General features: G+C 63.5%; 41 protein-coding genes and 2 tRNA genes. 32 read left to right on the top strand and 11 right to left on the bottom strand.

The window, feature by feature from the left end; genetic code table 11:
* Positions 1 to 153: 153 nt before the first annotated feature.
* From FCU66_RS20985 to FCU66_RS20995, 3 genes are read left to right on the top strand one after another with little or no spacing between them, the layout of a single operon-like run.
* Complete coding sequence (locus FCU66_RS20985) at positions 154 to 573, top strand: HIT domain-containing protein (RefSeq protein WP_013527933.1); 420 nt, start codon at positions 154 to 156, stop codon at positions 571 to 573.
* Between the two features lie 41 nt (positions 574 to 614).
* Positions 615 to 1,556, top strand: coding sequence for an NAD(+) diphosphatase (nudC, locus tag FCU66_RS20990; protein WP_136619861.1), 942 nt, complete (start codon positions 615 to 617; stop codon positions 1,554 to 1,556).
* 37 nt (positions 1,557 to 1,593) lie between these two features.
* A complete protein-coding gene (locus tag FCU66_RS20995) occupies positions 1,594 to 1,899 on the top strand; it encodes a Dabb family protein (protein WP_136619862.1) in 306 nt (101 codons plus the stop codon).
* Here the strand turns inward: FCU66_RS20995 and FCU66_RS21000 are convergent.
* Together FCU66_RS21000 and FCU66_RS21005 are read right to left on the bottom strand one after the other, a co-directional pair.
* The gene (locus FCU66_RS21000; protein ID WP_136619863.1) at positions 1,896 to 2,759 is read right to left on the bottom strand and encodes a prephenate dehydratase; all 864 of its coding nucleotides are present in this window, start codon (positions 2,757 to 2,759) and stop codon (positions 1,896 to 1,898) included. The two genes, FCU66_RS20995 and FCU66_RS21000, sit on opposite strands and share 4 nt — an antisense overlap.
* A 44-nt stretch (positions 2,760 to 2,803) precedes the next feature.
* Positions 2,804 to 3,532: a 3-deoxy-manno-octulosonate cytidylyltransferase gene (locus FCU66_RS21005; RefSeq protein ID WP_136619864.1), complete on the bottom strand. Its 729-nt coding sequence runs from the start codon at positions 3,530 to 3,532 to the stop codon at positions 2,804 to 2,806.
* A 194-nt stretch (positions 3,533 to 3,726) separates the two neighbouring features.
* Here FCU66_RS21005 and FCU66_RS21010 point away from each other — a divergent pair, with 194 nt between their 5' ends.
* From FCU66_RS21010 to FCU66_RS21040, 7 genes are all read left to right on the top strand, one after another.
* On the top strand, positions 3,727 to 4,401 hold the full coding sequence (locus tag FCU66_RS21010; RefSeq protein ID WP_136619865.1) for a c-type cytochrome: 675 nt from the start codon (positions 3,727 to 3,729) through the stop codon (positions 4,399 to 4,401).
* A gap of 155 nt (positions 4,402 to 4,556) precedes the next feature.
* Positions 4,557 to 6,437: an extracellular solute-binding protein gene (locus tag FCU66_RS21015; protein ID WP_136619866.1), complete on the top strand. Its 1,881-nt coding sequence runs from the start codon at positions 4,557 to 4,559 to the stop codon at positions 6,435 to 6,437.
* Positions 6,437 to 8,305 carry an extracellular solute-binding protein gene (locus FCU66_RS21020; RefSeq protein WP_136619867.1) on the top strand — a complete coding sequence of 623 codons (1,869 nt, stop codon included), beginning with the start codon at positions 6,437 to 6,439 and terminating at the stop codon, positions 8,303 to 8,305. Before FCU66_RS21015 ends, FCU66_RS21020 begins: the two co-directional genes overlap by 1 nt.
* Before the next feature lie 30 nt (positions 8,306 to 8,335).
* Positions 8,336 to 9,433, top strand: coding sequence for a microcin C ABC transporter permease YejB (locus FCU66_RS21025; protein WP_109666276.1), 1,098 nt, complete (start codon positions 8,336 to 8,338; stop codon positions 9,431 to 9,433).
* Complete coding sequence (locus tag FCU66_RS21030; protein WP_136619868.1) at positions 9,433 to 10,578, top strand: ABC transporter permease; 1,146 nt, start codon at positions 9,433 to 9,435, stop codon at positions 10,576 to 10,578. The genes FCU66_RS21025 and FCU66_RS21030 overlap by 1 nt, the downstream gene beginning before the upstream one ends.
* Positions 10,575 to 12,206 (top strand): ABC transporter ATP-binding protein, encoded by a 1,632-nt coding sequence (locus FCU66_RS21035; RefSeq protein WP_136619869.1) that lies wholly within the window; start codon positions 10,575 to 10,577, stop codon positions 12,204 to 12,206. Before FCU66_RS21030 ends, FCU66_RS21035 begins: the two co-directional genes overlap by 4 nt.
* Positions 12,207 to 12,235: 29 nt before the next feature.
* Positions 12,236 to 13,177 (top strand): 2-hydroxyacid dehydrogenase, encoded by a 942-nt coding sequence (locus FCU66_RS21040; RefSeq protein ID WP_136619870.1) that lies wholly within the window; start codon positions 12,236 to 12,238, stop codon positions 13,175 to 13,177.
* Here FCU66_RS21040 and FCU66_RS21045 read toward each other — a convergent pair.
* Together FCU66_RS21045 and FCU66_RS21050 are read right to left on the bottom strand one after the other, a co-directional pair.
* The gene (locus tag FCU66_RS21045; RefSeq protein ID WP_136619871.1) at positions 13,174 to 13,536 is read right to left on the bottom strand and encodes a hypothetical protein; all 363 of its coding nucleotides are present in this window, start codon (positions 13,534 to 13,536) and stop codon (positions 13,174 to 13,176) included. The two genes, FCU66_RS21040 and FCU66_RS21045, sit on opposite strands and share 4 nt — an antisense overlap.
* Positions 13,537 to 13,640: 104 nt before the next feature.
* Positions 13,641 to 14,558, bottom strand: a complete 918-nt coding sequence (locus FCU66_RS21050; RefSeq protein ID WP_136619872.1) for a class I SAM-dependent DNA methyltransferase — start codon at positions 14,556 to 14,558, stop codon at positions 13,641 to 13,643.
* Positions 14,559 to 14,663: 105 nt separating this feature from the next.
* Here FCU66_RS21050 and FCU66_RS21055 point away from each other — a divergent pair, with 105 nt between their 5' ends.
* Positions 14,664 to 15,671 carry a ligase-associated DNA damage response exonuclease gene (locus tag FCU66_RS21055; RefSeq protein ID WP_136619873.1) on the top strand — a complete coding sequence of 336 codons (1,008 nt, stop codon included), beginning with the start codon at positions 14,664 to 14,666 and terminating at the stop codon, positions 15,669 to 15,671.
* A 4-nt stretch (positions 15,672 to 15,675) separates the two neighbouring features.
* A complete protein-coding gene (locus FCU66_RS21060; protein ID WP_136619874.1) occupies positions 15,676 to 17,277 on the top strand; it encodes a cisplatin damage response ATP-dependent DNA ligase in 1,602 nt (533 codons plus the stop codon).
* A 12-nt stretch (positions 17,278 to 17,289) separates the two neighbouring features.
* Here FCU66_RS21060 and FCU66_RS21065 read toward each other — a convergent pair whose 3' ends face one another.
* Positions 17,290 to 18,426, bottom strand: a complete 1,137-nt coding sequence (locus tag FCU66_RS21065; protein ID WP_136619875.1) for a hypothetical protein — start codon at positions 18,424 to 18,426, stop codon at positions 17,290 to 17,292.
* Between the two features lie 331 nt (positions 18,427 to 18,757).
* Between FCU66_RS21065 and FCU66_RS21070 the strand changes: the two genes are divergently transcribed.
* Positions 18,758 to 18,833 (top strand) — tRNA-Thr (locus FCU66_RS21070).
* A 146-nt stretch (positions 18,834 to 18,979) separates the two neighbouring features.
* On the opposite strand, the gene FCU66_RS21075 is transcribed toward FCU66_RS21070, so the two are convergent.
* Positions 18,980 to 19,055: transfer RNA gene (locus tag FCU66_RS21075), tRNA-Cys, on the bottom strand.
* A gap of 198 nt (positions 19,056 to 19,253) precedes the next feature.
* Here FCU66_RS21075 and FCU66_RS21080 point away from each other — a divergent pair.
* The 8 genes from FCU66_RS21080 (at position 19,254) to FCU66_RS21115 (ending at position 24,405) form a co-directional block, all read left to right on the top strand.
* A complete protein-coding gene (locus tag FCU66_RS21080; RefSeq protein WP_056584748.1) occupies positions 19,254 to 19,442 on the top strand; it encodes a YodC family protein in 189 nt (62 codons plus the stop codon).
* 164 nt (positions 19,443 to 19,606) lie between these two features.
* On the top strand, positions 19,607 to 20,041 hold the full coding sequence (locus FCU66_RS21085; RefSeq protein WP_136619876.1) for an EF-hand domain-containing protein: 435 nt from the start codon (positions 19,607 to 19,609) through the stop codon (positions 20,039 to 20,041).
* A 45-nt stretch (positions 20,042 to 20,086) separates the two neighbouring features.
* Positions 20,087 to 20,626 carry an RNA polymerase sigma factor gene (locus FCU66_RS21090; protein WP_136619877.1) on the top strand — a complete coding sequence of 180 codons (540 nt, stop codon included), beginning with the start codon at positions 20,087 to 20,089 and terminating at the stop codon, positions 20,624 to 20,626.
* Positions 20,627 to 20,749: 123 nt separating this feature from the next.
* Positions 20,750 to 21,202 carry a hypothetical protein gene (locus FCU66_RS21095; RefSeq protein WP_136619878.1) on the top strand — a complete coding sequence of 151 codons (453 nt, stop codon included), beginning with the start codon at positions 20,750 to 20,752 and terminating at the stop codon, positions 21,200 to 21,202.
* The gene (locus FCU66_RS21100; protein WP_136619879.1) at positions 21,199 to 21,660 is read left to right on the top strand and encodes a periplasmic heavy metal sensor; all 462 of its coding nucleotides are present in this window, start codon (positions 21,199 to 21,201) and stop codon (positions 21,658 to 21,660) included. Before FCU66_RS21095 ends, FCU66_RS21100 begins: the two co-directional genes overlap by 4 nt.
* A gap of 112 nt (positions 21,661 to 21,772) precedes the next feature.
* Positions 21,773 to 22,060 carry a GCG_CRPN prefix-to-repeats domain-containing protein gene (locus FCU66_RS21105; RefSeq protein ID WP_136619880.1) on the top strand — a complete coding sequence of 96 codons (288 nt, stop codon included), beginning with the start codon at positions 21,773 to 21,775 and terminating at the stop codon, positions 22,058 to 22,060.
* A gap of 177 nt (positions 22,061 to 22,237) precedes the next feature.
* Positions 22,238 to 23,980: a sulfatase-like hydrolase/transferase gene (locus FCU66_RS21110; RefSeq protein ID WP_246093980.1), complete on the top strand. Its 1,743-nt coding sequence runs from the start codon at positions 22,238 to 22,240 to the stop codon at positions 23,978 to 23,980.
* 131 nt (positions 23,981 to 24,111) lie between these two features.
* Positions 24,112 to 24,405: a hypothetical protein gene (locus FCU66_RS21115; RefSeq protein ID WP_136619882.1), complete on the top strand. Its 294-nt coding sequence runs from the start codon at positions 24,112 to 24,114 to the stop codon at positions 24,403 to 24,405.
* Between the two features lie 30 nt (positions 24,406 to 24,435).
* On the opposite strand, the gene FCU66_RS21120 is transcribed toward FCU66_RS21115, so the two are convergent.
* The 5 genes from FCU66_RS21120 to FCU66_RS21140 form a co-directional block, all read right to left on the bottom strand.
* Positions 24,436 to 26,013 carry an indolepyruvate oxidoreductase subunit beta family protein gene (locus FCU66_RS21120; protein WP_136619883.1) on the bottom strand — a complete coding sequence of 526 codons (1,578 nt, stop codon included), beginning with the start codon at positions 26,011 to 26,013 and terminating at the stop codon, positions 24,436 to 24,438.
* Positions 26,006 to 28,159 (bottom strand): thiamine pyrophosphate-dependent enzyme, encoded by a 2,154-nt coding sequence (locus FCU66_RS21125; protein ID WP_136619884.1) that lies wholly within the window; start codon positions 28,157 to 28,159, stop codon positions 26,006 to 26,008. Before FCU66_RS21125 ends, FCU66_RS21120 begins: the two co-directional genes overlap by 8 nt.
* Before the next feature lie 46 nt (positions 28,160 to 28,205).
* Positions 28,206 to 28,688 carry a MarR family winged helix-turn-helix transcriptional regulator gene (locus FCU66_RS21130; RefSeq protein ID WP_136619885.1) on the bottom strand — a complete coding sequence of 161 codons (483 nt, stop codon included), beginning with the start codon at positions 28,686 to 28,688 and terminating at the stop codon, positions 28,206 to 28,208.
* The gene (locus FCU66_RS21135; protein ID WP_136619886.1) at positions 28,688 to 30,259 is read right to left on the bottom strand and encodes a phytoene desaturase family protein; all 1,572 of its coding nucleotides are present in this window, start codon (positions 30,257 to 30,259) and stop codon (positions 28,688 to 28,690) included. Before FCU66_RS21135 ends, FCU66_RS21130 begins: the two co-directional genes overlap by 1 nt.
* Before the next feature lie 63 nt (positions 30,260 to 30,322).
* The gene (locus FCU66_RS21140; RefSeq protein ID WP_136619887.1) at positions 30,323 to 31,114 is read right to left on the bottom strand and encodes a cyclase family protein; all 792 of its coding nucleotides are present in this window, start codon (positions 31,112 to 31,114) and stop codon (positions 30,323 to 30,325) included.
* 119 nt (positions 31,115 to 31,233) lie between these two features.
* Here FCU66_RS21140 and FCU66_RS21145 point away from each other — a divergent pair, with 119 nt between their 5' ends.
* The 11 genes from FCU66_RS21145 to FCU66_RS21195 all read left to right on the top strand — a co-directional run bounded on the left by FCU66_RS21145 (position 31,234) and on the right by FCU66_RS21195 (position 43,382).
* Positions 31,234 to 32,808 carry a phytoene desaturase family protein gene (locus tag FCU66_RS21145; protein WP_136619888.1) on the top strand — a complete coding sequence of 525 codons (1,575 nt, stop codon included), beginning with the start codon at positions 31,234 to 31,236 and terminating at the stop codon, positions 32,806 to 32,808.
* 112 nt (positions 32,809 to 32,920) lie between these two features.
* Positions 32,921 to 34,450, top strand: a complete 1,530-nt coding sequence (locus tag FCU66_RS21150; RefSeq protein ID WP_057143185.1) for an ABC transporter substrate-binding protein — start codon at positions 32,921 to 32,923, stop codon at positions 34,448 to 34,450.
* 220 nt (positions 34,451 to 34,670) lie between these two features.
* Positions 34,671 to 35,678, top strand: coding sequence for an ABC transporter permease (locus FCU66_RS21155; protein ID WP_136619889.1), 1,008 nt, complete (start codon positions 34,671 to 34,673; stop codon positions 35,676 to 35,678).
* Positions 35,671 to 36,519, top strand: coding sequence for an ABC transporter permease (locus FCU66_RS21160; protein ID WP_136619890.1), 849 nt, complete (start codon positions 35,671 to 35,673; stop codon positions 36,517 to 36,519). Before FCU66_RS21155 ends, FCU66_RS21160 begins: the two co-directional genes overlap by 8 nt.
* Positions 36,516 to 37,394, top strand: coding sequence for an ABC transporter ATP-binding protein (locus tag FCU66_RS21165; protein ID WP_136619891.1), 879 nt, complete (start codon positions 36,516 to 36,518; stop codon positions 37,392 to 37,394). The genes FCU66_RS21160 and FCU66_RS21165 overlap by 4 nt, the downstream gene beginning before the upstream one ends.
* Positions 37,387 to 38,223 carry an ATP-binding cassette domain-containing protein gene (locus FCU66_RS21170; protein ID WP_136619892.1) on the top strand — a complete coding sequence of 279 codons (837 nt, stop codon included), beginning with the start codon at positions 37,387 to 37,389 and terminating at the stop codon, positions 38,221 to 38,223. Before FCU66_RS21165 ends, FCU66_RS21170 begins: the two co-directional genes overlap by 8 nt.
* Before the next feature lie 80 nt (positions 38,224 to 38,303).
* A complete protein-coding gene (locus tag FCU66_RS21175; RefSeq protein WP_136619893.1) occupies positions 38,304 to 38,903 on the top strand; it encodes a VOC family protein in 600 nt (199 codons plus the stop codon).
* 141 nt (positions 38,904 to 39,044) lie between these two features.
* Entirely contained in the window at positions 39,045 to 41,339 is a 2,295-nt protein-coding gene (locus tag FCU66_RS21180) for a bifunctional salicylyl-CoA 5-hydroxylase/oxidoreductase (protein ID WP_136619894.1), read from the top strand.
* Entirely contained in the window at positions 41,336 to 42,109 is a 774-nt protein-coding gene (locus FCU66_RS21185; RefSeq protein ID WP_136619895.1) for an SDR family NAD(P)-dependent oxidoreductase, read from the top strand. Before FCU66_RS21180 ends, FCU66_RS21185 begins: the two co-directional genes overlap by 4 nt.
* Positions 42,103 to 42,573 carry a MarR family winged helix-turn-helix transcriptional regulator gene (locus tag FCU66_RS21190; protein WP_023811475.1) on the top strand — a complete coding sequence of 157 codons (471 nt, stop codon included), beginning with the start codon at positions 42,103 to 42,105 and terminating at the stop codon, positions 42,571 to 42,573. Before FCU66_RS21185 ends, FCU66_RS21190 begins: the two co-directional genes overlap by 7 nt.
* On the top strand, positions 42,570 to 43,382 hold the full coding sequence (locus tag FCU66_RS21195; RefSeq protein WP_136619896.1) for an enoyl-CoA hydratase family protein: 813 nt from the start codon (positions 42,570 to 42,572) through the stop codon (positions 43,380 to 43,382). The genes FCU66_RS21190 and FCU66_RS21195 overlap by 4 nt, the downstream gene beginning before the upstream one ends.
* Positions 43,383 to 43,421 lie beyond the last annotated feature (39 nt).

Consider the following 43,421-nt stretch of genomic DNA (forward strand, 5'->3'; position numbering starts at 1 on the left):
TTGATTAGCTACCGACAGTGCGCCGGAGAAATCGTAAAAATATGGAATTGGCGCACCAAACCGTGAGCGGCGCAATGATTCGCTTGCAGCCCCCTTGCCGCCGCTCTAGCGTTCCTGCGTTTGAGCAAACCAAGAAAAGCAAGGGAAACGCCGATGTTGCCGGGCCTGAAGGCCGGATTCACGCTGGACGCCCGGCTGGAGGCGGACAGCGAGCAGTTGATGTGGCTTGGGCTGTGCGAACTGCGCGTGATGAACGACCGCCGCTGGCCATGGCTGCTCCTGGTGCCGCAGCGGCCGGGCGCGGAGGAAATCCACGACATGACGCCGCTCGACCAGGCGATGCTGACCTTCGAGACCAATATGGTGGCACAGGCGCTGAAGAAGGCGACCGGCTGTACCAAGATCAACACCGGCGCGCTCGGCAACATCGTGCGCCAGCTGCACATCCATGTCATCGCGCGTTCGGAAGGCGATCCCGGCTGGCCAGGCCCGGTGTGGGGGCACGGCCTGCGTGAACCCTATCAACGTTCCGACCTGCGGCGGTTTGCCGAAACGATCAAGGCGGCGCTATAAGCGTTCCCCGTGTCCATCCCGCAACGTACGCCAGAGTCTCCATGAGCTTCCGCCTGTTTGACGCGCCTTTGCGCGAGCCGAGCCAGTTCGTCGGCTTTGCCGGCAACACCATCGACCGGCAATCCGAGAACCGCGCCGACGATTCCGTCGACAAGGCGCTCGCCGATCCGGCGACGCGGCTGCTTCTGATGAATGGCGGCCGGCTCTATCTGAAGCTCGGGGATGGCGGCCTTGATCCCTGGTTCGGCGCGGCCGAAAGCCAACCCTTCAAACCATCCCTCGAACAGGGTGTTCTGCTCGGCTTTTCCGAAAACGGACCGGTGCTGGCCGTGCCGGCCGGCATCGACGCCGATCAATTGCCGGAAACCATCAAGGCCATCGACTACCGCTCGGTCTATATGCAAGGGCTGATCGACGAGGCGGCTGCCGGCGCGATGGCGCAAGGGGCGGCCCTGCTTGCCTGGCATGCCAGCCATCGTTTCTGCAGCAAATGCGGCACGCAATCGCAGATGCGGGCCGGCGGCTACAAGCGGCATTGCCCGAATTGCGGCACCGAGCATTTTCCGCGCACCGACCCGGTGGCGATCATGCTGACGGCGACGCGGGAGAAGTGCCTGCTCGGGCGCGGCCGGCATTTCGCGCCGGGCATGTACTCGGCCCTTGCCGGCTTCATCGAGCCGGGTGAGACGATCGAAGCGGCGGTGCGCCGCGAGACGCTGGAAGAGGCCGGCATCAGGCTTGGCCGCGTCGTCTACCACGCCAGCCAGCCCTGGCCGTTTCCCTATTCGCTGATGATCGGCTGCTTTGGCGAGCCGCTCAACGACGATATCCAGGCCGATCTCAACGAGCTGGAGGACTGCCGCTGGTTTGCCCGCGACGAGGTGCGTTTGATGCTGACCCGGGAGCATCCCGGCAATTTGATCACGCCACCGAAAGGCGCCATTGCGCATCACCTCATCCGCGCCTGGGTCGACTCGGAATGATGGCAGCGAACACCGAAAGACATTGCAGGAGCAGGACATGATCCGTCACACCGTCGTCTTCACGCTGAAGCATCCGCCGCATTCGCTGGAGGAAAAGAGGTTCCTGGTCGACGCCAAGAAAATCCTCACCGCGATCAGGGGCGTCACGCATTTCGAGCAATTGCGGCAGATCAGCCCCAAGAACGACTATCACTTCGGCTTCTCGATGGAGTTCGCCGACCAGGCCGCCTACAACAGGTTCAACGACCATCCAGACCATGTCGCCTTCGTGCGCGACCGCTGGGTGCCGGAGGTCGCGGCGTTCATGGAGATCGACTACGTGCCACTGGGCGCGGTGATTTAGTCCGCCACTTTCCACTGCTCACGCGACGCGCTGGCCGGATAGACACCGAGAATCCGCACTTCGCGCGAGAAGAAACGAAGCTCGTCCAGCGCCAGCTTGACCAGCGGGTCGTCGGGATGGCCCTCGATGTCGGCGTAGAACAGCGTCGCCGTGAACGCGCCCAGCTGGTAGCTCTCCAGCTTGGTCATGTTGATGCCGTTGGTGGCAAACCCGCCCATCGCCTTGTAGAGCGCGGCCGGCACGTTGCGGACGCGGAAGATGAAGGTCGTCATCATCTTGACGTCAGCCGACGGGCGCTCGGCCCATTGCTTGTTCTTGGTCAAGACGACAAAGCGGGTGACGTTAGAGTCGGTGTCCTCGACATTTTGCTCGATGATATCGAGCCCATAGAGCGTCGCGGCCAGCGCCGGCGACAGCGCCGCCATGGTGCGGTCCTTGACCTCGGAGACCATCTTGGCGGCACCAGCCGTATCGCCGGCGACGATCGCCTTCCAGCCGTTCTTGCGGATGTATTTGCGGCACTGGCCAAGCGCGTGGATGTGGCTGTGCACCGTCTTGATCTCGTCGCGCTTGACGCCCGGCAGCACCATCAGCTGGAAATGGATCGGCAGGAAATATTCGCCGATGATGTGCAGCTTCGATTCCGGTAGGAGATGATGGATGTCGGCGACGCGCCCGGCAATGGTGTTCTCGATCGGGATCATGGCGAGGTCGGCCTTGCCGGTCTCGACCGCGTTGAACGCATCCTCGAAGGTCGGACACGGCAACGGTTCCATCGATGGATAGACGTTGCGGGAGGCGGTGTCGGAATTGGCGCCCGGCTCGCCCTGGAAGGATATTCTGTTGGTCTTTTCAGGCATGGGCCAATTCTCGATTCAAGGGGTCTCGGCTTCGAAGGGATTTTTCAGTTTGCAAGGATGGTTCTGGCGCGTTCGAGGTCTTCCGGCGTGTCGACGCCAAGCGGTAGCGACTCGACGATCTCGACGTCGATGCGCATGCCGGCCTCCAGCGCCCGCAGCTGCTCCAGTCGCTCGCGGCGTTCGAGCGGCGACGGCTTCAGCGCGACAAAACGCTCGAGCGCGGCGCGACGATAGGCATAGAGACCGACATGGTGATAAAGCGGCCCTTCTCCCCAGGGTGCCGTGGCACGGGTGAAATAGAGCGCCCTCAGCCTGGTGCCCGAGAGCGGCGAACCGACGATCTTGACGACGTTGGGATTGGTCTTTTCCTCGTCGCGGACGATCTCGACACCAAGGGTGGCGATGTCTACCGCCCCGTCCTCGAACGGCCTGAGCGACGCGGCGATGATCTGGGGATCGATGGTCGGCAGGTCGCCCTGCACATTGACGATGGTTTCGACCTTGCGCTCAGGATCAAGCGCGACCAGCGCTTCGTGGATGCGGTCTGAGCCGGATTCGTGGTCCATGCGCGTCATCACGGCCTCGAAACCGTGTGCGCGCACCGCTTCGGCCACACTTTGCGTGTCGGTCGCCACCACCACCCGGCCAAGGCCGGCCTCGGCGGCGCGGCGGGCGACATGGACGATCATCGGGGCGCCGGCGATGTCGGCCAGCGGCTTGCCCGGCAGGCGGGTCGAGGCCATGCGGGCCGGGATCAGGATCAGCGTGGACATCTCAGGTGCAAAGCGTCTCAAAAAGTGGGCAGGGAAAGTGGCAAAAGGTCTCACTGGAAGCGCCCTTATAGGTGTTGCAACGCCGCAGCAAAAGACCTAGTTTCCGCCCGATTTGACCGCCCTGGCAGGGTGGGTCACGATACCGACGGACGGAGTGAACGGTTCGGTCCGCCGGAAAAGGGAGCAAGGGGCGTATGGATTCCAACGAAGTCAACAAACTGCTCGCCGGATTGCTCGGAACCGTTTTCGTGGTCTTCTCGGTCGGCATTGTGTCCGATGCGCTGTTTGCTTCGCCGGCGCCGGAAAAGCCCGGTTTCGCCATCGAGGCCACGGAGCCGGCCGAAGGCGGCCCGGCCGCGCCTGCCGCCGAAGCCAAGCCGATCGCCGACCTGCTGGCGACCGCCAATGTCGAGCAGGGTGCTGCCGTCTTCAAGAAGTGCCAGGCCTGCCATTCCGGCGAAAAGGGCGGCCCCAACAAGGTCGGCCCGGATCTGTGGGATCTCGTCGACCGCCCGGTGGCCGAGCATGAAGGCTTTGCCTATTCGGCCGGCATGAAGGAATTTTCCAAGGGCGGCACCGAGAAGTGGACCTACGACAACATCAACCACTTCATCACCTCGCCGAAGAAATTCGTAAAGGGCACCGCCATGGGCTTCGCCGGCCTGCCCAAGGACGAGGACCGTGCCAACGTCATCGCCTATCTGCGCACGCTGTCCGACAGCCCCAAGCCGCTGCCGGCACCAGGCGCTGCCGCCGATGCGAGCGCGCCGGCCAAGCCGGCTGAAGCCGCAGCTCCCGCCAAGCCAGCAGCGCCGGCCGCTCCCGCCGCCCCGGCTCCAGCCGCACCCGCACCGGCGCCGGCTCAATAACCAGATATCATCTCGACGACCTTGAAAAAGCCGGGTTCAGCCCGGCTTTTTTGTTAGGAAAACCGCATATGCGGCGACAAAGCCGCGCATGGCGGTTTTCACGAGCGCCAAATCATCTAGATTGCCCATAACGGGCATTGCGAAGAGGATAGTGCATGACGGTTGGCCGAACGCTTCTCAAGTCGTTGCTGGCGGCAGCCCTTCTGGCGGCGGGATTGCAGGCTGCCCGCGCCGACGAATGGCGCACCACCTCATCGCTGATCGGCGAGTCCAAATACGGCGACAATTTCCAGCACTACGACTACGTCAACCCGAATGCGCCCAAGGGCGGCACGCTGAACCGGGTGGTGATCGGCACCTTCGACAACTTCAATCCCTATATCGTGCAGGGATCGCCGGCGGCCGGCCTCGTCGGATTCGGCGGCGGCCTGCTGTACGACACCCTCATGGAGCAGGCGACCGACGAAGGCAGCACCAGTCATCCGCTGATCGCCAATGCCTACAAATATCCGGCCGACTATTCCTCGGCGACCTACCGGCTCGACCCGCGCGCCAAATGGCATGACGGCCAGCCGATCACCGTCGACGACGTGATCTGGTCGTTCAAGGTGCTGAAGGCCAACAGCCCGTTGTACAATCGCTATTTTGAGAACGTCACCGACGCGGTCGCGGTCTCCGACCGCGAGGTCGAGTTCCATTTCAACCAGAAGGGCAACAGGGAACTGCCGAAGATTCTCGGCGATCTGGTCGTTCTGCCGAAGCACTGGTGGGAGGGCAACGACGCCAATGGCAAGAAACGCGACATCACCAAAACGACTCTGGAGCCGCCGCTGGGGTCAGCCGCCTACAAGATCGCCAGTTTCAAGCCGGGTTCTGAAATCATCTGGCAGCGTGTGCCGGACTATTGGGGCGCCAAACTGCCGGTGAAGATCGGCCGCGAGAATTTCGACAAGCAGCGTTTCAGCTATTTCCTTGACGACAACGCCGGTTGGCAGGCCTTCACCAAGGGGGGCTTCGAGGACTTCCGCGCCGAGGCACGCGCCCAGCGTTGGGCGGTCGAGTACACCTTTCCGGCGATCAAATCAGGAGATGTCATAAAAAAGGAATTCCCCACGACGTCACCGGAACCCATGCAGGCCTATTTGATGAATACGCGCCGCCCGCTGTTCCAGGATGTGCGTGTACGCCAGGCACTCACCTACGCGTATGATTTCGAGAGCATGAACCGAACCATTTTCTTCGGCGCCTATACGCGCACGGACAGCTATTTCGAAGGCGGCGATCTGGCCTCGACTGGCCTGCCACAAGGCAAGGAGCTGGAGATTCTCCAGCCGTTTCGAGACAAGTTGCCCCCTGAACTGTTCACGCAGGAATTCAAGCTGCCTGTATACGACACGCCACAATCGGGGCGCGAGAATTTGCGCAAGGCCTACGAGCTTTTCAAGCAAGCCGGTTGGGTCAATCAGGCCGGAAAGCTGGTGAATGCGAAGACCGGCGAAGTGTTCAAGATCGAGTTCCTCGGCAATGATCCCGTTGACGAGCGGGTCGCCTCGCCTTTCATCGACAATTTGCGTCGCCTGGGCATCGATGCAACGCTGCGCATTGTCGATGACAGTCAGTATACGAACCGAACCCGCGCTTTCGACTTCGACATGCTGGCGCTCACAGGCTTTCAGCAATCCAACTCACCTGGCAACGAACAGCGCGACTTTTTCAGTTCCACTGCAGCGGACAGGGCCGGGTCACGCAATTTGGCCGGCATCAAGAACCCTGTCGTCGATGCACTGATCGACCGCGTCATCTTTGCAACTGACCGTGATGACCTGGTGGCTGCGACCCGCGCCCTCGACAGGGTGTTGCTTTGGAACTTCTACATGGTGCCGCAATGGCACCTGGGGAAAGTTCGGGCTGCATACTGGAACAAGTTCGACATGCCTGAAATGCAGCCAACCTATCTCGGCGTCGATTTGGACTCCTGGTGGATCGACCCGGACAAGGAAAAGGCGCTGGCGGCCAAGTACAAGGGCAGCAATTGATGGCGGCCCTGCCCCGTCGCGGCTTTCTGGCCCTCGGCACGGCAGCAGTCGCGGCAACTCTGTTGCCAGGCCGGGCCTTCGCCGATATTGCGACCGGCACCAAACTGCACGGCCTGTCGGCTTTCGGCGACCTCAAATACAGACCGGACTTCACGCATTTCGACTATGTCAATCCGGATGCCCCAAAGGGCGGCCAGATGAATTTCGCGCCGCCGAACGCCACCTTGAATCAGAGCTTCCTGACCTTCAACACATTGAACTCACTGGTGTTGAAGGGGGAGGCGCCGCCGCGCACCGAACTCTGTTTCGATTCGCTGATGACAAGCGCGCTCGATGAGCCGGATGCGGTCTATGGCCTGCTTGCCGAAACCGTTACGCTGTCGCCAGACCGCAACGGTTTCCGCTTCGCGCTGCGACCGCAAGCGCGTTTCCACGACGGCTCGCCGCTGACCGCGGAAGACGTTGTCTTCGCGCTGAAGCTTTATAAAGACAAGGGCCATCCGAACCTTTCCCAGGCGTTGCGGTATATGACTGAGGCGGTCGCGGTCGATCCCGTAACCCTCAATCTCACCTTCAACGGCAAACAGTCGGCGCAAAACATCCTTGCGATCGTGGGAATGCCGATCGTCTCCAAGGCCTTTTATACGGCCAATGATTTCGATGCCTCGACCATGACACCGCCGCTTGGCTCGGGACCCTACAAAATTGGGCGCGTGGCGGCCGGACAGACTGTCGAATATGGCCGGGTGGCCGACTATTGGGGCCGCGATCTCCCAGTGAACCGCGGCCTCTACAATTTCGACCGCATCCGCATCGACTTCTATCTTGACCGGCAAGCGGCATTCGAGGCCTTCAAGAAAGGCGACACGCATTTTCGCGAGGAATTCACCGCGCGGGTATGGGCTACCGGATACGACTTTCCGGCGCTGAAGGACGGCAAGGTCGTCAAACGGGAATTTCCCGGCGAGAAGACGCCAGACATGCAGGGCGTCGCACTGAACCAGCGTCGTCCGCAATTCCGCGATGAGCGGGTGCGGCGGGCGATCGCCCGGTGCTTCGATTTCGAATGGATGAAGCGGGCGCTGTTTTACGGCTCTTACGAGCGCTCTCAATCGAACTTCGAACGGTCCGATTACAAAGCCGAAGGCTTGCCCTCGCCTGAGGAATTGGCCCTGCTGGAGCCATTCCGGGCCGAGTTGCCGCCGGAGGTCTTTGGCGAAGCCGTGACGCAACCTCTGTCCGACGGTTCGGGCCATGACCGCAAGCTGCTGGGCGAAGCTTCGAGATTGCTTGCGCAAGCCGGCTGGAAGCGCGCGGACAGTTTCCTTGTCAACGACAAGGGTGAGCGGCTGCGGGTCGAAATGCTGGCGGAGGATGACGGCATCGTTCGCATCTTCACCCCATGGTCCGAGAATATGAAGGCGATCGGGATCGACGCCTCGATCCGGCAGGTCGATTCGGCACAGTATGAACAGCGGCACAGCAATTACGACTTCGATCTTACCCTGCTGCATTGGTCGATCGGGGCGACGCCGACTGACGACGGCCTGGAGATGCTCTATGATTCCCGGATGGCTAAAACGCCGGGGCAGCGCAACTATCCCGGCACCGAGAGCAAGGCCATCGACGCGCTGGTCGTGGCAGCCGGCAAGGCGAAAAGCCGAATTGAACTCGTCACGGCGCTCAGAGCGCTCGACCGGGTCTTGCGCGCGCGGCTGGACTGGATTCCAACATACTATCTGGCGAATCACCGCGTCGCCGATTGGGACATGTTCGGCTTTGTCGAGCAGAAGCCCGATTTCGGCTTTCCGGTCGAGACGCTGTGGTGGTTCGATAAGGGCAAGGCGGCAAAAATTGGCAAAGGCTGAGATATCAGTCCAACGGGGGCAGAAAGCCTGATGGGCGCCTATATCCTGCGCCGCATCCTTTTGATGATCCCGACCCTGTTCGGCATCATGGCGATATCCTTCGCCGTCATCCAGTTCGCACCCGGCGGCCCGGTCGAGCAGGTCATAGCCAGGCTGACCAATCAGGGCGGCAGCGATCGCCTTGGCGGCGGCGGTGGCGATGCAGGCGGCAGCGCCAATTTCGACGTCGCCGGCGATGTCAGCTCGAAATATCGCGGCGCGCAGGGACTCGATCCGGAATTCATCAAGAAGCTGGAGAAGCAGTTCGGTTTCGACAAGCCGCCGCTCGAACGCTTCGGCATGATGCTGTGGAACTATTCCCGCTTCGATTTCGGCGACAGCTATTTCCGCGACATTTCCGTGCTCGACCTGATCCTGGAAAAAATGCCGGTGTCGATCTCGATCGGGCTGTGGATCACACTGCTGTCCTACCTGATCTCGATCCCGCTCGGCATCCGCAAGGCGGTCAAGGACGGCACGCCCTTCGACGTCTGGACCAGCGGCGTCGTCATTGTCGGCTATGCCATACCGGGCTTCCTGTTCGGCATCATGCTGATGGTTCTGTTTGCCGGCGGGTCCTTCTGGGACTGGTTTCCGTTGCGCGGCCTCACCTCAGACAATTGGGATCAATTGTCCTGGTGGGGCAAGATCGTCGACTATTTCTGGCATATGACCTTGCCACTGACCGCGCTGGTGCTGTCGGCCTTCGCCACCACGACGCTGTTGACCAAGAACTCGTTCCTCGAAGAAATCCGCAAGCAGTATGTGGTGACGGCGCGGGCCAAGGGCCTGTCGGAACGGCAGGTGCTCTATGGCCACGTCTTCCGCAATGCCATGCTGATCGTCATCGCAGGCTTTCCAGGCGCCTTCATCTCGGCCTTCTTCACCGGCTCGCTGCTGATCGAGAACATCTTTTCGCTCGATGGCCTCGGCCTACTCGGCTTCCGGTCGGTGGTCGAGCGTGACTATCCGGTGGTGTTCGCCAATCTTTACATCTTCTCGCTTCTCGGGCTGTTCGTCGGCCTGCTGTCCGATCTGCTCTACACCTGGGTCGATCCGCGCATCGATTTCGAGCGGAGAGACGTCTGATGTCGCAGGCTACTGCCACCGCGGAGGCGGCACCCGCGCGGATCAAGCGGCCGTTTCTGTCGCCGCTCAACAAGCGTCGCCTGCAGAATTTCAAAGCCAACCGGCGCGGCTTCTGGTCGTTGTGGATATTCCTCGTCCTGTTCGTGCTGTCGCTGTTTGCCGAATTCATCGCCAACGACAAACCGATCATCGCTTCCTACAAGGGCGAGATCCTGTTTCCGGTGCTGGTCGCCTACCCCGAGGAAAAATTCGGCGGCTTCTATGCCGTCACCGACTATCGCGACCCGGTCATCCAGGACGAGATCAACGCCAATGGCTGGATGATCTGGCCGCCGGTGCGCTACTCCTATCAGACCGTCAACAACGCCATTCCGGAGGCCGCGCCGGCCAGGCCGTCCTGGCAGTATGACGCCAAGACGCGCTGCAACCAGTATCCGCAAGGTGCCGCCGACCCTGCCTGCATCGTCGGCAACTGGAACTGGCTCGGCACCGATGACCAGGCGCGCGACGTGCTGGCGCGCGTCATCTACGGCTTCCGCATTTCGGTCCTGTTCGGCCTGATCCTGACTGCCGGCTCGGCACTGATCGGCGTCGCGGCCGGCGCCGTGCAAGGCTATTTCGGCGGCTGGACCGATCTGCTGTTCCAGCGTTTCATCGAAATCTGGTCGGCCATCCCAGTGCTTTATCTCCTGCTCATCGTCGCCGCCATCCTGCCGCCGGGCTTCTTCATCCTGCTCGGCCTGATGCTGTTGTTCTCCTGGGTGGCGCTGGTCGGCGTGGTGCGGGCGGAGTTCCTGCGCGCCCGCAATTTCGAATATGTCAACGCGGCCCGCGCGCTCGGCGTGCCCAACCGCACCATCATGTTCCGGCACCTGTTGCCCAATGCCATGGTGGCGACCTTGACCTTCCTGCCCTTCCTGCTCTCAGGCTCGATCTCGACGCTGACCTCGCTCGACTATCTCGGCTTTGGCCTGCCGCCCGGCTCCGCCTCGCTCGGCGAACTGCTCAAGCAGGCGCAGCGCAACCTCAACGCGCCGTGGCTCGGCATTTCCGGCTTCATCGTCATCTCGCTGATGCTGTCGCTGCTGGTCTTCGTCGGCGAGGCGACGCGCGATGCCTTCGATCCGCGCAAGACGTTCCGATGAGCGAAGCACCCTTGCTCAGCGTACAGGACCTCAGCGTCGCCTTTGGCCAGGGCGGCGGCCAGTCGCTGGCTGTCGACCACATCTCGTTCGACATCGCCAAGGGCGAGACGGTGGCGCTGGTCGGCGAATCCGGCTCCGGCAAATCGGTCTCGGCACTGTCGGTGCTGAAGCTGTTGCCCTATCCCAGCGCCAGCCACCCCTCGGGAAAGATCCTGTTCCAGGGCGCCGATCTGCTTGCGATGAGCGAGAAGCAGCTTCGGCAGGTGCGCGGCAACAAGATCACCATGATCTTCCAGGAGCCGATGACGTCGCTCAATCCGCTACACACGATCGAGCATCAAATCGTCGAGATCCTGAAGCTGCATCAAGGCATGGCCGACCGCCCGGCCAAGGAGCGCACGCTGGCGTTGCTCAACGAGGTCGGCATTCGCGATCCGCACAAGCGTCTCGATGCCTATCCGCATCAGCTGTCCGGTGGCCAGCGTCAGCGCGTGATGATCGCCATGGCGCTGGCCAACGAGCCTGAACTTTTGATCGCCGACGAGCCGACGACGGCGCTCGACGTCACCGTGCAGGCGCAGATTCTCGAACTGCTGGCCGGCCTGAAGAGCCGCAAAGGCATGTCGATGCTGTTCATCACCCATGATCTCGGCATCGTGCGCAAGATTGCCGACCGGGTCTGTGTGATGACCAAGGGCAAGATCGTCGAGACGGGACCGACGAAGGAGATATTCGCCAATCCCCAGCATGCCTACACCCGGCATCTGCTGGCCGCCGAGCCGAAGGGCAAGCCGCCGGCCGCCAATGCCGCCGCCAAGGCGGTGATGACCGGCAAGGACATAAAGGTCTGGTTCCCGATCAAGCAGGGTTTCTTCCGCCGCACCGTCGACAATGTGAAGGCGGTCGACGGCATCGATGTCACCGTGCGCGCCGGCCAGACGCTCGGCGTGGTCGGCGAATCCGGCTCCGGCAAGACGACGCTCGGCCTGGCGCTGGCGCGCATGATCTCGTCGACCGGGTCCATCCAGTTCAACGGCCGCGACATCAACCAGCTGTCCTTCAACGCCATGCGGCCGCTCAGGCGCGAATTGCAAATCGTCTTCCAGGATCCGTTCGGCTCGCTCAGCCCGCGCATGTCGATCGCCGAGATCATCGAGGAAGGCCTGAAGATCCACGAGCCGAAGCTGTCGCCCGACCAGCGCGACGACAAGGTGGCGGCCGTGCTGAAGGAAGTCGGGCTCGATCCGGCGACACGCAACCGCTATCCGCACGAGTTTTCCGGCGGCCAGCGCCAGCGCGTCGCCATCGCACGCGCCATGGTGCTCAACCCGCGCTTCGTCATGCTGGATGAGCCGACATCGGCGCTCGACATGAGCGTGCAGGCGCAGGTCGTCGACCTTCTGCGCAGCCTGCAGGCCAAGCACGACCTCGCCTATCTCTTCATCAGCCATGACCTGAAAGTCATCCGCGCGCTGGCCAACGACGTCATCGTCATGCGCAACGGCAGGATCGTCGAAGCCGGCCCTTCCCAGCAGATTTTTGAAAATCCGCAAACCGACTATACTCGGGCGCTGATCTCGGCCGCCTTCAAGATAGAGACGGCGCCTGTCGGCATCGTCAGCGAGTAATTTGCGTAAAGAGGGACTAAAAGACTGCAATGGAAAAAGGCCGCATCCTGCTTGCCGTCACCGGCTTTCATCCGCAGCGCTGGCGCGACCTTTTGTCGGCCGAGCGAGAGGTGGTGCTGGAGCCGGACGGCGCCAGCGACCCCTCGATCACCTATGCCGTGGTGTGGAAGCAGAAGCCGAACATTCTGGCGTCGCTGCCCAATCTGCGCGCCATCTTCTCGATCGGCGCCGGCGTCGACCATATCTTCGCCGATCCCGGCCTGCCCGACGTGCCGATCGTCAAGGTCGTCGCCGACAACCTCACCCAGTACATGACCGAATATGTCGTCTGGCGGGTGCTCGACCATCACCGCCAGGGCCTGCTCTACCGGTCGCAGCAGCCGAAGAAGATCTGGCACGAGCCGCAGCAAAGGCCGGCCGGTGACATTTCGGTCGGCATCATGGGCCTCGGCAGTCTCGGCCGCGCCGCGGCCTCGGTGCTGCTGTCGCTCGGCTTTGCCGTCAATGGCTGGTCGCGAAGCGACAAGGCCATGCAAGGTGTCGCGACCTATTCCGGCGAGGCCGGGCTGATCCCCTTCCTCAAGGCAACCGACATACTGGTGGTGCTCTTGCCGCTGACGCCGGACACCAAGGGCATCATCAACTATGGCGTGCTGAAGGAATTGAGGAAGCGCAACGGCCTCGGCGGCTCGGTGCTGATCAATGCCGGACGCGGCCGCCTGCAGAAGGACGCCGACATTTTGCGGGCACTGGATGACGGCACGCTGAAGGAGGCAAGCCTCGATGTGTTCGAGGTCGAACCGCTGCCGAAGACCAGTCCGCTGTGGGGACATCCAAAAGTGTTCGTGACGCCGCACGCGGCGGCGACCTCCGACCCTGTCCATTTGGCGCCAATCATGCTGCGCCAGATGGACGCCTTCGAACGCGGCGAAAAGCTCGACAATCTGGTGGACCGCAAAGCCGGATATTAACCAGGCAGAGCGAGCTTCTTCTGCTTGTTCGGCTGGCCGCATTCGTGGCGGTCGATCGACCGGTTCATGGCATCGATCTCGCCGCTCGCCTGGTCGGTATCGCGCTTGGCCTTGGAGCGCATGTCCGGCGTGAACGGGCCGAAGCCCATCGCCGGATTGGAGAATGTCGGTTTGGCCTTCGTCGGAAGGTTGTATTGCTGCGCCAAGCCGTTGCGCTGCGCCAGCAATTGGTCGCACGGCACGCTGTCATACTGCAGGGAGGACTGGATGTTGGCGTCCTGCCGTTCCGCCATCGAGGTGCCGCCGACGCAGCCGGCGGTCAGCAGGCAAGATGCCAAGATCATCATGTTCCAGCGCATCGACTATGCTCCTCCTGATATCCCGCCCCGATGCGACCAGATCGCAAATATCAGTCGCGCATGCAAATCGGACTTTTTCGCGAGGCCGATGAGAGATCGCAGCCTCAAGCCGCCGGCAGCCTGCCTGCCACAACGACCAGCCCGTTGACGGGTTCCCGCCGGTCCTGCCGGATCACGGTTGTTTCCAGCGACAGGACCGAAAATCCGTTGGCAGCAAGGATGTCACGCACATAGTGTTGCGCATGCGCGTAGCGGCGCGATGGCTGCAAGACAAAATCGCCATCGCCTGCCAGCTTCTCGACGGAAAACGCGAACAGGCCATCGCTCGCCAGCAAGCCGGCAATCGTCTTCACCACGCCGCCCAGCGCGCCGACATAGATGAAGACATCGGCCACCGTCACCAGAGCGGCTTTCGGACCGGCATAGGAAAAATCCCGCAGATCGGCCTTACCGAGGAAATCATAGGCGCCCTTGGCGCGCGCCTGCTTCAGCATCCTGGCCGAGATGTCATAACCCTCCAGCCGATCGGCGATCGGCCGCAGCCTCTGCCCCATCAGGCCGGTGCCGCAGCCGAGATCGAGCGCCAGCGGGAAGCGCCCCGGCCTTGCCGTTCGAATGGCCTGATCGAGCAACTCAGGCAGCCGGTAGCCCAGCCTGTCGACCAGTGATTCATCGAAGGTCTCGGCATAATGGTCGAACAAGGTCTCGACGAAGGCACTGGGGAGTGCATCGACCGCCGGCGCCTTGCCGATCAATTGCAGGTTCAGTGCAGCGCCTTGATGATCGGATGGATCGAGTTGCAGCGACATCGTCCAGGCCTGCGCAGCCAGATCCGGCGCGCCCGCCGCCTGCTGTATCTCGCCGAGGCGAAACCAGCCCATCGCCCATTGCGGTGTCATTTCCAGCGCACCGAGCAGCAATTCCGCCGCTGCCGCATGATCGCCATCCGCGTGAAGCATCTCGGCATAGTCGGCGCGGCGATCGGCGTTCAAGTCGCCGGACGAGGCCTGAAGCGGTTTCATGGCGATGGGTCCTGTCGGCGGATCGAGCCGGCGGTGCTGTATGCGGGAGTCAGCAGTCACTTACAACAGGCTTCCCGCAGCGGAATTATATCCTATCTTGGGATCATGCGCGCCAGCGACCTGCTTCATCCCCGGCCCGAAGGCCTTTATTGCCCGCCGGGCGATTTCTTCATCGACCCGGTGCGGCCGGTCGACCGGGCGCTTGTCACGCACGGCCATTCCGATCACGCGCGCTCCGGCCACCGCTCGGTACTGGCGACGCAGCAGACGCTCGACATCATGGGCCTGCGCTATGGCGAGGATTTCGCGGGAACAACGCAAGCGGCACAGCTGGGCGAGACAATTGTCCTCAACGGCGTCAGCGTCAGCTTCCATCCGGCCGGCCACGTGTTGGGCTCGGCGCAGATATCCGTCGAGCATCAGGGCACGCGCATCGTCGCTTCCGGCGACTACAAGCGGCGCAAGGACGCGACCTGCGCGCCGTTCGAACCAATCCAGTGCGATGTGTTCATCACCGAAGCCACCTTTGGCCTGCCGGTGTTTCGCCATCCACCCGACACAGAAGAAATCACCCGTCTGCTGAAATCTGCGGCGCAGTTTCCCGAACGCTCGCATCTGGTCGGCGCCTATGCGCTGGGCAAGGCGCAGCGGGTGATGCGGCTGTTGCGCGACGCCGGCTACGACCGACCGCTCTACATCCATGGCGCACTGGCCAAACTCAGCGAATATTACCAGAGCCAGGGCATCGACCTGGGCACGCTCGAGCCGGCAACGGTGGAGGGCGGCGGCCAAGATTTCGCGGGCGCCATCGTCGTCGGCCCGCCATCGGCCTTCGCCGACCGCTGGGCGCGGCGCTTTCCCGATCCGATCTCCTGCTTCGCGTCGGGCTGGATGCGCATTCGCCAGCGTGCCAAGCAAGGCGGCGTCGAACTGCCACTGATCATCTCGGACCATGCCGACTGGGACGAACTGACCGCCACCATCAAGGAGACCGGAGCCGAGGAGATCTGGGTGACGCATGGCCGCGAGGAAGCGCTGGTGCGCTGGTGCGAACTCGAAGGCATCGCGGCGCGACCGCTGCATCTGGTCGGCTACGAGGACGAGGGCGATTGATGGCATGAACCGCTTCGCCGAACTTCTCGACCGCCTGGTGCTGACACCGTCGCGCAACGGCAAGCTGACCTTGCTGACCGATTATTTCCGCAGCGTGGAGGATCCCGATCGCGGCCTGGCGCTGGCTGCCATCACCGGCGATCTCAACATCGCCGCGGTCAAACCGGCGATGCTGCGCACGCTGGTCACCGAGCGCATGGATCCGGTGCTGTTCGGCTATTCCTACGACTATGTCGGCGATTTGGCCGAAACGGTGTCGCTGGTCTGGCCGCAAACGCCCGGAAACATCCCGAACCGCGAGCCGACGCTTGGCGAGGTCGTCGCAAAACTGCAGGCGGCAAGCCGCTCCGACGGACCGAAGGTGCTGGCAGGGCTTCTCGACAGCGCCGGCATCTCGGCGCGCTTTGCCATCATCAAGCTGGTCACCGGCGGCCTGCGCATCGGCGTTTCGGCGCGTCTGGCCAAACAGGCGCTGGCGGATTTCGGCACCGTCGATGTCACCGAGATCGAGGAGCTCTGGCACGGGCTGTCGCCGCCCTACACGACACTGTTTGCGTGGCTGGAAGGCAAGGCCGAAAAGCCCAGGAACACGGCGCTGGCGTTGTTTCGCCCGGTGATGCTGTCGAACCCGCTCAGTGACGGCGATCTCGAAAAGCTCGATCCGGTGGATTATGCGGCCGAATGGAAATGGGACGGCATCCGCGTCCAGGCGGTGGCCGAAGGCGGCATCCGCCGGCTCTATTCGCGCACCGGCGACGATGTCTCCGGCGCCTTTCCGGACCTCGCCGACGCCATGCATTTTTCCGCGACGCTGGACGGCGAGTTGCTGGTCGGCGATCCCCGGGAGGCGACGGGAACGTTCTCGGATCTGCAGCAGCGGCTGAACCGCAAGACGGTGACATCGAAGATGCAGCAGCAGTACCCGGCCTTCATGCGCTGCTATGATCTGCTGCAGATCGGCGATGAGGATTTGCGCGCACTGCCGTTTCGCGAGCGGCGCGGCCGCCTCGAAACCTTCGTGAAGACGCTCGATCCGAGCCGGTTCGATCTTTCGCCCTTCGTTGACTTCACGGACTGGCAAGCGCTGGAGGAGATGCGGCGGGCACCGCCGCACCCGATCGTCGAAGGCGTCATGCTGAAGCGCTGGGACTCAGCCTATGTCGCCGGCCGGCCGAAAGGCCCGTGGTTCAAGTGGAAACGCGATCCGCACACGGTGGACGCGGTGCTGATGTATGCGCAGCGCGGCCATGGCAAGCGCTCCAGCTTCTATTCGGACTACACGTTCGGCGTCTGGTCCGGTGCCGAAGGCGAAGAGGAATTGGTGCCGGTCGGCAAGGCCTATTTCGGCTTCACCGACGAGGAGCTGAAGCAGATCGACAAATATGTCCGCGACAACACGGTCGAGCGTTTCGGCCCGGTGCGCTCGGTACGGGCCGACCGCGACAACGGCCTGGTGCTGGAAGTGGCATTCGAAGGGCTCAACCGCTCGACCCGGCACAAATCAGGCGTCGCCATGCGCTTTCCCCGCATTTCGCGGCTGCGCTGGGACAAGCCAGCCAACGAGGCCGACCGCATCGAGACGCTGCAGGCGCTGCTCGACCGCTAAACCTCGGCGCTCTTACGGCTCGACCGAAACCCGGATCTCATAGATGTCCGCGGCCTTGCCCTGCTTGTCGAAGTCGGAATTGATGGCAATCGTGCCGGCCGAGCCCGGACGCTTGTCGGGAAACCGCACGTCGAACAGATATTCGTTCTGCTGCTGGCCGACCGCATAGCGCTTGCGGCCGCAGTCACCGAGTTCGCCGAAATTGCAGTCGACGGAAATCTGCGTCTCCTTGCCTTCTTCGGAGCGGGCAATGATGTCGAACACGGCATGTTTGCCGGCGAGCTTTTCCAGCACGCCCTGCCCGACATCGAAACTGATCGCCGAACCGGAGGCGCCCGAACGGATGCGCAGGAACGACCCGGTGTCGTCCTTCATCACTTCGGCCTTGGCGTCCGACGGGGCGCTGACATGCGACGCATCGGCCGGCGAAAACACGTTGATCCAGTCGCGCGCCTGGTCCGCGTCACCGGGCTTTGCCGGGCCGCTATCGGCCGGTGTGAAATCGTCGTCATCGACGGTCGGCGGCGCTTGCGGCGGGGCGGTATCGAGCTGCGCCTGTGTCTTGAAGACGCCGGTCTGCATGGCGAAAAACAGGCCGATGCCGACAGCGGCAAGCAGCGTCACGGTCAGGAAGATGGCGGTCAGCGGCAGACGACGCCCTCGAATGCGCCGTTCATCGCGATCGGGCGCCACTTCCGTCGCGATGCCGGCCGAGGCCGGAGCCGACATGTCGATGGCCGGAGCGCCGGGAAGAGTGGCATCCGGCATGATGTCGGGAACGACGGGCAGCACGCGCGAGCGCGGCGCATCGGAAGCGGATTGCACGGGCCCATCGACGACAGCGGGTGACGGTGCCTGTTGGCCGATTTCGACCGCAGGCGCCGAGTCTGCACCAAGCTCGACCGCCGGTGCCTCGCCTTGCGGGCCGACATCCGGCACCGCCGGCAGGAACTCGGATTCGATTTCGGTGATTTTCGCCTGGATCGCCTTGCGGCGCTTGATGGCGACTTCCACGGTCACGCCGGGGTTGGCCTGAAGCGCGCGATCAAGCGCGCCAAAAGCCGCGCGATAGACCCTTTCGCGGAACGCGCGGTCCTCGGCATTGCCTTTCTCCAAGGCGTTCCGGATCGCTTTTTCGATCGCGTCCAAGCGGGTCCCTCTGTCCGTTCGCCAACCTTGCCGTGATCGTTAGCCGCAGGCGACCAATCAATCAACGGGCGAGCGGCGCATTCTGCCTTGGAGAGGTGTCCAAAGTCCATGCCGGCGCTGTTCCGACAACAAAATCAGCATGTTTCACCGATTTTCACGCGCAGGAGACGCGCGCCATGCGGAGTTATGACTTGGCAACCGGTTGGCAAACAACGCGGCGGCCGGCTTTCGACGGCGGCACGACACCCTCGCATGAATTGCCAAGTCCCATCTTGAATTCGCGGCCGGTTGCGTCTATCACCCCCGCATCTTGGAGGTCTTGGCCTCCTGGGCCGCTTTAGCTCAGTTGGTAGAGCACCGCATTCGTAATGCGGGGGTCGCGTGTTCGAGTCACGCAAGCGGCACCACTCCCCCCAAAGGAACAGGCGATAGCACCCTCACCGGGCTAAGTCTCTTGTGCCCGGCCTCCCGCTTCTTTGTCGATTGTCTCCGCTGAATGCTTTGCCGGACAGGATTGGTGTCTCCTGATGGTCTGACAGCATCCTGGAAAGGTTGGAGGCCTCGCCTCGGGATCGAACCGAGGCTTCAGAGATTTGCAGTCTCCAGCGTAGCCGCTCCGCCACGAGGCCATCGTCGTCCAAGTAGCCGCCAAATATTTACGGAAAGGTTAAGACCGAAGCGATGGATCGGACCGCCCCGACACGTTCGGCTGGCGTTCGGGAGACACTCTGCTGGTGCAAAGGATTGCGATGCCGGCGAAGCACATCTGCCATTGTCGAGACCCCAGTTTGATGTGAAACTCGTGGCCTCAGCATGGGAGGTCAAAAATGCCCAACAATTTCAAGACCGGAGACGTCGTCAAGCTGAAATCCGGAGGCCCCAGGATGACGGTCAGCGATGGCGCGGCCTCGGGCATGTATCTGTGCCACTGGTTCAATCGCGAGGGCGAAGTGTGGACCCCGCAACATGCCGGGTTCAAGCCTGAACAACTGGTTGCGGCCGACCAATCCGACTAGAGCCTGTTCCATCCAGATGGAATCGGGATGGGCTCTATTTGTTTGTTCGAGCACGAACGGATCAGCACGCGCGACCGACGGATTTTTCGGGTCGCGGCGTTTAACGGTTGAAGCGTGATGGCGGCACAGGCCGTCTGCAACGCGCCAACCCGGAGACGCAAAGCATGATCAGCCGTTCGATATCAGTCGTTGCCTTGAGTTTGCAGGCCGTTGCGGCTTTCGCCCAGACAACGACACCGCCCCCCGCACCGCCGACCGCCGCGCCGGTTGCCGCGCCAAGCGCCTCGGGGGTCAGGTCCGACATCACGCTGGCCAAATTCCAGAAGCGGCGCGAGAAGGCGATCATGGCGGCCGACACGGACGGCGACGGCAAGATCAGCCTGCTGGAGTGGACGGCCTTTCAGGCGAAGCGCAACGTCAAGGGCGACCCCACCAAATCCTTCGCGCGGATCGATTCCAACCATGACGGCTTCATCGACCGCGCCGAACTCGATGCCTTCTTCGCCAAGCGCTTCGCCCGGCTGGACAAGAATGCCGACGGCATTTTGACGGCCGACGAACTGCCGGGCCACAAAACCGCTCCCAAACAGGAGCAATGACCAAGAGGCAATGACGCGCGATGAACATCGGGAGTGCGCCGACTGATGGCTGCGGATCCGGACGAGGAGCTGGTTCGCCGTGTCGGCGCCGGCGATCCCGCAGCCGTGCAAGCCCTGGTCGCGCGCAAGTTGCCGCGCATCCTGGCGCTTGCCGTGCGCATGCTCGGCGATGCCGCGGAGGCCGAGGATGTCGCACAGGAAACTTTTGTCCGGATCTGGCGTCATGCCGCGGGCTGGCGGCGCGGCAATGCGCGCTTCGACAGCTGGGTCCACCGGGTGACGCTGAACCTGTGCTACGACCGGCTGCGCCGGCGCCGCGAATGGGTGACAGACGAGGTGCCGGACGTCGCCGATCCTGCGCCGCTTCCCGATGCTCATCCCGGGGAAGAAGCTCATCGGGTCGAACAGGCGCTGCAACGCATCGCGCCGCGCCAGCGCGAGGCGGTCATCCTGGTCTACTATCAGGAGATGTCCAACATAGAGGCGGCTGCGACCTTGGAGATCAGCGTCGATGCCTTGGAAAGCCTGCTTGCGCGCGGCCGGCGGTCGCTGCAGACGATCCTGGCCAGGGATGGCGCCGATTGAGTGAGCACCGGGCCAGCACCAACGCGCAACGGCCATCGCGCCTTGCAGGCGCCGCCTGGTGGCCGGTTGTTGTCGTTCCGACACCGCGCGGGCACGCGGTACTGACGGGCAAGGGGAAGACACATGGCTGAAGGGTCCAGGAACGAACCGGCAATGGATGCCGAGCGCTTTGCCGCCCTGGCTGCGGCCTATGGCGGTGACTTGCGGCGATGGCCCGAGGCTGAGCGGATGGCCGGCACGATCTTTGCCGCAAGCGAAGCGGGCGAGGCCATTTTGAAGCATGCCGGGACACTCGACGCGCTGCTTGACAGCTACCGCGTCGACGCTCCCGGCCAAGCCCTGCACGGCAGCATCCTGCAGGCCGCCGGCCGGCACCTCATCCAGCGCCGGCGTCAGCGGTTCTGGTGGCTGGGGCTGGGACTTGCCGGCATTGGTCTGGCCGGCGCCGTGGCAGGACTGGCCCTGGTGGCCATCGTCACGCCCGAGGTCCAGCCGGACCACACTGTGCTGGATGCCAATGTGACGGCATTTGGCGATGCCGGCCCCGATGCCGAGAACGGTGAGGAAAACCTATGAGCCCGCGCTGGATTCGTGGTCTGGTCATTGCTTCCGTGGTGCTGAACGTCTTTCTTGCAGGCGCATTTGTCGGTGGTGCGGTCTGGCTGAGAAATGCCAAAGCCGGCGCGGGTGTCTCGCTGGAATCGGCTGGCCGACAGCTTCCCAACCAGGACCGCAAGGCGTTCCGCCAGGCGCTGCACCAGGTTCGCGTGGAGTCCCGACAGATCATTCTCGATGGCCAGCAGGCCAGGCAGGAGGCAGCGGACCTGTTGCAGCAGCCTGTCATGGACAAGGCCGCCTTGTCGGCCGCCCTGGAGCGGGTGCGCAGCGCCGACGTGGCGATGCGCACCCGGCTTGAACAGGCCATTGTCGACTTCGCGGCGAACACATCACCCGAAAACCGGAGCGTGCTGGCACAGGCATTGCAGCGCCATATGGAACGCCGCGCCGCCGTTGCGCCAAAAAAATCGCCATGACGACCAACGGAAAAGGCCGGAGACGCCGTTTAACGAAGAGAAGGGACAAGCCTGCCCGATCGCACCATGCGGGGCGGCCATCTTCATCATCGAAAGCACTCGGAGTCCAATTATGAGTCGCCTGAAAAACTATGCAGCAGCCGCTATCCTGGCCCTCAGCGGAACGGTCGTGACAGCCACCGCGTCCAGCGCAATGCCCGTCGTGTCCGTTGCCCAGCCGGCCGCCCCGGCACTGGTCGAGCATGTCCGCTGGGGCTGCGGCATCGGCTGGCACCCGAACCGCTGGGGCCGCTGCGTGCCGAACGGCGTCGTCATCGTGCGCCCGCGCTACCACTACTGGCACGCTCCCGTCTACGTCCGGCATCCGCATCATCACTGGCGCCATTGGCACCATTACTGATCAAAGCGCCGCGGGGCCAGGCACCCTTCAGGCTGGCCCCGCGTGAGCGCTGGCGCACCGGACAATCCTGCAGGCCAGCCCCTAGTTAAGGTTAAATTCACTATAGATTTGTTCTTGACGCGCAAATAATCGAAGAGTTTCCCGAAACTATGCTCAGGCATGTTCATGGGAAAATCTGTGGCTCAGCTTCAAATCCTTGGACGGATGCTCTGCCATCCGCTGACGCTGGCCGTGGTCAGCCTTGCCGGCGTTTTTGCCGCCGGACGGGCCGAGCATGAATGGCTGTCGGTGCCGTTCTCACTGGCGCTGGTGTCGGCCCTTGCCGGATTTCTGTTCCTGGCTTCGGGACGCCTGGCCTTTTCCGTCTATCTCGGCTGGATGGGCATTGCCTTCATCACCGTGGTTTCGGCGATCAAGTTCAGGATGAAGGGGTTTTCACTGCACTTCTACGACGCGGTCTTCGTGTCGAGGGATCCGGAAGTGTACCGCTTCCTGCTCGGCTCCTATCTCCATCTCATCTTGCCGGTTGTCATTGCCCTGGGGCTCGGCATTGCGGCGGGGATCCTTCTGTTTCGAATCGATCGAAAGGTCGGCTGGCCGGTGTCGGCACGCGTCCTGATCATGGCGGTGCTCCTCGCCCTGGTACCGCTGACCTTTCCGGCCGAGGCATCGAAGGACCGCTATTTCTACTACATGCAGGGCCGGCATATGTCGGCCTTCTTCGTCTCGCTGCTGGATCTGCACAATCTGGTCGTCGAGCCAGCCTTCGAGAAGCGGCTGCAGGCGGTCGCGCCGCAATCGCCTTTCTCTGATACGGTCGACTGCGGTGACCGGGCGAACCTTCCCGACATTTTCTTCGTGCTCAGCGAAAGCCAGTCCGATCCCGGCTATTTTCCGCAGGTCAGCAATGGCGCGGGCTTCCTGCAGAGGTTCGCACCCGGGGCCGGCACGCCTCATCCGATGCAGGTCGAGACGTTTGGCGGCGGCACCTGGATCACCAATTTGTCGCTGATGACCGGTCTGTCGGCCACCGATTTCGGCTGGCGAAGCCCCTATCTGACGATCACCTTGCAGGACGAGGTCGCCGGCGCCTTGCCGGAGGTGCTGGCGCGTTGCGGCTATCGGACGGCGGTGATGACGCCGATGGACTTTTCGTTCGTCAATGAAGGGCCGTTCCTGAAATCGATCGGTTTCGAGACCGTGCTCGACATCAAGGACATCGCCGCGCCCTTCTATCACCTGCGCGACAACTTCTACTATCACGCAGCCGAGGCGTTCATCGCCAGGCACCATAGGGAAGACGGCCGCCCGCTGTTCCTCGAAATCCAGACCATGTTCCCGCACTCACCCTATGAGGGGCGGATGGAGCCCGAGCTGAAGGTCGAGGGCGAGCCTTTCTCGGACGATTTCCAGGCCAATGAATATCTGCGCCGGATGGCGGTGGCGCGCGGCGATTTCCAGGATTTCCTCGACAACAGGCAAGCGGATGCCAGCCAGCGCGGCGCCGTGGTGCTCGAATTCGGCGATCACCAGTCGGCGGCGACCAAGCCGTTCGTCGACGCAATTGCCGGCGACGACGCATTGGCGAGCCCTGGCTCGCTTGCCTATCGCACCTTCTACACGCTCACCACCTTCAACCATGAGCTGCGCCATCCGATGCCTGACATGACGCCGCTCGACGTCGGCTTTCTCAGCGCCAGCCTGCTCGACGCCGCCGGCCTGCCGATGTCGCCTGTCATGGCCGATCTCGTGCGCCTGCGCGACCATTGCGGCGGCAAGTTCCATGGCTGCAAGGACAGAGCCGAAGTGGATGCGCATCTGCGCCGGCGCGTCGATTCAGGCCTGCTGCATCTGTTCCCTGAAGCGGTGCCGTTGCATGGGCTGGCGCCATCGCTCCAGTCCGCGGACGCCACCCGTTAGATTGGGTCCGGCCCCGCAATCGCAACGGTCTTCAGCGCACCGCCCGCACACAACAACCTGAGAGCTTGCACGCCGGTTCAAATTGTCCCTACTTTCGAAGTCACCGATACCGAGGGACGGACAGAGAACGAATGGCACATTCCGCAACACTGTTTTTGCAAGACGACGTGGAATTCCGGAAGATCTACCTCGATGTATCGACAGAGGGGGTACGCATCCTCGGCCATGACATGGGTCCCAAAGTTGAGAAATTTTGGGGAGACGACGATTACGAGTTCTGGGTTGATGTGCCTACCCAGGCTCTCGCTCACCTCGCATTCGCACTTTTAAGAGATAAATATGCCAACGAAGAACGGGCCGTAGACAAGTTTCAGAAATTTTGCGCAGACAACGGGATCGAGCACACCTTTCGTTCCTTGGCATAGGATACACCGGCATAGAGGGTCTCGTTACCGCTAGGTGACTTCGTCCCCCAGTGTCGCCACGGTCTTCAGCGCGCCGTCGAGCATGTCGCCCTTCTCGTCCTTCAGCGCCATCTCGCGCAGGCGGCGGATCCAATCGGCGGCGTCCGTGCGGCCCTTGAGCAGATCGAGCGCCGACAGCACGCGGTCGAATTTCGACTGGGCGCGGACGTGGGTGTCGCTGTAGCCCTTGATCAGCCGGCGGCAATTGAGGATCTCGACAGCCAGCGCGTAATCCAGGAGCACATGGTCGAGGGCCAGCGCGTACCAGCGATCGAGATGCGCGATCTCGACCTTGTGGCGCAACAGGCTGCGGCGCCAGCGGCGCAGGCCGCCGATGAACCAGAGTGCGGCAAAGCCGGCAAAGCTGTCGGTGCGGATGCGGCGGCCATGGTTGATGCGGCGGTCGAGAAAGGCGGCGAGCTTCGGCCGGTCCTCGATGTAGCTGCCCAGACCCGCCGGCAGGGTGCCGCAGAACTCCTCGATGCGCGGATGGAAATACTCGGTCACCTGCAGGATCGAGCCGTCCTTGACGCCGACCTCACGGCGTACGCGTTTGTCACGCGTCGAGCGCGTCTTGAGATCGGCGACGCGGATCATGTCGTCGTAGCATAGCGCGTTGGCCAGATGCTTTGCCGCGGCGATCGACAAGCCATAGCCGCGATCCGGCCCGTCCAGCGCGACCGCTTTGTCCAGCCGGTCGAGATAGTCGCGCCCGTAGGCGATGTCCTGATAATCGACGACCTTTCTCATGCCCCTGAGCGCCATGTCGCGCACTGCCACCGGCAACAGATCGATGCGGGCGGCCAAAGCCTGCCAGCCTTGCAGCAGGTTTTGCGGGCCGCTCACCTGTCCGGCGCCGAGGGCAGATTCGACAATCGCGGGCTCGGCCGGCTTTGGCGCCGGTGCTGCCGTGCCGCGCGCGCGATCAAACGCGGCACCGAAGGCGGCGAGGCTGGCCTTGACGCCCCGGCCGCCGGCACCGATCGCCTGTTCGTAGCTCTCGCGGGTGAACGGCAGCGCGTCGGACCCCGCCAGCGCGCCAAGCAGGCTGGCCGAGATCATCGAGCCATTGTCGGCGGCGATCTTTTCCATGTCGAAAGCGATGAAGCGCTTCGACGCGGCCTCCGCCGTCGCATGCACCTTGGACGACGAGGCGCGGCCATCGCCCGGTTCGATCTTTTCCGACACGGCGGCGATGCGATGCGACGAGGCGATGAGCGTCGTGCGCTCGGGCGTAACGAAGCCGCGGATGATGGCACGGCCGGCTTCCATCAGTTCAGCAGCGATCAGGATATCGACGTCGCCTTGCGACGGCGACAGCGCAAAGACCGGCAGGCGGCCGGTGTCGCGGGCCATCTCGACATAATAGATGGTGGCGCCGGTGCGCTGCGCGACGCCGGCGACCGAGGTCGATTGCGCGACAAAACCGTTGCGCTCGGCGACATCGGTGATCCAGTCGGCGAGCACGCCGCCGCCCTGGCCGCCAACCGCCAGCACGGCAAGCTTGATGACGCGCTCGTTATCCTGAGCGCCGGCGTGGGCGCGAAGTGGGGGGACAGCGTCAAGCATCGGCGAAGGTCAGGCGCCGGCTTTCACGGCGGCGCTGCAACAGGCTGATGGTGGCGCGGCGCATGGATTCCAGCAAACGGTCCCAGCCGCTCGGATTGTGCACGACATCGGCGCGGTAGAAGGATGGGCACAGCACCGCCGCATCGGCGACCTCGCCGCAATTGCCGCAGCCGACGCAGCTCTGGTCGATATGGGCGACCGGATCGTCGCGCAGCGGATCGTCTGTTGACTTCACCGACAGCGATGGGCAGCCGGAGAGACGCATGCAGGCATGGTCGCCGGTGCAGATGTCCTCGTCGACACCGAACTTCGGCTTCACCACCCGCTCACCGCCCTTGATCGCCTTGTCGACCAGCGGCTTTTCGCGGCGCTGACGGTTGAGCATGCATTCGGACGAGGCGACGATGACCTTCGGCCCCTTCTCCTCCGTCGTCAGCGCCTCGCGCAGCGTGTCCTGCATCTTGGTGACGTCATAGGTGCGGTCGACATGGCGAAGCCATTTGACACCCATGCCTTTCACGGCCTCGGTGATCGGATGCTTCGTCGACTTGGTTTTGTTGCCGGCGCGCGATGACAGGATGTCCTGGCCGCCGGTGGCGGCCGAGTAAAAATTGTCGACGATGACGATGACGCCGTCGTTCTTGTTGAACACGGCATTGCCTATCGAGGAAGTCAGGCCATTGTGCCAGAAGCCGCCATCGCCGACGAAGGAGATCGAGCGGCGCTTGGCGTCCGGCGAATTGAAGGCCGAAGCGGAAGCCGGACCCAGGCCATAGCCCATGGTGGTGGCGCCTAGCTCGAAGGGCGGCATGATCGAGAACAGGTGGCAGCCGATATCGGAGGCGATGTGGTGCTTGCCAAGTTCCTGCTCGACCAGTTTCGTCGCGGCAAAGATCGGCCGTTCCGGGCAGCCGATGCAGAAGCCAGGCGGCCGGCCCGGCACGACATTAATCAGGTCGGCGGCATCCACGCCGTCGCCAACCTTGTTGGGGGCACGCACCTCGCCCGGCAGCAGATGCGGCGCCTCGGCGCGCAGGAAGGCGCCGAGGCCGTCGAGCATGACCTGGCCGGTGTATTCGCCGGCCATCGGCAGATACTCCTTGCCGACCAGCCTGGTGCCGCGACCGGCCTTGTGCAGCATCGAGGCAAAGGCCTGTTCGATGTAATTGGGCTGGCCTTCCTCGACGACCAGCACCGACTGCTTGCCCTCGCAGAAGGACAGGAACTCATCGTCGATCAAGGGATAGACGGCGTTGAGCACATAGAGCGGCACGTCGGTGTCGCCGTAGGTGTCGGCAAGGCCGAACCGCTGCAGCGCGCGGATGACCGAATTGTACATGCCGCCCTGCATGACGATGCCGACCGAACCATGATCCGAGCCGAAGAATTCATTGATCTTGTTCTTGCGGATGAAGTCCACCGCCGCCGGCCAGCGCTTCTGCACCTTCTCCTTCTCATGCAGGAAGGAAGCGGGCGGCAGCACGATGCGGCCGGTGTCGCGGCGCGGCGCGTCAAGCGCATCGGCAACCGTCATTGGCGGCCGCTTGTTGTCCTTGGCGATGAAATGGCCGTGGACATGGCAGCAGCGGATGCGGACCTGCAGCATGACCGGCGTGTTGGAAATCTCCGACAGCTCGAAGCCATCCTCCACCGCCTTGACGATCGACGGCAGGTTCGGGCGCGGGTCGAGCAGCCAGACCTGGCTCTTCATGGCGAAGGCATGGCTGCGCTCCTGCATGATCGAGGAGCCCTCACCATAATCCTCGCCGACAATGATCAGCGCGCCGCCGGTGACGCCGCCGGAGGCGAGATTGGCCAGCGCGTCGGAGGCGACATTGGTGCCGACCGTCGACTTGAAGGTCGCCGCACCGCGGATCGGGTAGTGCACCGAAGCGGCCAGCATGGCAGTGGCGGTCGCCTCCGAGGCACTGGCCTCGAAATGCACGCCGAGTTCGCCCAGAATGTCCTGCGCGTCGGCCAGCACATCCATCAGATGGCTGATCGGCGCGCCCTGATAGCCGCCGACATAGCCGACGCCGCATTGCAGCAGCGCCTTGGTGATGGCTAAGATGCCTTCGCCGGCAAATTCCTCGCCGGCGCCGAGCCTGAGCTTCTCGACTTCCTTGGCAAAAGATCGTTCGGCCATTTTTTTCAATCCTTCCGTTACCGCCTGAGGTTGGCGGCGCGTAGGTCTAGATGTCGTGCCTGCGAATGTTCTTCAGCATCTTCTGCAGCGTCGCGATCAGTGCTGCGTATTCAGCGTCGTCGATATCGTCGAACATCGCCTCGAAGGCGTCATGCATGGCCGGCCAGGCGCGGGTGAACTCGGCGCGGCCGTCATCGGTCAGGAACACATGGCGGATGCGGCTGTCGGTGACGCCCTGCTCGCGCCGTACCAGACCCTGGCTCTCCAGCGAGTCGAGCGTCCGGCTCAAAGTCGACTGCTCGATGACAGTATAGACCGAAAGATCGTTGACGGTGATGCCGTCGGTGACCGACAGCACGGCCAGCGTGCGGACCTGAGGGATGGTCAGGCCCTGTTTGCGGAAATCGTCGCGCAAGGTGGCGTTGTAGCGGCCCATGATGCGGTTCATCAGATAGGGCGCGAATTGCTGCAGGCCGATCTGCCCCAGGGTCGAGATGCGCTGACGCTTTTCCGCAACCTTCTCTTCCATCACAGCCTCCCCGCCAGGAGAAAGCCGGAGCCGCCGCCAAGTCCCGCGCCGGGATGGGTCGAGGCGCCGATATGGTAGAGGTTCTTGATGCCGGTCTGGTGGTTGCGGCTGGTCTTGAACGGCCGCCACAGGAACGACTGGTCGATGGTCGAGGAGCCGCCATAGGGGTCACCGCCGACAAGATTGATGTTCATCGCTTCGAGATCGGCCGGCGAATAGGCGCGGCGCGCGATGACGCTGTCCTTGAAGCCATCGATGTGGCTGGCGAGGATGGCTTCTGCGCGGTCGGCATAGGCTTCGCGCAGCGCATCGGTCCATTGCCCATCAGCCGGTGCCTGCAGCTTGCCTGCCGCGTCGCCCTTGATGTGCCGGGGTGCCTCGGGCAGCTGCAGCCACAGGATCGCCTTGCCTTCAGGGCAGCGCGACGGGTCGAGCGCATGCGGCTGGCCGACACAGATGGTCGGCACCTCCGGCAGCATGCCGCGCGCCGCTTCGTTGCAGGCCTTTGACACGCCATCCAGCCCCGGTGTCAGGTGCAGCAGCGCGACCTTGTCCAGGCCTTCGCCGCGCCATGCGGGCGGTTTGTCCAAGGCGTAGTGGATCTGGAAATTGCCTTTGCCGTAACGGTATTTCTGCGTTGCCTCGACATCGGCTTTGGGAGCGTCAGTCCCAAGCAGTCGACCATAAAGCTGCGTCGGTGTCACCGAGCAGATGATGCTCTTCTTCGCATGGACCGTTTCGCCCGAGGCCAGCCGCACGCCGGTGGCGCGACCTCCAGCCAGGATGATGGAGGCAACGTCCGCTTCGGTGGAGATGACGCCGCCGCGTTCGGTGATGAGCGCCTCGAAGGCCGACAGCAGGTTCTGCGCCCCGCCCTTGACGATCGGCGCGCCCGCCGCCTCCAGCGCGAAAGCGATAACCCTAGCGATTTGGCCGGAGAAAGCATCTTCCGGGCCAAGCCCGGCATGCAGCACCCAGGGCGCCCACAGCGCGCGGACGGTCTCCGACTGATAGGTGCCTTCCAGCCAGCTTCGCGCCGGCACCAGCGCTCCGCCGAGAAAGGCGGCAAGGCCGCGCGGGCCGCGCCGCCAGCCATCGCCGGCCAGCAGCTTCGCCGTCGGATAGGACCACAGGCTGCCGCCGAGCAGGCCGAACAGCAGGCCGGCATTGCGCTCGATGCCGCCGACATCCTCCGCGTGCCGGTCGCCGTCGCCTGCCGCGATTGCGTTGAGGGCAGCGACATTGGCGGCGCGGTCGGTGGTGAGCACGGCATAGCTGCCGTCCGGCCGCAGCACGCCGGTCGGCTTGGCCGTATGGCAGAACTCCAGCCCGTGCCGCGCAAGGTCGGCGCCGAGCGCCGCAAAGGCCGGCGAAGTGATGAACAGCACGAAGGTCGTCGCCATCACGTCATGGATGAAGCCGGGCGCGGTGATCTCCTCGGTGCGCATGCAACCGCCAATGCGGTCGTTGCGCTCGAGGAGGAGCACACTCGCCCCTTTGCCGCCAAGCATCGCCGCACAGACCAGCGCGTTGATGCCGCTGCCGACGATGATGTGATCCGGCGCTTTCATTGACAGTTGCTCTCGACCGTCTGGCCTTCGCGCATGATCTTCTCCCGAAGACCTCACCTCGCTCTATTTGCCCGACACCAGCGCCAGCGCGCGGATCGGGCTGCCTGTGCCGTGTTCGATCTTCAGCGGCGCCGCGATCAGGATGGCGCCCTTCGGCGGCAGCTGGTCGAGGTTGCAAAGGCTGGCAAGACCGTAGCGGTTGGCCTTGTGCATCAGCGTGTGCGCCGGGAATGGCGGTTCCATCCCCCCTGCTTTGCCAGCATCGGTGCCGATCGTCTCGCTGCCCCAGCCCTTGATGTCCTTGCTGATCAGGAACTGGATGGCTTCGGCCGTCGGGCCGGGCGTGTGTGGGCCGGTCTCATTGGCGTTGAGGAATTCTGCTTCCGAGCCGTTACGCTTGTACCAGTCGGTGCGCATCACCACCCATTCGCCGGCATTGATCGCGCCATGCTTGGCTTCCCATGCCTTGATGTGGTCGACGGTGAGCAGGAAATCAGGGTCGGCGGCAGCTTCCTTCGAACAGTCGATGACATTGACTGGGCCAACGAAGTTCTGGGCCGGAATGGTGTCGGTGGCGCCGTCCGGATAATCCTTGCCACTGATCCAGTGCTGCGGCGCATCGAAATGCGTGCCCGAATGTTCGCCGAGCTTCAGCCAGTTCCAGGCCCACCAGGGACCGTTCTTGTCATAGCGGGAGATGTTGTGGATCTCGACCTTCGGCGTGTCGACGGCAAGCTCCGGCGGCAGCTTGATCAACGGCGTGTCGGGTCCGAGCGGCGCCGACAGGTCGACCACCTTGATGGCGCCGGAAAGAAGCTGGCCGGCGACTTCGCCGAGGAGTTTTTGCGTGTCCATGGTCTCTGTTCCCTCTTTCGTGATGATGATCAAGGCTCGTCTCGGCCCTTAATATCCTACTAGACGAAAACATATGCATCTGCAATTATCTTTAAGCATAAAGGAAATGGGAACGGGGCGTGAGCGAGTTCGACGCCATCTTTGTCGGGGCGGGCCACAACAGTCTGGCATGCGCCGCGCATTTGGCGCTCAGAGGTTGGAAAACCGGGATTTTCGAGCGCAGCGCAACAATCGGCGGCGCCGTCCAGACGCGCGAACTCACCCTTCCCGGCTTCCGCCACGATTTCGGCGCGATGAATCTGAGCCTGTTCGCCGGCTCTGCCTTCCACCGGAAATATGCAAATGAATTGAAAGCGCAGGGGCTGGAGTTCGCGCCGGTCGCCGATTGTTTCGCCAGCGCCTTTCCGGACGGCCGCTGGTTCGGCGTCAGCAACAATCTGGAAAAGACCACTGCCCGCATGGCCGCGTTCTCCGCCACTGACGCCGCCACATGGCGCGGACTGGTCGCTGCCTTCCCGGCGGAGGCCGAGCATCTGTTCCGGCTGCTGGGATCGCCGATGAGCGCCCGCGCGCTTGCCGGCACGGCGTGGAACCTGTGGCGCAAGAAGGGCATGTCGGGGGCGCTCGACACCGGCCGGCTGCTGTTGTCGTCACCGCGCGCCTGGCTGGAGGAGCATTTCGAGTCACCTCATATCAGGGCAACGCTCGCCACCTGGGGCATGCATCTCGACTTCGCGCCCGACATCGCCGGCGGTGCCGTGTTCCCCTATCTGGAATCGATGGCCAACCAGAGTTTCGGCATGGTGCTGGGCAAGGGCGGCGCCGACACCATCATCCGCGCGCTGTCGGGCATGGTGACGGCTGCCGGCGGCAAGATCGTCACCGGCGCCGAGGTGGCCGAGATCACGGTTTCCGCCGGCATGGCGACCGGCGTGCGGCTCGCTTCGGGTGAAACGCACACCGCCACCAAGGCGGTCATCGCCGGCGTCGCGCCGAAGGCGCTGACCGGCAAATTGCTGCCCAATGGTTCGGGCGACACCGGTTTCGACACGGCGATGCAAAAATTCCGCCATGCGCCGGGCACGATGATGATCCATCTGGCGCTCGACGATTTGCCGGACTGGCGCGCTGGCGCTGAGCTGCGGCAGTTCGCTTATGTGCATCTGTCGCCGTCGCTCGATGCCATGTCGCGCACCTATCAGCAGGCGATGGCGGGCATGCTGCCGGACGAGCCGGTGCTGGTCGTCGGCCAGCCGACCGCGATCGATCCGTCGCGGGCGCCTGAAGGCAAGCATGTGCTGTGGGTGCAGGTGCGGATGTTGCCCGCCGAAATCACAGGCGATGCCGCCGGCAAGATCGCGCCAGCGCATTGGGACATGATCAAGGAGGTCTACGCCGACCGTGTCCTCGACATCGTCGAGACCTACGCACCCGGTCTGCGAAACAATATCCTCGGTCGAGCGGTGTTCTCGCCCATCGATCTCGAGCGCGAGAACCCGAACCTCGTCGGCGGCGACCAGGTCTGCGGCAGCCATCATCTGGCGCAGAATTTCCTGTTTCGTCCGGCGCGCGGCTACGCCGACTGGAACACCCCCGTGGCGCATCTGCATCTCACCGGGGCTGCAACATGGCCGGGCGCCGGCACCGGTGCGGCTTCCGGATACATGCTCGCGCAACAGCTTGGCGGGAGGTAGCAGCCGAAGATTTCACACAGGCGAAAGAGGGCAAGGCGCTGCTGCCCAAGAGCCTGAACAATGAACTGACGACGCCGCGCGCAGAAACAGAAAACCAACAAGGGGAACGACCATGACAATCAACAGACGCGAATTGCTGGGATACAGTGCCGCGGCACTCGGGGTGGCCGCCGTCGGCCTGCCGCAAATCGCCAAGGCAGCAGCCGGCGAACTGACCATCGCCTACAATGTCAACCTGCCGTCCTGGGATCCGACCACCGGCCCCTCGGCCGTCAACCCGACCATCCAGGGGCTCTACCAGTCGGTGTTCGACCAGTTCATCCCGCAGAAGCCCGACCTGTCCTTCGCGCCCGGCCTGCTCACCGAATGGGGCTGGAACGACGACCGCACCAAGATCATGATGACGGTGCGCGAGGGCGTGACCTGGCATGACGGCTCGCCATTCACGGCCGAGGACGTGGTCTGGTCGTTGCAGCGGGCGGGCGACGAAAAGACCGGCAACCCGATCCAGTTCGTCTGGAAGAATGTCAACAACTTCAAGATCGACGGCAACAAGATCACCGGCGACGTGGTGCAGTTCGACCCGGTCTATTTCAAATGGATGTCGTTCCTGACCGGCTACATCATGCCGAAGGCCTATTATGAGAAGGTCGGCGCCGAGGGTTTCGAGAAGGCGCCGATCGGCACCGGCCCCTACATGGTCGAAAAATTCGAGCGCAACGCGTTCCTGCGGCTGAAGGCCAATCCGAACTATTGGGGCGGCAAGCCGGCCTTCGAAAATGTGACGATCAAGTTCGTCGCCGATGCGGCGAGCCGCGTCGCCGAGATCGAATCCGGCTCCTCGCAGGTGACGCTGGAGATTCCCTACGAGGAGTATGACAGGCTGATCGCCAAGGACGGGCTGGCCGGCTCGTGCAAGAACGTCTCCGACATCGGCATGATCTTCTTCAACGACATCGAGGCGATGCTGGACAAGAACGTCCGCCAGGCGGCCGTCATGTCGATCGACAAGAAGCTGCTGGTCGATCGCCTGCTGCGCGGCTACGGCCAGCCGATCGACACGCTGGAGACGCCGGAATACGCGGCCTACGATGCGTCGATCAAGGTCGAGCACAATCCGGAGAAAGCCAAGGAACTGCTCGCCGCCTCCGGCTATTCGCCGGAAAAGCCGGTCAAGTTCACCATCCAGACGACCAAGGGCTTCAAGCCCAAGGACTATGAGATGATCCAGGCGATCGTCGGCATGTGGCGCAAGGTCGGCATCGAGGCGACGATCGAAGTCTACGAGATCGCCAAGCACTACGAGCTGCGCGCCGCCGACAAGCTGGCGCCGGCCGCCTTCTACAATTGGGGCAACGCCATCGGTGATCCGACCACCTCGACCGGCTTTGCCATGTACGGCCCGAGCCCGCATTCGGTGTGGGACAGCCAGGATTTGATCGACATGATCAACCCGCTGTGGGGCGAAAAGGACGAAGCCAAGCGCATCGCCGGCTGGAAGGCTGTCGACAAATACATCGCCGAGCAGGCCTATGTGCTGCCGCTGATGCAGTATGCGCAGCCGATCGTGCATGCCAAGAGCGTCAACGTGGTGCAGCATGTGTCCGGCGCGCTGCTGCCGGCCCTGATGACCCCGGCCTGACCAATATGGGAAGGCACGCCGTCGTGAGGCAGCGTGTCTTCTTTAGCGACGCAGGCCCCCTCATCCGGCCCTTCGGGCCACCTTCTCCCCGCTGGGGAGAAGAGACTGGCTCAGCCGTCGGCGACCTCTTCTCCCCTCGGGGAGAAGGTGGCCGCGAGGCGGCCGGATGAGGGGGCCGTTCGTTCCATCAGTCCCTGAAACGCATTAGGCCCACGCCAGAATGCTTCTGCAAAGATTCATGATCCGTCTCCTGACGATGCTGATCACGCTGTTCGGCGTGGCCGTCGTCGTCTTTGTCGTGATCCGTGTCGCGCCCGGCGATCCGATCGCCATGATGCTGCCGCCCGGCGCGACGGATGCCGATATCGACCGGCTGCGCGCGCTCTATGGGCTCGACAAGACCATCGTGCAGCAGTTCTTCATCTGGCTGTCCGGCGTGGTCAGGGGCGATTTCGGCACTTCGATTTCGCTCAGGCAGGACGTGCTGGGTCTCGTCTTCAACCGGCTGCCGGCAACGCTGGAACTCGCCATCGTTGCGCTCGTGATGGCGGTGACGATCGGCGGCACCACGGCGGTGATCGGCGCGCGCGAGCGCGGCACGGCGGTCGAGGCCGGCATCGACATCGCCAGCGGCGCTGCGCTCTCCATTCCCGATTTCCTGTGGGGCCTGGTGCTGATCCTTCTGTTCGGCGTGCTGGTGCCGATCTTCGACATTTCCGGCCGGGTGTCGCCACAGCTCGACCTGCCCTTCGTCACCCAGTTCTATCTGTTCGAGAGCTTGCTTCGCCTGCGCCTCGACCTCACCTGGGATCTCTTGAAGCACATGCTGATGCCGGCCGTGGCGCTGGCGCTGCCGCTGGCGGCGATCATCTCGCAGCTGTTGAAACAGTCGCTGAAGGAGGTGCTCGACCTCGACTATGTCGTGCTGGCGCGGGTCAAGGGATTCTCCGAAACGCAGGTTATCCTGCGCGAGGCGCTGAAGAACGCCGCCCTCCCGACGCTGACGCTGGTCGGCGTGCAGTTCACCTTCCTCATCGGCGGCACGGTCATCGTCGAACGGCTGTTTTCCTACGAAGGCCTCGGCAATATGGCGATCGATGCCGTCATCAACCGCGACCTGCCGCTGATCCAGGGCATCGTGCTGGTCTTCGCGCTGCTGTTCGTGCTGATCAACCTCACCGTCGACATGATGTACGCCCTGCTCAATCCGAGGCTGCGCCATGGATGAGAACCGTGCTCAAGGGCGTAGCGTGTCGCCACGCTTGTGGCTGGCCGGCGGCTGGCTGCTGCTGGCGCTTCTGGCAGCGATCTTCGCACCGCTGGTCGCGCCGCAGGATCCGCTGGCACAGGATTTGATGCTGGAGCGGCTGCCGCCGTTCTGGATTGATGGAGCCGAGCCCGGCTATTGGCTCGGCACCGACAGCCTCGGCCGCGATCTGTTGTCCCGCCTGATCTTCGGCGGCCGTATCGCCTTCATCGTCGCCTTTGCTGCAGCCTTCGCGGCGTGCCTGGTCGGCTCGACGCTGGGTCTGGTTGCCGGCTATTTCGGCGGCTGGGCCGACCGCATCATCTCGCGCATCGTCGATGTCTGGATGGCGTTTCCGCCGGTGCTGTTCGCCATCCTGCTGGTCGCCGTGCTCGGCACGGGCCTAAGTTCCGTCATCCTCGCCATCGCCATCATCGACTGGACGCGCTTTTGCCGGGTGATCCGTGCCGAGACGATGGGCCAGTCGCGCATGGACTATGTCGAGAATGCCCGCATCGCCGGCTACGGCCGCATCGGCATCATGCTGCGCGAGGTGCTGCCCAATGTGGTGCCGTCGATCGTGGCGCTGCTGTCGCTGGAAATGGGCATCGCCGTCATCGTCGAAGCGATCCTGTCCTTCGTCAATCTGTCGATTTCGACCGACGATCCGACCTGGGGCGGCATCATCGCCGAGGGCCGGCTGTCGATCCATCAGGCCTGGTGGGTGCTGGTGTTCCCGCTGATCACGCTGATCGTCACCGTGCTGTCGTTCAGCCAATTCGGCGAGGCGCTGAAGACGCGCTTCGATCCGGTGCTGCGATGAACGCCTGTCTCGACATCAGGGATCTGAGCGCCGTGCTGCCGAACGGCCAGCGCGTGCTGCGCTCGGTATCGCTTGCCGTCCAGCCCGGCGAGGTCCGCGCGCTGGTCGGCGAGAGCGGCGCCGGCAAGACGATGATCGGCAAGGCGGTGCTCGGTGTCCTGCCGTCGAGCGTGCGCATTGTCGAGGGCGATATAAGGCTTGAGGGCGAAGACCTCGGCAGACTGCAGCCCAAGGCGCGGCGCACACTGATCGGCGCCCGTACGGCGCTGATCCCGCAGGATCCGTTGACCGCGCTCAACCCGTCGCGGCGCATCGGCTCGCAGATGACCGACCGGCTGGTGCGCATCCTCGGTTGGAATGGCGAGAGGGCCGATACCCGCATTCGCCAGTTACTGGATGAGGTGCAGATCCGCGATCCCGACCGCGTGCTGAAGAGCTATCCGCATGAGCTTTCCGGCGGCATGCGCCAGCGCGTGCTGATCGCCGCCGCTTTCGCCGCCGAACCACGGCTGATCGTCGCCGACGAGCCGACGACGGCGCTTGATGTCACCGTGCAGAAGCAGATCCTGCGGCTGATCGTGCAATTGCAGCGCGAGCACGGCACGGCGATCCTTTTCGTCACCCATGATCTCGGCGTCGTCGCCAAGATCAGTCAGAAGGTCTCGGTGCTCTATGCCGGCAAGGTGGTCGAGGAGGCCGAGACGGCTGCTCTCTTTGCCGCCCCGCAGCACCCCTATACGCGGGCGCTGATGGCCGCCACGCCGCGCTACACCGACCCCTTCGCTTCGCTGAAGCCGGTGGACGACGCTGTGCTGGCCGGGCTTGCCGCCGAAATCGCTGCCGCCGACCAGGCCTGGAGGCGACCACATGGCTGAGCCGCTGTTTTCCGTGCGCGGGCTGAAGGTCGCTCTGCCCGACATGACACGCAAGCCGCTGATCGGCCGCGCGCCCTTGGCCGAGATCCTGAAAGGCCTGGATTTCGACCTGCCGAGGGGGTCGGTGACCGGGATCGTCGGCGAATCCGGATCCGGCAAATCGACGCTCGGCCGCGCTTTGGTGCGCCTCCTGGAGCCCAGCGCCGGCAGCATCAGCTTCGACGGCCTGGATATCACCCATCTGCCGGAAGCGGAGCTCAGGCCACTACGCCGCAATCTGCAGATGATCTTCCAGGATCCGATGTCGTCGCTCAATCCGCGCCGAACCATCGCCAGCATCATCGCCGCGCCGCTGAAGCAGAACGGCCTCGGCGACAATCTGAAAGCCCGCGTCACCGAAGCGCTGCAGCGCGTCGGTCTGCCGCAAAGCTTCGCCGGCCGCTACCGGCACGAACTGTCGGGCGGCCAGCGCCAGCGCGTCGGCATCGCGCGCGCGCTGGCGCTGTCGCCGAAATTCGTGTTGGCCGACGAGATCGTCTCCGGGCTGGATGTGTCGACGCAGGCACAGATCCTGACCCTGCTGGAGAAGCTCGCGGCGGAGATGGGCCTGACCGTCGCTTTCATCAGCCACGATCTGTCTGTCATTCGGCGGCTGTGCCGGCAAGTCATCGTCATGCGCGAAGGCGTGATCGTCGAGGCGAGCGCCACCGACGCCTTGTTCGACAACCCCAGGCAGGTTTACACGCGCGACCTCATCGCAGCCATTCCCCTGCCCGAGATCGATGCGGGCTGGCTGGACATCCCTGCCGCCATCAAGGCCCCGACATGAATGCACACGCACGCCGAAAAGCGGGCCTCGGTCGTGCGACCGGCAAATGACCCAAGTCCCGCCAATGGAGGAGGACTGACATGAAGAGGATACTTCGAAACGCAACGCTCGCGGTCGCGCTGTTGGGCAGCGCCGGCATGGCCACAGCCAGCTCGATACCAGGCATGCGCGGGCACGATCACACCGGCATCACGGTTCCCGACATGAAGCAGGCGGTCGACTTCTTCACCGAAGTGGTCGGCTGCAAGAAGGCGATGTCGTTCGGCCCGTTCGCCGACGACAAGGGCACATTCATGCAGGATCTGCTGGGCGTCGACCCGAAGGCGGTGATCGAGCAGGTCACCATGGTGCGCTGCGGCTATGGTTCGAACATCGAACTGTTCAAATACACCGCGCCCGACCAGAAGGACCTGACGCCGAAGAACAGCGATATTGGCGGCTTCCATATCGCCTTCTATGTCGACGATGTCGCCGCCGCCAAAGCCTATCTCGACGCCAAGGGCGTCAAGACAAGGATGGGACCATTGCCGGTCAAGGAAGGGCCCGCCGCCGGCCAGACCATCCTCTACTTCCAGGCCCCCTGGGGGCTGCAACTGGAAGCGATCAGCTACCCCGCGGGAATGGCCTACGAGAAAGGCGCCGAGACCGTTCTGTGGAGCCCGAAGAACCCGGAAAAGTGATGGGTACGCGTGCTTGCGGATGTTCCGCAAGCACGCCACACAAATGCGACGTTGAATCATTTCGATATGAAACTTTAAGCTTGAAATAATTCACCTCCGGCGCGATACTGAAAACCAGCAAGCGAAGAGGAGATCGCAGACATGAAGGTTGCGGTTCTCGGCGGCGGACCAGCCGGCCTCTACTTTGCCATTTCGATGAAACTCAGGGACGCCGCGCACGATGTGACGGTGTTCGAGCGCAACCGCGCCGACGACACGTTCGGCTGGGGCGTCGTGCTGTCGGCCGAGACGCTCGACAATCTGTCGAAAAACGATCCGGTCAGCGCCGTCTGGATCAAGAAGCACTTTGCGTATTGGGACGACATCGCCGTCATCCATGACGGCGTGCGCACGGTCTCATCAGGGCACGGTTTCTGCGGCATCGGCCGCAAGCGGCTGCTGGTCCTGCTGCAGCGCCGCGCGCGAGAACTCGGCGTCAAGCTGATGTTCGAGACCGACATTGCCGATCCCAAACCTTACATGGAAACGCATGATCTGGTCGTCGCCGCCGACGGCCTGAACTCCAGGGCGCGCAACACTTTCGTCGACATCTTCAAGCCCGATATCGACACCCGCAAATGCAAGTTCGTCTGGCTGGGCACCAACCAGAAATTCGACGACGCCTTCACCTTCATCTTCGAGAAGACGGAGCATGGCTGGGTGTGGGCGCACGCCTACCAGTTCGACAGCGATACCGCGACGTTCATCGTCGAGTGCAGCGAACAGACCTGGGCTGCGTTCGGCTTCGGCGCGATGTCGCAGCAGGAATCGATCGCCGTCTGCGAGCGCATCTTCGCCAAACATCTCGGCGGCCACGCGTTGATGACCAATGCCAACCATATCCGTGGTTCGGCCTGGATCAATTTCCCGCGCGTGCTGTGTGAGCGCTGGTCCTACAAGAATCTGGCCTTGATGGGCGATGCGGCGGCGTCAGCCCATTTCTCGATCGGCTCCGGCACCAAGCTGGCGCTGGAAAGCGCCGTAGCGCTGGCCGAATATGTCGAAACCGAGCCGGACCTCGACGCGGCGTTTCGTAGATATGAGGATGCCCGCCGCACCGAGGTGCTGAAGCTGCAATCGGCGGCGCGCAATTCGCTCGAATGGTTCGAGGAGGTCGAGCGCTATCTCGGCCTCGATCCGGTGCAGTTCAACTATTCGCTTTTGACCCGCTCGCAGCGCATCAGCCACGAGAATCTGCGGCTGCGCGATGCCGAATGGCTGGGCGGCGCGGAGGAGTGGTTCCAGCGCCAGGCAGGCGCCGGCGGCAACAGCCTGCGCCGCGCGCCGATGTTCGCGCCGTTCAGGCTGCGCGACATGAGGCTGCAGAACCGCGTCGTCGTCTCGCCGATGGCGCAGTACAAGGCCGTCGACGGCTGCCCGACCGACTGGCATTTCACCCATTATGCCGAGCGGGCCAAGGGTGGCGCAGGCCTCATCTATATCGAGATGACCTGCGTCAGTCCCGAAGGGCGCATCACGCCTGGCTGTCCTGGATTCTATGCGCTCGAACATGAGGTGGCGTGGAAGCGGCTGGTCGATTTCGTCCACACCGAGACCGAGGCCAAGATCTGCGCCCAGATCGGCCATTCCGGCGCCAAGGGCTCGACCCGGCTTGGCTGGGAAGGCACCGACGTGCCGTTGGTATCGGGCAATTGGCCTGTGATGGCGGCATCGGCCGTTGCGTGGTCGCCGCAGAATCAGGTGCCGAAGGCGATGGACCGCGCCGACATGGACAAAGTGCGCGACGAATTCGTGGCCTCGGCCGAGATGGCCGATCGTTGCGGCTTCGACATGCTCGAGATCCACGCCGCGCACGGCTATCTCCTGTCGTCCTTCATCACGCCGGTCACCAACCGGCGCACGGATGCCTATGGCGGTTCGCTGGAAAACCGCATGCGCTATCCCCTGGAAATCTTTCGTGCGGTGCGCGCCGCCTGGCCGGCGGGAAAGCCGATCTCGATGCGCATTTCGGCCAATGACTGGGTCGGCATCGAAGGCGTGACGCCCGCCGATGCGGTCGAGATCGCCCGGCTTCTGCATGAAGCCGGCGTCGACATTTGCGACGTCTCGGCCGGCCAGACCTCGGCACTGGCCAAGCCGGTCTACGGCCGCATGTTCCAGACGCCGTTTTCCGACCGCATCCGCAATGAGGTCGGCATGGCGACGATGGCGGTCGGCAACATCTACGAGCCGGACCATGTCAATTCGATCCTGATGGCCGGCCGCGCCGACCTGGTAGCGCTGGCACGGCCGCATCTCGCCGATCCCTACTGGACGCTGCATGCCGCCGTCACGCTCGGCGACCGTGGCGTCAGATGGCCGGATCCCTATCTGCCTGGGCGCGACCAGCTCTACCGTCTGGCCGAGCGCGACGCAGCGGCGGGGCTGAAAGTATGAGGACCGTCTCGACGATCCCAGGCAAGCATGCGCTGGTCACTGGCGGTGGCTCCGGCGTCGGGCGGGCCATCGCGCTGGCGCTGGCGGATGCGGGCATAAACGTGACCATCTGCGGCCGCCGGGAAGCAGAGCTCGCCAAGGTGGTCGGCGAAAACGACCGCATCTTTGGCATCGCGGCCGATGTCACCGATGAGGCGGCGATGGCGTCGCTCTACGAGAGGGCGCAAGCCGCGCGCGGATCCTTCGACATCGTCGTCGCCAATGCCGGCATGTCCGGCAGCGCGCCGGCGCACAAAACCGCGCTCAGCGACTGGCAGCGGACGCTCGACGTCAATTTGACCGGCGCCTTCCTGACGGTGAAGCCGGCGCTAGCCGGCATGGCCGCGCGCAAGGCGGGACGGATCATCTTCATTGCTTCGACGGCCGGACTGAAAGGCTACGCCTATGTCGCGCCTTACGTCGCCGCCAAGCATGGCGTCGTCGGCCTGATGCGAGCGCTGGCTGCCGAAACCGCGAAATCGGGTGTCACCGTCAACGCCGTGTGCCCGGGCTTCGTGGAGACCGAAATGCTGGAGGAGTCCATCCAGCGCATCATCGAGAAGACCGGCCGCTCGGTCGAGCAGGCGCGGTCGAGCCTCGCCTCGACCAATCCGCAGGGCCGCTTCATTCAGCCGCAAGAAATTGCCGCCGCCGTGCTGTGGCTGTGTGGCGACGCCGCCCAATCGATCACCGGACAGGCGATTTCCATCTCAGGAGGCGAAACATGGTAGCCGGCCCCCTGCCCGCGCCGTCGGGACCCGGCAAGGACCGCTTGCGTCTGTGGATCAGGCTGCTGCGTGCCTCGCGCACGATCGAGGCCGAGCTGCGCGAGCGGCTGAAGAAGGAGTTCAACACGACGCTGCCGCGCTTCGACGTGATGGCCGCGCTCTATCGCGCGCCGGAGGGCATGCTGATGAGCGACCTGTCGCGCTTCCTGCTGGTGTCCAACGGCAATGTCACCGGCATCGTCGACCGGCTGGTTTCGGAAGGACTTGTCGCCCGCGCGCGGCGCAATGGCGACCGCCGCACGTCGATGGTGCGGCTGACCGAGGAAGGCACGCAGGCCTTTGCCACCATCGCCGCGGCGCATGAAGGCTGGATCGGTGAATTGCTGGGCAAGGTCAGCGAGGACGACGCGCGCCGGCTGACCGGCATGCTGACCTCGTTCCGCAGCAACTGGGAGGGACGCGAATGACCGGAATGGCCGGGCGCAAGCCGAAGCATTTCCTGTGGGAGGTCGAGGGCAGGATCGCAAAGGTCCGACTCGACCGGCCAGAACGCAAGAACCCGCTGACCTTCGACAGCTATGCCGAACTGCGCGACACGTTCCGCGACCTCGTCTATGCCGACGACGTCGACGCCGTGGTGTTCCTCTCCAATGGCGGCAATTTCTGCTCCGGCGGCGATGTCCATGACATCATCGGCCCGCTGGTCAAGATGGACATGAAGCAGCTTCTCGCCTTCACCCGCATGACCGGCGATTTCGTCAAGGCGATGCTGAATTGCGGCAAGCCGATCATTGCAGCCGTCGACGGCGTCGCGGTCGGCGCGGGCGCCATCATTGCGATGAGCTCCGACATCCGCATCGCCACGCCGGAAGCCAAGACCGCCTTCCTGTTCACCCGCGTCGGTCTCGCCGGCTGCGACATGGGCGCCTGCGCGATCCTGCCGCGCATCATCGGCCAGGGCCGCGCCGCAGAACTGCTCTACACCGGCCGCACCATGACGGCGGCGGAAGGCGAGCGCTGGGGGTTTTACAACAGGCTGGTCGATGCAGCGGCTCTCGAGGCCGACGCGCTCGACATGGCGACGCGCATCGTCTCCGGGCCGACCTTCGCCCACGGCATCACCAAGACGCAGCTCAACCAGGAATGGTCGATGGGTCTCGACCAGGCGATCGAAGCGGAAGCGCAGGCGCAAGCGATCTGCATGCAGACCCGCGACTTCGAGCGCGCCTACAAGGCGTTCGTGGCCAAGGAAAAGCCGGTGTTCGAGGGGGATTGAGGATGGTAGGTTTGCGCCCAGGCACCCCCCTCTGGCCTG

Origin of the sequence: Mesorhizobium norvegicum, from assembly GCF_004919685.1 — a bacterium.
GTDB classification, from domain to species: Bacteria; Pseudomonadota; Alphaproteobacteria; order Rhizobiales; family Rhizobiaceae; genus Mesorhizobium; species Mesorhizobium norvegicum.

Coding starts and splice junctions, on each gene's coding strand:
- FCU66_RS21050 (WP_136619872.1), bottom strand. CDS start 14,558: ATGAAACCGCTTCAGGCCTCGTCCGGCGACTTGAACGCCGATCGCCGC.
- FCU66_RS21030 (WP_136619868.1), top strand. CDS start 9,433: ATGTCGCAGGCTACTGCCACCGCGGAGGCGGCACCCGCGCGGATCAAG.
- FCU66_RS21095 (WP_136619878.1), top strand. CDS start 20,750: ATGGCTGAAGGGTCCAGGAACGAACCGGCAATGGATGCCGAGCGCTTT.
- FCU66_RS21150 (WP_057143185.1), top strand. CDS start 32,921: ATGACAATCAACAGACGCGAATTGCTGGGATACAGTGCCGCGGCACTC.
- FCU66_RS21035 (WP_136619869.1), top strand. CDS start 10,575: ATGAGCGAAGCACCCTTGCTCAGCGTACAGGACCTCAGCGTCGCCTTT.
- FCU66_RS21195 (WP_136619896.1), top strand. CDS start 42,570: ATGACCGGAATGGCCGGGCGCAAGCCGAAGCATTTCCTGTGGGAGGTC.
- FCU66_RS21060 (WP_136619874.1), top strand. CDS start 15,676: ATGAACCGCTTCGCCGAACTTCTCGACCGCCTGGTGCTGACACCGTCG.
- FCU66_RS20985 (WP_013527933.1), top strand. CDS start 154: ATGTTGCCGGGCCTGAAGGCCGGATTCACGCTGGACGCCCGGCTGGAG.
- FCU66_RS21155 (WP_136619889.1), top strand. CDS start 34,671: ATGCTTCTGCAAAGATTCATGATCCGTCTCCTGACGATGCTGATCACG.
- FCU66_RS21015 (WP_136619866.1), top strand. CDS start 4,557: ATGACGGTTGGCCGAACGCTTCTCAAGTCGTTGCTGGCGGCAGCCCTT.
- FCU66_RS21105 (WP_136619880.1), top strand. CDS start 21,773: ATGAGTCGCCTGAAAAACTATGCAGCAGCCGCTATCCTGGCCCTCAGC.
- nudC (WP_136619861.1), top strand. CDS start 615: ATGAGCTTCCGCCTGTTTGACGCGCCTTTGCGCGAGCCGAGCCAGTTC.
- FCU66_RS21010 (WP_136619865.1), top strand. CDS start 3,727: ATGGATTCCAACGAAGTCAACAAACTGCTCGCCGGATTGCTCGGAACC.
- FCU66_RS21045 (WP_136619871.1), bottom strand. CDS start 13,536: ATGCGCTGGAACATGATGATCTTGGCATCTTGCCTGCTGACCGCCGGC.
- FCU66_RS21080 (WP_056584748.1), top strand. CDS start 19,254: ATGCCCAACAATTTCAAGACCGGAGACGTCGTCAAGCTGAAATCCGGA.
- FCU66_RS21055 (WP_136619873.1), top strand. CDS start 14,664: ATGCGCGCCAGCGACCTGCTTCATCCCCGGCCCGAAGGCCTTTATTGC.
- FCU66_RS21190 (WP_023811475.1), top strand. CDS start 42,103: ATGGTAGCCGGCCCCCTGCCCGCGCCGTCGGGACCCGGCAAGGACCGC.
- FCU66_RS21005 (WP_136619864.1), bottom strand. CDS start 3,532: ATGTCCACGCTGATCCTGATCCCGGCCCGCATGGCCTCGACCCGCCTG.
- FCU66_RS21185 (WP_136619895.1), top strand. CDS start 41,336: ATGAGGACCGTCTCGACGATCCCAGGCAAGCATGCGCTGGTCACTGGC.
- FCU66_RS21000 (WP_136619863.1), bottom strand. CDS start 2,759: ATGCCTGAAAAGACCAACAGAATATCCTTCCAGGGCGAGCCGGGCGCC.
- FCU66_RS21165 (WP_136619891.1), top strand. CDS start 36,516: ATGAACGCCTGTCTCGACATCAGGGATCTGAGCGCCGTGCTGCCGAAC.
- FCU66_RS21090 (WP_136619877.1), top strand. CDS start 20,087: ATGGCTGCGGATCCGGACGAGGAGCTGGTTCGCCGTGTCGGCGCCGGC.
- FCU66_RS21140 (WP_136619887.1), bottom strand. CDS start 31,114: ATGGACACGCAAAAACTCCTCGGCGAAGTCGCCGGCCAGCTTCTTTCC.
- FCU66_RS21180 (WP_136619894.1), top strand. CDS start 39,045: ATGAAGGTTGCGGTTCTCGGCGGCGGACCAGCCGGCCTCTACTTTGCC.
- FCU66_RS21025 (WP_109666276.1), top strand. CDS start 8,336: ATGGGCGCCTATATCCTGCGCCGCATCCTTTTGATGATCCCGACCCTG.
- FCU66_RS21130 (WP_136619885.1), bottom strand. CDS start 28,688: ATGGAAGAGAAGGTTGCGGAAAAGCGTCAGCGCATCTCGACCCTGGGG.
- FCU66_RS21170 (WP_136619892.1), top strand. CDS start 37,387: ATGGCTGAGCCGCTGTTTTCCGTGCGCGGGCTGAAGGTCGCTCTGCCC.
- FCU66_RS21120 (WP_136619883.1), bottom strand. CDS start 26,013: ATGCTTGACGCTGTCCCCCCACTTCGCGCCCACGCCGGCGCTCAGGAT.
- FCU66_RS21135 (WP_136619886.1), bottom strand. CDS start 30,259: ATGAAAGCGCCGGATCACATCATCGTCGGCAGCGGCATCAACGCGCTG.
- FCU66_RS20995 (WP_136619862.1), top strand. CDS start 1,594: ATGATCCGTCACACCGTCGTCTTCACGCTGAAGCATCCGCCGCATTCG.
- FCU66_RS21125 (WP_136619884.1), bottom strand. CDS start 28,159: ATGGCCGAACGATCTTTTGCCAAGGAAGTCGAGAAGCTCAGGCTCGGC.
- FCU66_RS21175 (WP_136619893.1), top strand. CDS start 38,304: ATGAAGAGGATACTTCGAAACGCAACGCTCGCGGTCGCGCTGTTGGGC.
- FCU66_RS21115 (WP_136619882.1), top strand. CDS start 24,112: ATGGCACATTCCGCAACACTGTTTTTGCAAGACGACGTGGAATTCCGG.
- FCU66_RS21160 (WP_136619890.1), top strand. CDS start 35,671: ATGGATGAGAACCGTGCTCAAGGGCGTAGCGTGTCGCCACGCTTGTGG.
- FCU66_RS21040 (WP_136619870.1), top strand. CDS start 12,236: ATGGAAAAAGGCCGCATCCTGCTTGCCGTCACCGGCTTTCATCCGCAG.
- FCU66_RS21100 (WP_136619879.1), top strand. CDS start 21,199: ATGAGCCCGCGCTGGATTCGTGGTCTGGTCATTGCTTCCGTGGTGCTG.
- FCU66_RS21085 (WP_136619876.1), top strand. CDS start 19,607: ATGATCAGCCGTTCGATATCAGTCGTTGCCTTGAGTTTGCAGGCCGTT.
- FCU66_RS21020 (WP_136619867.1), top strand. CDS start 6,437: ATGGCGGCCCTGCCCCGTCGCGGCTTTCTGGCCCTCGGCACGGCAGCA.